We start from the raw sequence: 57671 nt of genomic DNA on the forward strand, positions 1-57671 counted from the left end.
CTCCCCCAACCAAGCCACCCCCCCCCCCCCCCCCACCACCCCCCCCCCCCCCCCCCCCCCCCCCCGCCCCCCCGCCCCCCCGCCCCCCCCCCCCCCCCCCCCCGCCCTGGTGTTGTCGCGTCCGCGTTCGGTCAGCCGGTGACGCTCGCCGCGCCCGTCTCCAGGTGGCCGGTGAAGCGCTGCGAGAAGGTGGCGTCGGTGTTGACCGTCACCGTGAAGTCGTACCAGCCGTTGGTGTTCGCGACCGCGTTGAAGTAGTCGCTCGCGCTCTGCCCGGCCGCGACCGTGTAGGTCCACGGGCCGTCCGTGCGGTAGTGGTTCGAGGTGATGGTGAAGGTTGCCGGGGCGGTGCCGTTGTTGGCCAGCTTGAACCAGAGCGCGAGCTGGCCGGTGTCGGGGGCGGTGGCGTAGGAGGCGGTCACCAGCAGGCTCTTGCCCGCCTTGGTGCTGTCGCCCTGGAAGCGGCGCAGGAAGCGGTTGGGGCCGATCACGCTCAGGTCGTAGGCGCCGTTGCCGTAGCCGCTGCCGCAGTTGAAGAAGTCGCTGGTGCTGTTGCCGGGGGCGATCGTGTACTGCCACGGGCCGCCGCTGCGGTGGGCGTTGGCGTAGGCGGCGAAGTGGGTGGTCCGCGAGCCGCCGTTGTCCATCTTCAGCCAGACCTTCATCGTCGACGACGAGTCCAGCTCCAGGTGGTCCAGGTTGGCGTTCGGCTGGTAGGGCAGCGCGCGGGCCGGGCGGGTGCCCGACTCCTGGGCGGGCAGCGCGTTGTTGGTCGGCGAGGGGTTGCCGAGCGGGCCGCAGGTGCTCAGGCCGATGGTCTGCGAGGTGGAGGGCAGCGAGGGCATCCCGTACACCGGGTTGGTGAAGTCGAAGATGCTGGTGAGGTCACCGCTGACGCCGCGCCGCCAGTCGCTGATGTTCACGCACTGCGCGGGCGTGCCCTGGGCGGCCGTCCAGACCTCCAGGAAACGCAGCACCGAGGTGTGGTCGAAGACCTCGGAGTTGACCCAACCACCGCGGCTCCAGGGCGAGATGGCGAGCAGTGGGACCCGGAAGCCCATGCCGATGTTGGTCGAGCCGTAGAACTCGCCCGCGGTGCCGGCGGGGGCGACCGGCGGCGGCACGTGGTCGAAGAAGCCGTCGTTCTCGTCGTAGTTGATCAGCAGGATGGTCGAGTTGAAGACGTTGGAGTCCGCGTTCAGTGCGTCCATCACCATGTGCACGAAGTGCGCGCCGTCCTCGGGGGTGGCGTACGGGTGCTCGGAGGACTGCTGGTCGGCGACGATCCAGGAGACCTGGGGCAGCGTGCCGGCCAGCACGTCGGCCTGGATCGCGGCGGCGATGTCGTCGGGGGTGCGGCCGGTGACCTTCGGCACCGAGCCCATGCCCTTGACCGCCAGGTCGCTGCCCGCCGAGGCGTTCGCGAACTGGCTGAAGTAGGCGAGCGCGTTGTCGCCGAAGTTGTCGCTCGCGTTCTGGTAGACCTTCCAGCTGACGCCCGCGTTCTCCAGCGCCTCGGCGTAGGTCTGCCAGCTCAGGCCGGACTCGTCGCCGCCGTCGTAGGCCGGGCCGCCCGCGGTGCCGCTCGGGTCGATCATGCCGGACCAGTGGTACGTGCGGTTCGGGCCCGTCGCGCTCAACACCGAGCAGTGGTAGGCGTCGCAGACCGTCCAGTTGTCGGCCAGCGCGTAGTGGAACGGGATGTCCGAGCGCTGCAGGTAGCCCAGCGTGCGGACGGTGCCCTTGGCGGACACCCAGGAGTCCATCTTGCCGGTGTTCCACGCCTTGTGCTGGTCGGACCAGGCGTGCGAGAGGTCGCCGTTGCACTGCGCGGTGGTCTCCGCGCTCGAACCGGCCCCGGTGTTGGCCGGGTTGAAGGCCCAGGGGTACTGGCGGGCGCTGGCGCTGTTCGGCTGGTTGAAGACGCTGTAGCCGCCGGCGATCTGGATCGCGCTGCGGTCGGCGAAACCGCGCACGCCCTGCAGGGTGCCGAAGTAGTGGTCGAAGCTGCGGTTCTCCTGCATCAGGATCACGATGTGCTGCGCGTCGGTGATGGTGCCCGTGCTGGTGAGCTGTGCGGTGCTCGCCGCCTTGACGGCACCCGCGGCGGTCGCGGCCGGCGCGGCCGCGGCGCCGACCGTCCCGGCCACCGCGACGCCCGCCGCCGCGCCGGCCGAGGTGGCCATGAACGTCCTGCGACTCAGCTCTGTCATCCGGATCGCCAAACCCTTCGGTCGCGCCGCTGCTGGCGGCTGCCGGCACTCCGGCGACTGCCGGAAGCCAAAGGCCCTGTCCGCACGTTGTGCTGTCCATGCCGTCAGTACCGCGTTGTACATACAACGTGGGCCGCGCACATCGTGGCCCAGCCGGACGGCAGGCGCTAGAGCCTGGTACCAAGGCTTGTCGGACTGTTCGCTCAAGGGTCAGCGAGCGTCGGGCGGATGAACTGCGGGCCGCTTCGGATCGGCGATCAAGGGCGCCGTCACAGCGGGGAGCGCCTCCGCCCGCGCTACGCCGAAGCGACCGCCGCGCTACGGGCCATCACCACGATGGGGCACACGCCGCCGGAGACGCCGGTGACGTGGAACGAGGAGACGACATGCGCATCCGCAAGCTTCTTGCCGCAGCCGCCCTTGCCGGTACCGTCGCGACCGGGGCCCTGGCGACGGCCGGAACGGCTTCGGCGAGCACCATCCAGTACGACTGCAACAGCTCGCAGGCCATGGTCTGCCTCTACTACAACTCCAGCAACTACGGCTACGGCGCGTACTTCGAGCAGACCGGCAACATCTCGGACTACGGCACCAACACCAAGTTCGTCGCCGGCCACAACGGCAGCTCCGGTGCCGGCACGCTGGTGAAGAACCACGCCGCGGCGGTCGACAGCTGGTACAGCGGCACCTTCACCGTGTACTACAACAGCGGCTACGAGAACTGCAGCTACGCCTGCCAGCCCATCCCGGCCTGGCAGACCGTCGACCTGAACACCACGCTGAAGAACAACGACGCGGCGGGCTTCTTCAACTGAGCCCTGCCTGACGGCTCCTGACACCCGGTGGTCTCCGGCCCGCGCGATCGGGCCGGAGACCACCGGGTCGCGTCCAGACCGCTCGTGCCGCCGATCCGAGAGAGACCACACACCTGTGTCCAGCCGCTCGCGTCGTTCCGCCGCCCTCCTGCTCGCGCTGCCGCTGCTGCTCGCCGGCTGCGCGAGTGCCGTCGCCGACTCGAACCATGCCTCCTCCTCGGTCCATGCCTCCGAGGCCCCGACCAGCACCGAGGCGCCCCCTTCTCTGCCGGCGACACCCGTGCTCGACTCGGCGAACGACAAGCCGCTGCCCCTCGACGGCTACCTGCTCAACCCGGCGCAGTTGCTCACGGTCGAGAAGGCACAGGCACGGCTCATCTCGGACTGCATGACGCGTTTCGGATTCAGCTACACCCCGCCGGCACCCGTTCTCCCGGGCCGCGACAGCGACGCTCCCGCCACCCGGATCGACGGCCGCTACGGGCGGCAGAGCACCGCACTGCTGGCCACCTGGGGCTACCACCCCGAAGGCGGTGGCCAGCCCGCCACCAAACCGCCGGCGGAGCCGCCGATGAGCACGCAGATGGCCACGGCCGAGCGGGGAACGTCCGACCCGAAGCAGCGGTTCGGGTCCGGCGGGCAGACCGTCAACGGGCAGCAGGTGCCGGACCGCGGCTGCATCGGGGAGGCCGGCAAGCGGCTGACCGGCTCGGCCGAAGGCCTGGTCGGCGACCCGCAGTTCGCCTCCGACCTCAACCTCAGCACGCTGCAGTCGGCGCGGGACGACGCCCGCACCCAGGCGGTGTTCGCCCGGTGGTCGCAGTGCATGAAGGCGGCCGGCTTCAGCTACGCCGATCCGCTCGCGGCGATGGGCGACCCGGCGTGGGCGACCACCGCCGCGCCCACGCCGCACGAGCTCCAGGTGGCCACGGCGGACGGCGCCTGCCGGCATCAGGAGAACGTGGTCGGCGTCTGGTACACGGTCGACTACGCCTACCAGCAGCGGGCGATCGACGAGAACGCCGCCGCCATGGCCAAGGTCAGGACGGCGCTGGCGACCGAGGTACAGGCGGCGACAGCGGCCCTCGGCAGCTGACACTTCGCCGGATCGGGTACGGAGGACGGCACTGGTCGGCCTAGTCGCGCACCTGCACCCCCAGCGCCTGGGCGAACTGCGGGGCCAGCTCGATCAGCTGGGCGGAGGAGATCAGCGCGCCGCGCAGCCCCTCGTGGCCGTCCGGCAGCACCAGCCGGCTCGCACCGCGCAGGTCGGTCCTGGCCAGCGTGGCACCGGCGAACCTGACCTCCTCCAGCGAGCTGCCGGGGAAGCTCACCCCGGTCAACTTCGCGCCGCCGAAGTCCACGTCACGCAGCTGGCAGTCCTCGAAGACCACGTCGCGCAGCACCGCGCCACGCAGGTTGACCGATTCCAGCTTGCACTGACGCACCGTCAGGCGGCGCAGCTGCGCGCCGTACGCCGACACCCCCGCGAACAGCCCGCCCTGCGCGGTGACGTCCTGCCACTCGCTCTCCACCAGCTCGCAGGCCACCAGCCGGCAGCGCTCCAACCAGGCCTCGTTGAACCGGGCCTGGCGCAGCCGTACCTCGGTCAGCGAGACGTCGGTGAACGCGCACTCCAGGAAGAGGGTGCCGCCCGCCTGGACGCCGTCGAGCGCCAGGCCCTCGAAGTGCGCGGTGTCGTAGCGCTCGTCGCGGCGCAGCGGGCCGGGGTGCGGCTGGAGCAGGTGGGCGTAGGGCTGGTCGGCGAGCGAGGCGAGTGACACCGGGGATCCTCAGAGCGTGGACAGAGCGGGCGAACCATCCTCGCAGGCGCCACCGACAACACGGCTCAGGACGACAACTCAGGACGGCAACTCAGACCGGCAACTCAGGCCGGCAGCTCCCGGCTGTGCAGCCACACCCCCACCGCCACCGCCGCCGTCGCGACCAGCCCGGCCGCGAGCACCCCCGACCGGCCGAGCGCGGTGCAGGCCAGCACCGCCGCCGCGGCCACCGGCAGCACCCACTGCGCGGCGCCGGTCTTGCTGTGCCGCGAGTGCAGCGCCCAGACGGTGATCAGGTAGAGCGCGGCCGGCACGGTCACGGCAGCGGTCGCCGCGGCGGCCGAGATGTGCGCCTTGCCGACCGCGTACTCGACGGCGACCTCGCAGCCGGCACCGATCGCGGCCGCCGATCCGAAGATCAGATAGTGGCCGTATCCCCAGAGGAAGGCCTGCCGGTTCGACCGCAGGTGCTGGTGGATCGGCGCGGCGAAGTAGATCCACCAGGCCGCGAAGCAGAGCAGCAGGCCGCCGATCGCGATCGGGATCAGCTCGCCCAGCGCCTCGTGCTCGTCCACCGCGACCTGCATCGCGACGGTGGCGGCCGACACCGTCTCACCGAGCACGATCAGGGTGAACAGCCCGTACCGCTCGGCGATGTGGTGCGGGTGCCAGGGGCTCTGGGCCCGCCGCTCGGCGATGGCCGGCACCGACAGTTCGGCAATCACCCCCAACGGCATCACCCAGGGGATCGCCGAGTTCGGCAGCAGCAGCACCAGCACCCAGCCGACCTGCACCAGCGCGACACCGCCCGCGTAGGCGAGCGCCATCGAGCGGGCCGCGCCGCTCTCCCCGCGCGCGGCCCGCAGCCACTGGGAGACCAGCGCCAGCCGCATCACCACGTAGCCGAGCACGCCGAGGGTGAAGTCGCGGTCCAGGAAGAGCCGCGGGATCCCTGCCGCAAAGATCAGCGCGCCGGTGATCTGCACCAGGGTGGCGATCCGGTACGGCACGTCGTCGCAGTCGTAGGCGGAGGCGAACCAGGTGAAGTTCATCCAGGCCCACCAGACGGCGAAGAAGGCGAACAGGTAGCCGACCAGTGCGACGCGCAGGTGCCCCTCGCCGAGCGCGGTCGCCAACTGCCGCCCGGCCTGGGCGACCGCGACCACGAAGCAGAGGTCGAAGAAGAGCTCCAGCGAGGTGGCGGTGCGGTGCGGCTCCTGCCGGCTGCGCGGCACCATCCGCCGCACCACGGGGTCGGCGGCGGTGGGCGCCGGCTCGGCGGCTTCGGGTCCTGCGGTCATCGGTGCGACTCTCCCTGCGTGTTCGGCGGCCCGAGCGGCCCGACCGGCCTCGACGGCGCGAGGCGCACTGCGGCGACACGACGCGCCGCGCCCGCCCCGGCCGATCGTGGCAGTCGCCGGTGGTCAGCGCACGCACCGCGACGGCACGCCACGGCCCAGCGTCACCTGCGCCGCGCAACCAGCCGCCCGTCGGTCCGCCCGGAGTCAAGGAGAGTTGACGAAGGAGTGCGCGAACCGGGTGACAGCGTCGCCACCGGCACGCGCCTGGGGTGTCGCGCACGGCGGTCGCCCCGAATGTCCCGATACATTCCTCTCAATGGAACGGCGAGAGAGGCGTCCTGCGGGCAACGCGGAAGGTCAAGGCCGGCGCGGCTCCGGAGGGGGAGGACATCCCCCTGGTCCGGCGCCACACCGGCCTCGTGATCACCGCGCTGCCCGACAGCGCGTACTCTGACGTTCCGTCAACCAGCCCGCCGCCCCGGCCGGGGCCCTTCCGTCGCGCTACTTCTGCCAACCGACCTTGGTGTAGTCGACGTCCGCCAGCCCGGGGGCGCCGAAATTGGCCAAGCCCTTGCGGAAGGCGGTCACCTGCGGGCGCTGGTAGATCTCCAGCGTGTGCCCGAGCTCCCAGATCTTGGCGTCCGCCTGGTTGTAGAGCTTGGCGGCGGCCGCCGGGTCCAGGGTGGAGGCGGCCTGCTTGAGCAGGCTGTCGATCTCCGGGGTGCTCAGCTTCGAGAAGTTCTGGTAGACGTTGTCACCGGTCGGCTGCTGGTAGAACGGCAGGATCAGCGAGGGCGGGAAGGACCCGGTGTTGCGCCAGGTCGCCAGGTCGAACTTGCCGACGTTGATGTACTTCTCGTCCAGGTCGTTGTCCGGCACCTTGTCGACGTCCAGCTTCACGCCGACCTGGCCGAGCATGTTCTGCACCGCCGCGGTCATGTCGAGGGTCTGCTGCGAGGAGCCCGCGGCAACGATGAAGTGCAGCTCCAGCGGCTGCCCGTTCTTGGTGCGCGGCTTGCCCGCCCCCGCGTCCTGCCAGCCGGCCTGGGTGAGCAGTTGCCCGGCCGCGGCCGGGTCGAACTTGCCCCACTGGCCGGAGTTGTCCTGGTACCCGGTCTGGTTGGTCATGAAGACGTGGTTGCCCAGCTCCGGGAAGGTGACCGGCACGCCCTGGCTCATCACCTTGATCAGCGCCGTGCGGTCGATCGCCTTGCCCAGCGCCTGGCGGACGCTCTGGTCGGCCAGCGCGCCGTTGGAGCCGAAGGAGATGTGCACCTCGTCCCACGGTCCTGCGGTGCGGATCACCGCGTCCGCGTCGCCCTTGAGCTGGCCGTAGGCGTTGGCGTTGCCCGCGCTGGCGTAGTCGATCTCGTTGTTCAGGAAGGCCTGGGTGATCGCCGAGGAGGAGAGCGCCCGGTAGGTGAACTTGTCCAGCACCGGCTTGTCGCCCCACCAGTTGGGGTCCGGCACCACCGTGATGGTCTGCGCCGACTTGTCCTGCGAGCCGATCTTGAAAGCCCCGCCGGTGATCGGGACCTTCTCGACCCAGCCCTTGTTGAAGTCGTCCGGGGTGGAGATCCCGGCGGCCGGCAGCAGCGGGTAGAAGAGGCTCTGCCAGTCGGCGAACGGGGTCGAGAAGGTGACCTTGACCTGGGTCGGGTCGGAGCCCTGCGCGACGTCGCTGATCTGGTTGTAGCCGTTGGTGCTGGCCGCGTTGTAGGCCGGGTTGCTGCCGTTGTCGGCCTGCCAGACCGCCTTGAAGTCCAGGTAGCTCAGCGGCTTGCCGTCCGACCAGCGCGCCTTGGGGTTGAGCTTGTAGAGCACCACCTGCGGCGAGGTGGAGACCACGGTCGCCGACTGCAGGAATTCGGGGACCGGTTGGAAGGTGCCGCTCGCGTCGATCCGGAAGAGCAGCGGCTCGATCATCTTCATGATCTCCACCGAGTCGCCGTAGGTGCCGTCCACCTGGTACGGGTTCCACTGGTCGATCCACTGCTGCAGCGGCTCGCGCAGCTCACCGCCCGGCTTCAGCGCGCTCACCGGCTGTGGGTTGATGTCCGTGGCGTTCAGTCTGGGCACCGCGCTCTGGGCGGCGTTCCCGCCCGACTTCGACGAGCTTGAGCCGCATCCGGTCACCACCAGGGCGAGCGCGGTGGCCGCGACCAGCGAGCGGGTGAGCTGCGTGCGCGCGAGCTGCGAACGGGTGCGGCCGCGCCGCGTGGTGGTGGCATCCATGGAGGGTCCCTCCTGAGGAGTCGGGGGCACTTCTCGCCCGAAGGTGTGACGAGCCTTGATCGTGGGCAGCCAAGTGGGTGTCCAGCCAGCAGAACGTAACAGCGGATCAGTTCCCCGACCAGAGGCCCGTGTTCACTCCTGATCGAATCGCAACAGGGGGCAACACAGCGGAAACACCCTGTCCGCAACCGACTGCAAGACTCTGACCTGCTGCTTCGCCGAACCCGCCGAAGCGGCCGCGTGCACGGTCTTGACCGGCCGAACGGTCGGTTCGAGAATGCCGCTGCACGAAGCTGCTCCGAACACCCATCGAGCGAAGGCAATTGGACATGATGATCGGGAGTCCCTGCGGACGCCCCACCGGGCGTCGCTGATGCTGCGTTACCTGGCGAAGCGGCTCGCCTACTACCTGGTCCTCCTGATCGTCTCGGTGTTCCTCGCCTACGCGCTCTCCAGTGCCGCGCTCAACCCCCGGTCGTACTTCGAGAACAAGACGCCCCGCCCGTCCGCCGCCTCGGTGGACCGGCAGTTGACCGCGCTCGGCATCAACGACCACACGCCCGTGGTGGTGCGCTTCGGACACTGGGCGGACGGCCTGGTCCACGGCGACCTGGGCCAGAGCATCCACAACGCCTCGGTCAACGCCGACTTCGGCCGCCGGCTCTGGGTCTCGCTGCGGCTACTGGTGATCGGCAGCCTGCTCGGCACGATGCTCGGGGTGGCCGCCGGCGCCTGGGGCGCGGTGCGCCAGTACCGGTTCTCCGACCGGGCGTTGACGATCTTCTCGTTCGTGCTGCTGTCCTCGCCGGTCTTCCTGATCGCGCTCTTCCTGAAGAACGGCGCGATCGCCGTCAACCAGGCCTCCGGACACCAGCTGATCAACTTCACCGGATACGAGACCCCGGGACTGGCCGGCGGCCTGGGCGCCCACCTGGCCGACTGGGGCGTCCACCTGCTGCTGCCCACCCTCTCGTTGGCGCTCACCGGCATCGCCACCTACAGCCGCTACCAGCGCAGCACGATGCTGGACGTGCTCGGCTCGGACTACCTGCGCACCGCCGAGGCCAAGGGACTGACCCGCCGCCAGGCACTGCTCAAGCACGGGCTGCGGACCGCGGTGATCCCGATGTCGACCCTCTTCGCCTACAACATCCTGGGCATCTTCACCGGCGCCACCTTCACCGAAGTGATCTTCGGCTGGCACGGGATGGGCGAGTGGTTCATCAGCTCGATCTACGAGAACGACATCAACGCGGTGGTCGCGGTCAACCTCTTCACCGCGGTGACCATCCTGGCCTCCGGGTTCCTGGCCGACACGCTGCACGCCGCACTCGACCCCCGGGTGCGTGCGTGATGGGAGATGCCGTTGTGACCGCAGTGCTGGACGAGGTGCCCGTGGCGGCCGCCGCACCGGCTCCCGCGAGCCGGGGCCGCCTGGTGCTGGCCCGCCTGCTGGCCGCCCCAGGAGCGCTGGTGGGCATGGCCGTGGTGGTGCTGCTCTTCCTGCTGGCCTTCGTCGGGCCCTACCTGACGCAGTGGCACTACACCGACATCGACTACTCCGCACTGCGCGAACCGCCCTCCGGCACGCACTGGTTCGGCACTGGCGGCCTCGGCCAGGACGTCTACGCACAGACCCTGCGCGGCCTGCAGAAGTCGCTGATCATCGGGCTGCTGGTGGCACTGCTCTCCACCGTCGCGGCCGGCCTGGTCGGTTCCTGCGCCGGTTACTTCGGCGGCTGGGCCGACCGGCTGCTGATGTTCTTCGTCGACCTGATGCTGGTCTTCCCGAGCTTCCTGATCATCGCGATCATCTCGCCCCGGCTGCAGAGCGGCGGCTGGATCGCCTTCGTGGTGCTGCTGGCCGCCTTCAACTGGATGATCACCGCCCGGGTGGTCCGGTCGATGACGATCTCCCTCAAGGAGCGCGAATTCGTCCGCGCCGCACGGTTCATGGGTGTGCGGCCGCTGCGGATCATCTGGCGGCACATCCTGCCGAACGCCGCCTCCTACCTGATCGTGGACGCCACCATCGCGGTCGGCGCGGCCGTGATGAGCGAGACCGCGCTCTCCTACTTCGGCTTCGGCGTCAAGGCCCCCGACGTCTCGCTCGGCACCCTGATCGCCAACGGCACGGACGCCGCGCCCAGTTACCCGTGGATGTTCTACTTCGCGGCCGGGCTGCTGGTGCTCTTCGTGCTGGCCGTCAACCTGATCGGCGACGGGCTGCGCGACGCGCTCGATCCGACGGCGGAGGCCGGGCGGCGGCGCTCGGCCCGTTCCGAGCGCAAGTCCCGTCAAGGCAAGGCCTGATGACCACCGTGACCTCCCCCCTCCTCGCCGTCCGCGACCTGCGGGTCGACTTCGCCGGCAACCGCAAGCGCGCGAGAACCACCGCCGTGCGCGGCGTCGACCTGACCCTGGCGCGCGGCGAGACCCTGGGCATCGTCGGCGAGTCCGGCTCCGGCAAGTCCGTCACCGCGCTGGCCGTCCTCGGCCTGCTGCCCGGCACCGCCACCGTGCGCGGCTCGGTCGAGCTGGACGGGCGCGAGCTGGTCGGGCTGCCGGGCAACGAGCTGGCCAGGATCCGCGGCCGGCGGATCTCGATGGTCTTCCAGGACCCGCTCTCCGCCTTCACGCCCGTCTACCGGATCGGCGACCAGATCGCGGAGGCGGTCCAGGTCCACCAGAAGGTCGACAAGGCGACCGGCCGCCGCCGGGCCGCCGAACTCCTCGACCTGGTCGGCATCCCGGACCCGGACCGGGCCCTGGACAGCTTCCCGCACGAGTTCTCCGGCGGCATGCGCCAGCGCGCGATGATCGCGATGGCCGTCGCCAACGACCCCGACGTCCTGCTCGCCGACGAGCCCACCACGGCGCTCGACGTCACCATCCAGGCCCAGGTGCTGGACGTGCTGCGCACCGCCCAGCGCGAGACCGGCGCCGCGCTGGTGCTGGTCAGCCACGACCTGGGCGTGATCGCGCAGATGGCCGACCGGGTGGCGGTGATGTACGCCGGGCGGGTGGTGGAGACCGCCGGCGTGGACGACCTCTTCACGGCGCCCCACCACCCCTACACCCTCGGCCTGATCGGCGCGGTGCCACGGCTGGACCGGGCGGGCGGTCCGCTCGTCCCCATCCCCGGCAACCCGCCGGCCCTCAACGCCCTGCCGCCGGGCTGCCCGTTCGCGGCCCGCTGCCCGCTGGCCACGGACGAGTGCCTGGTCGCCGAGCCCGCCCTGGCCGGTCCCGTCGACCACCAGGCCGCGTGCATCCGCGCGGCCCAGCTGGCCGAGACCCGCCCGGCCCCGTCCGACATCTACCCCGTCCCCGTGATTCCGCCGCCTGCCACCGCTGCCCCCCGCGCCACCCTGCCGCCCGTCCTCACCATCTCCTCGCTCCGCAAGACCTTCCCCGTCCTCAAGGGCAACGTCTTCAAGCGCAAGGTCGGCGAGGTCTACGCGGTGGACGGCGTCTCGCTGGACATCCGGCGCGGCGAAACCCTGGGCCTGGTAGGCGAGTCGGGCTCGGGCAAGTCCACCACGCTCTTCGAGATCCTGGCCCTCGGCAAGCCCGAGGGCGGCCGGATCGAACTGCTCGGCCAGGACACCGCCACCCTCACCCGCTCGGCCGCCCAACAGCTGCGCGGCCAGCTGCAGATCGTCTTCCAGGACCCGATGGCCTCGCTGGACCCCCGGATGCCGATCGGCGACATCATCGCCGAGCCGCTGCAAGCCCTGGGCACCGACCGCGCCGTCAGCTCCGCCCGAATTCCCGCCCTGCTCAGCCAGGTCGGCCTCGAGCCCGCCCACGCCTCGCGCTACCCGCACGAGTTCTCCGGTGGCCAGCGCCAACGCATCTCCATCGCACGGGCGTTGGCGGTCTCCCCCGAACTCCTCGTGCTGGACGAGCCGGTCTCCGCGCTCGACGTCTCCATCCAGGCCGGCGTCCTCAACCTGCTCCAGGAACTCAAGGCCTCGCTCGGTCTGGCCTACCTCTTCGTCTCCCACGACCTCTCGGTGATCCGCCACCTCGCCGACCGCGTCAGCGTGATGTACCTGGGCCGCACCGTCGAACAGGGCGAGATCTCCGCCGTCTTCGCCGCCCCCCGCCACCCCTATACCCGCGCCCTGCTCTCCGCCGTCCCGCTCCCCGACCCCGCCGCCGAACGCACCCGCACCCGCCTCCTGCTCCCCGGCGACCCGCCCTCCCCCACCAGCCGCCCCACCGGCTGCGCCTTCCGCCCCCGCTGCCCGATCTACGCGGCCCTCGGAGCGGAGCAGCGGACGCCCTGCGAGACGACGCCGCCCGCCCTCACGGAGGCCGCACCGGAGGCCGACCACGCGGCGGCCTGCCACTACCCGACGGCGGAACTGGTCTGACGCCTGATCAGGTGGCGTGGGGAACTCTGACGCCGCGTCACTCGGACGCGCGCTCTGGCAGGCGTCCGGGTCGGGTGCCGCCTAGCGTGCCTGGCAGAGAGCCGGGCACAGCCGCGCGGCAGCCGTCCGTCCCGCGTGTGGAGGTCCTCTGTTGGCCGTGTCCGAGCAGGAGGTCAGCGGGCCCGGGGAGTGGGATCCGCAGCCGCGGCCGCCCTGGGCCGAGCCGGAACTGCCGCCGCGCACGGTCGGCCAGCGTGCGGTCCTGGTGGGTGTGCTGGCCTCGCTCACCCTGGTGCTGGCGATCGTGGCGGGCAGCCGGGGTCTGCGCGACCTCGACGCCGCGCAACTGCCGTACGCGGCGGCCACCGTTTTCCTGGCGTTCGGGCTCGCCCACCGCTTCACCTGCTGGGTGAACGCGCCGGCCGGCCGCCGGTCCGTCCAGTTGCTCCGGCTGCGCTGGCGGAGCGCGACCTCCTGGTCCGGCCTGCGGGCGGAGCCGCTCGCGCTGCCTCGGCTGGCCCGCGATTTCCTGGGCCTCCCGCAGCGTGCCGGCTCCCCCTCGCCTGCCGATCGAGTGGCGCGTCACCTGCTCTGCTGGGGCTGTCTGGCGGCTGCCGCGATCACCTTCCCGCTCTCCTGGGGGTGGCTCAGCTTCACCGTGAGCGGGGACCCGGCCGGGTCGGGCTGTCTGCTGCGGCTCTGGGGGCACCGGCTCTTCGGCTTCGACGCGGACGGACTGGTCGGGTGGGCGGTGTTCCACGGCCTGGCCCTGGTGGCGGTGCTGGTGGTGGCCACCGCCGGGTTCCTGTTGTGGCGGGGCGACCGGGCGGCGACCGGCGGTCTGCTGCTGAACCCGCTCGTGCTGACGGCGCTGCTGACGCTCGCGGTGACCGGCCTGCTGCTCACCTTCTCCGAGCTCGCGCTGCACGGCGCCGGCTACCAGTTCCTGGCCGTGCTGCACGCGGCCTCGGTCGTGTTCGCGCTGCTCTACCTGCCGTTCAGCACCGCGCTGCGGGCGCCGAGAGGGACGGAGCGGCGACATGACCAGCCCTGAGGAGCCGCGAGAGCTGCCCGATGCCGCCTCGCCGACCATGGCCACCACCACCCGGCGCGACTGCCTGCGTCTGGTCGCCACGCTCTCCGGCGGCCTCGCGGTCGGCTCCACGGTGGTCGCCGCCGGCGTGCTCCCCCGGCACGGCGACGGCGGTGCCGATCCGCTGAAGGTCGCCGACCAGCTGGCCCCCGGCGCGACCATCACCTTCGGCTACCCCACCGCGCAGGACCGGGCGATCGGGATCCGGCTGGCCGACGGCTCGCTGGCCGGCTACTCCACCGTCTGCACCCACATGGCCTGCGGTGTCCTGTGGCGCCCCGACCGGGGAGCGGTGGGCGAGCTGTACTGCCCGTGCCACGGGGGCGCGTTCGACGTCCGCAGCGGTGACGTGACGGCCGGTCCGCCGCCACGCGGGCTGCCGAAGGTCGTGCTGGTGGAGGATCCGGCCGGCGGGATCTGGGCGATCGGCACCGCCCGTTCGGGCGAGAGCGAGGAGCACGGCGTCTGCCGCCAACTGCACGAGCGTGACCCGGACCTGGCTCACCAGGCGGGCTGCGACGGCCCGACCGTCGCACCCACCGGGCCCGTCAAGGAGCAGACGTGACCGACCAGCCGTCCGAGCCCGAGCTTGCGCCGGATCCGGTGCCGCCCGCCGGCTACCGGACCTACCCGGCCGACTACTTCCGCCGACCGGACGCGGACACAGGTGTCCCGTCCGGCCCCGGGCCTGGACGCGCGACGCTGCCGACCGCGCGGGTGCTGATCGCGCTCACCGTGCTGGTCGGCCAGCTCTGGGCGCTGACCGTGGCCGCCAACGCCTGGCTGACCGGCGACCTCGGCACCGCGTGGTGGACCACGGCCTTCTCCGCCGTCTGCTTCCTGGTAGTCGCGCTGATCTGGCGGCTCACCCCGGAGCACGAGCACTGAGCGCGCGTCCACGCCGCCGCGGGAACGTCCGGCGTCGCCACGGGAGCGTCCGTTGAGCACCGTCCTGCCGCGCGGCCCGCGCCGGGACAGCTACCGGCCCGGCACCGCGATCCACCACTGGACCCCGGAGGAACCCGAGTTCTGGGCCACCACCGGTGCACGGGTGGCGGCCCGCAACCTGCGGGTCTCCGGGCCGGCCCTGCTGCTGGCCTGCGCGGTCTGGCAGATCTGGTCGGTGACGGTGGTTCAGCTCGACCGGATCGGCTTCGACTACACCGCTTCGCAGAAGTTCTGGCTGACCGCCGTCCCCGGCCTGACCGGCGCCACCCTCCAGCTCGGCTACACCCTGCTCGGGCCGGTGATCGGGGGACGCCGCTGGACGACGTTCAGCACGCTGCTGTTGACCGGCCCGCTGCTCTGGCTCGGCCTGGCCCTGCGGGACACCGCGACGCCGTATCCGGTCATGGTGGTGATCGCCGCGCTCTGCGGGATCGGCGGTGGCAACTTCGCCGCCTCGATGGCCGGCATCGCCGCCCTGTACCCGAGCTTGCCGAGTTTCCCGGGCTTCCCGAGGGCGGGGAGGGGCGCCGCGTACCGGCGCAACGCGGTGCTCGCCAGCCTGGGCGTCGGCGCGGTCCAGTTGCTCGCACCGATCGCGAACAGCGCCTTCCTCTGGATCCCGCCGCTGCTGGTGACGGCCGGGCTCGCCTGGTCGCGGATGAACGAACTCGACGGCGCGGCCCGGCCGTTCGAGCAGCCGAGCGGGATCCTGCGCCGCAAGCACACCTGGCTGCTGACCCTGCTCCAAGTGGGCGCCTTCGGTTCCTTCATCGGCTTCGCCGCCGCACTGCCGAACCTGATCGACACCAGCTTCACCCCGCTCGCCCCCGCCTGGTCAGCGACCCGCTACGCCTGGGCCGGCCCCTTCGTCGGCGCGCTGGCCCAGTGGCTCGGCGGCCGGCCCGGCAGCAGGGTGACCGGCGCCAGGTGCACGCTGGTCGCCTTCGCCGGGCTGGCGCTGACCGTCATCGTGGCGGTCCGCGCACTGCCGGCCGCCGGCGACGGAGGCAACTTCCGGCTCTGCTACGCCGCCTTCCTGGCCGCGTTCTTCTTCGCCGGGCTCGGCAGCGGGTCGATCGTCCGGCAGCTCGCGGCGATCTTCCGCGACCGGGACCGGACCGACCGGACCGCCTCGGCGGTGGCCGGCCTGTCGACCGCGATCGCCAGTTGCGGGGGCTTCTTCCTCCCGGCGATGCTCGCGCTCTTCCCGGTCACCGACCTGCTGTACGTCGTGGTCGGGTACTACGCGCTCTGCCTGGGCGTCTGCTGGTGGTACTACGCCCGGGAGGGGGCGGAGGCTCCCAGCTGAGCGAGGGTGACGCCGTGCGACCGGCCGGTGACGATTCGATGTTTGGCCGGACGCCGTGTAATGTTCTCCGGGTCAGCACGCGCCGCTAGCTCAGTTGGTTAGAGCAGCTGACTCTTAATCAGCGGGTCCGGGGTTCGAGTCCCTGGCGGCGCACCGACGGTCGAAGGCCTCTCGTTCAGACTTCTGAGCGAGAGGCCTTCGGCGTTTCCCGCTTGTGCCCGATGGGGATGTACGCGACGCCGGTGGACGGTGCCGCTGCGTGAGCGCACCGCTACCGCCGCGCACCCGACCGCCGATCGAATCGAATCGAGGCCACGCATGGCTGTGAAGGTGCTGCTCGTCACCGGGGACGCCGCCGAGTCGCTGGAGGTCCTCTACCCGTACCAGCGGCTCCAGGAGGAGGGGTACCAGGTCGACATCGCCGCGCCGAGCAAGAAGAAGCTGCGCTTCGTGGTGCACGACTTCGAGGACGGCTTCGACACCTACACCGAGAAGCCCGGTTACAGCTGGCCCGCCGACCTGGCCTTCGCCGAGGTCGACCCGGCCGAGTACGTCGCGCTGGTGATCCCCGGCGGCCGGGCCCCCGAGTACCTGCGCAACGACCCCGAGTTGCAGCGGATCGTGCGGCACTTCTTCGACGCCGAGAAGCCGGTGGCACAGATCTGCCACGGTCCGCAGATCACCGGCGCGGCCGGCGTCCTGGGCGGCCGGACCACCGCCGCCTACCCGGCACTGGAGCCGGACGTCCGGGCGGCGGGCGCCACCTACCGGGACGGCGAGGCCGTGGTGGACGGCATGCTCGTCTCGGCTCGCGCCTGGCCGGACCACCCGGGCTGGCTGCGGGCGTTCATCGAGATCCTGCGGACGAAGGCACCGGCGGCCTGAACCGGCTCCGGCAGCGGCGGCCCCGGCAGGCGGGACTTCCGAACTCACCGGCCACAGCCGGACGTTCAGCTGATGAGCTGACCACGAGGGCGGCGATCCGAAGCGAGAGCACCGCTCTCGAACGTGAGCGGCGCTCCAGCCGATTTCAACAAAGGCCCGCTGGTCAGGTACTGTTCTCGGCGTTGAACAAGCGCCGCTAGCTCAGTTGGTTAGAGCAGCTGACTCTTAATCAGCGGGTCCGGGGTTCGAGTCCCTGGCGGCGCACAACAAGGCACACGCCTGATGGGGCGCTCTCCTCCGGGAGAGCGCCCCATTGCGTTTCCGTCCCGCGCCTGTCGTCCCTCGCGTTTCAGCGCCTTCGCGTTTCAGCACCCGCGTTTCAGCACCCGTGAGCCTCACCGGGGCAGCGCCACCAGCCGGCGCCCGGCGAACCGCCGCATGTACTCCCGACGTGTGAGCTGACAGCCCCTCAGGCGGCCCCGGTTACCACCGCCGCCCGGCGGCTTGTGATGATCCTTGGAGAGGGTGCACACCAACCGTCCGCCGGCCTGACCGCCGACCCTTCGATGACAGGAGTACCAGACCCTGTGAGCGCTCCGCAGCAGGCAGCCGCGCCACCGTCCCCACCGACGCCCGCCGGCCGGGTGGGAGCGCTGCCGCGGCGGCCGGCCCTGAGCCGACCGGTCTGGGTCGCCGCAGCGGCCGCGCTGCTGCTCGGGGTGCTCTGGGCCCGGTACGTCGCCGGGGTCAGCGGGGACCTGGCCGCCCAGTGGGCCTGGGCGGACTTCGCGGCGCACCACCCGGGCTCGGCATACGACCTGGCCTGGTACGGCGGCATGCACCCCGCCTCCTACAGCGTGCTGACCCCCTGGCTGATGGCCCTGTTCGGGGTGCGCACGGTCGCGGTGGCCAGTTGCGTCGTCTCGGCGGCACTGCTCGCCCACCTGGTCGTCCGTGCGGGTGTCCGCCGACCGCTGCCAGTGGCGCTGTGGGGCGCTTTCGCACTGTCCTGCAACGTGGCCGCGGGGCGGGTGACCTTCGCGCTCGGCATCATGTTCGGCCTGGCCGCGCTGCTGCCGATCGACTCAGGACCGAGCGGAGCCGGGCAGGCCACCGCCCCCGCACGCGGCTCCGGCTGGCAGCGGTACGCCTGGGCGGCCCTCTGCGCACTGCTCGCCACCATGGCCAGCCCGGTGGCCGGCCTCTTCGTCGAGGTCGTGGCGGCCGCGCTGCTGCTCACCGGCCGCCGCCGGACCGGCTGGGCACTGGCCCTGCCGCCGCCCGTGGTGGTGCTGGGCGCGGCAGTGCTCTTCCCCGGCTCCGGGATCGACCCGATCTCCGGACCCACCGCCCTGATCTGCGTCGGCTGCGCCGCCGTGGTGGCGCTGATCAGCCCGCCGTCCTGGCGGACCCTGCGGATCGGCTGCCTGGTCTACGCCGTGGGCTCCGGGCTGACCTGGGCCTTCCGCACCCCGATCGGCAGCAATGTGGAGCGGCTCCCGCTGATCTTCGGCAGCGTGCTGGTACTGGCCGCGCTCTGCACCCGCCCGTTCAGCTGGCGGCGCACCCCCGCCGCGCTGCTCGCGCTCGCGGTGACCGCGTACTGGACGGTCAGCGCCAACATCATCGGCATCCCCACCCCGCCCCCCGCCGGCCAGGCCGACGCCCTGCTCGCCGAGCTGCGCCTGCTGCACGCCGACCAGGCCAGGGTCGAAGCCGTCCCGATGCTCAACCACTGGGAGTCCTGGGGCCTGGTCGACACGGCCGAGCTGGCCCGCGGCTGGAACCGCCAGGCCGATGTCCAGCGGAACCCGCTCTTCTACGACAACACCCTCACCCCGGCGAGCTACCACGACTGGCTTCAGCGCTGGTCGGTCGGCTACGTCGCCCTCCCGGCCGGCGCCACCGACGCGGCCGCGAACGCCGAGGCGGCCCTGATCCGCACCGGCCCCGCCTGGTTGCGGGAGGTCTGGCACGACGACCACTGGCAGCTGTTCCGCTTCACCGACGCCGTCCCGCTCGCCGACCCGCCGGCCACGGTGGAGCGCGCCGACGCCGCCCAACTTCAGCTCACCGTCAGCGCGCCCGGCCCCGTCCTGGTGCGCATCCCGTGGTCCCCCTGGCTCACCGCACACGGCCCGGGCGGCACCTGCCTGCGTCAGAAGGGCGACTGGACCGAGCTCACCGCCCCGGCCCCGGGCGAATACCGGATCGACGCCCAGTACAACTGGCCCCGCGGGACACCCTGCTGAGCGAGTGCCCTGCGGGGCCGGCTGTCCTGGGCGTCAGTTCGCCACCGAAGGCAGCTCCTGCGCGACCTCCCAGACATTGCCGTCCGGGTCGGCGAAAGCGGCGGTGCGCAGGCCCCACGGGCGGTCGATCGGCCCACCCAGCACCGGCACGCCCAGCTCGGCCAGCCGCGCGACGGCCTCGTCCGTGTCGTCGACCGAGATGGTGTAGAGGCAGCGCGCGCCCAGCCCCGCAGCAGCTACCGGCGACGGCGCGACCACCTCGTCCGCCGCGGTGGTCTTCAGCAGATTGATGATCGTGTTGTCGAACTTGAAGGCCGCCGAGTCCGCGTCCTCGTACATCGGGTCCAGGCCGCAGACCGTCCGGTAGAACTCCCTGGACCGTTCCAGGTCTTCGACGAACAAGGTGATCGCGGTCACATTGCGCAGCGACATGCCCATGGCTCGACTCCTCCGGGTCCGTGTGCGGCCGGCCGGTCGCACGGCGCAGTCCAGTAGAACAGCGCCCACTGACACTCCGTCATGGCGCGGCCGGGGCCCGCTGCCCGATGGCGCGCCGACAGCGCGCCCCGGCCCCGGCCGCCGAGCCGGCAGGCCGTCCTCGACCTCACCACTCCTGAGGAGGGTGCGGCCCGCTCCCGGGCCCGCCTCGTCGGCGCGGCCGGTCCTGTAGCGTCGCAGGGGGCGGATGGTCCGGGGTGAGTGGTTCAGGGACCGGGACGAGCAGCAGAAGCAACAGGACGAACAGCAGCACGAGCAGGCGAGGAACGAACCCGGGTGAGCACCAGCGAGGCCGCGAGAGAGCCCAGCGGGCGACGGAGCCCGATAGCGCGCGTCGGCCGCTGGTTCTGGCACCCGGAGCGCCGTTGGCATGCCTGGGCGGTCGACGTGCTGCTGGTGATACCGGCCGCGCTGGACGCGCTGCTCAACTTTCCGCCCCCGCGTGACTGGCGCTTCCTGATCTCACTGGGGGCCGCCGCCGTGCTGCTGCTGCGCCGCCGCTTCCCGCGCACCGTGCTGCTGCTCACGCTGCCCGGACTGTACGCGGGCAACGCGCTGCTCGCCGCCATGATCGCCGCCTACACGGTGGCCCGCACCGAGCGGGCGCAGTGGCAGAAGGCCCTGGTGGCGCTGGCAGTGGTGGTCGGCAGCTTCATACCGTGGCCGATCAGCGGGCTGCGGCTGGAGAGCTGGAGCGACATCACCCAGCACCTGATCTTCGCCAGCATGCTGGGCACCGGCCCGGTGATGCTCGGGCTGCTCGCGCAGACCCGGCTGGACCTCTCGGCACGGGTCGCGGAGCTCGCCGAACTGCGCGACCACGAGCGCGCGCTGTACGCGAAGACGGTGATCGCCGAGGAGCGGGCCCGGATCGCCCGGGAGATGCACGACGTGGTCTCGCACCAGGCGGGGCTGATCGCGGTGCAGGCGGGGGCGCTGCAGGTGACCACCAAGGACCCGGCGACCCGGGAGACCGCGGGCATCCTGCGCGGGCTCGCGGTGGCGACGCTGGAGGAGCTGCGGTCGATGATCATCGTGCTGCGGGCCGCCGGCGCCGGGCCGACCGAACTGGCGCCGCAGCCCCGGCTGGCCGACCTGGCACGGCTGGTGGCGGCCGCCGAGGTGGACGCGGTGCTGCGGGTCGATGGCTGCCTCGACGGCCCGCTGCCGGAGCCGGTGGAGCGGGCCGCCTACCGCACGGCGCAGGAGGCGCTGACCAACGTGCGCAAGCACGCGCCGGGCGCGCCGACCGAGGTGCTGCTGCGGATCGAACCGGACTGCCTGCGGGTCACCGTGCGCAACGCCGCCCCCAGCGGGCCGCGCACCGAGCCCGAGCTGCCGGGCGGGCACCACGGGCTGATCGGCCTGCGCGAACGGGCCTGCATCCTGGGCGGGACGATCGAGGCGGGTCCCGAGCCGGACGGCGGCTTCGCGGTGCGCCTCTGGCTGCCGCTGCCGGCCCGGACGGAACCGGCGGAGGCAACCGAACCGCAAACGCCTCAAGAGCCTCAAGGACCTCAGGCGCCTGAAGAGCCGACGGAGCCGAGAAAGCCACCCGGGCCGGCGGAGGCTCAGAACTCCAGCACCGCCGCCGCCACGGCAGCCGGCTGATCCAGCATCAGCAGGTGCCCGGCGGGCGCCACGATGTGCAGCCCGCCGCCGAGCTCCGCCGCCAGCAGCGCCTGCCGCTCCAACCGCCGACGGGTCCCCCGCCCGGCACCGCAGCCCGCGGCGGCGGCGAGGCCGAAAGCCGAGCTCGCGGCCAGCGCGACGGCCGGCGCTGTCAGCGGCAACTCCTCGCGCAACGACAGTAGTTCGGCGGCCTGGTCCAGGTAGCAGGTGTTCTCCAGCAGGGCCGCGCGCAGCGCCCGCGCGGTCCGGTAGCAGCGCCGCACCAGTGCCCGCGGGGCGGGGTCGCGGCGCTGCGCGGTGGCCAGTCGCACCACCAGCCGCCGCCCGGGCGGCCCCAGCAGGTAGGGCACGGCCAGGGCCCGGGCCGCACCGGCCACCGCCCGCGCCGCCGCCACCCGGACGCCGGGCAACGGGCGAGCCCTGGCGCGCGGCTCGACGCTCCCGTCGACCAGCACCACGGCGCGCGTGCGGTCCGGATGCAGCCGCGCGAAGGCCTCCACGTGGAATGCGGCCAACGAGTGGCCGACCACCACGCAGGGCTCGAACAGGCCGACCCCGTCCAGCAGTTGCCGAATCCGCTCGGCCTCACCGGCGAGCGTGGCCGGGCCGGCCGCGGCCGCGCTGAGCCCGTAGCCCGGCCGGTCGAAGCGGACCACGGTGCGGTGCGGCACCAGCAGTGCGGCCACCGCGTCCCAGTCGAACCAGGCACAGCCGAGCCCGCCGCTCAGCACGCAGACCGGCCCGCTGCCCTCGCGGCGCACATGCGTGACGGTGCCGTCGATCCGCAGCAGCCGGCTGCCCTCGGGGAGCTGAGAGTTACCCACGGCCCCACCGCCTCCGCCCATTGCGCCCGACCGCCGGGCAGCCGCACCGCTGCACGATCCCACCCTAATCGCAACAACTCGTGTCACTTACTCAAAAACGGGACAAAAGTCCCTAGCATCCATCGAACGGCCCCGGGCAGGCTGGCCAGGTCCCTGCCCAGGTCCGACCCGGACCAGCCAGAACAGCCAGCGCCCAGCCACCGCCCATCCACCGCGTGAACGACCGTCACGGGGCTGACAGGAAAGGCCCACCCGTGCCGCGAACCGCTTCCCGCCCGCTGCCGCGCCGCGTGCTGCACTCGGGACGACCGCACCGCCAGGGCTGGCGACGGCTGGTGCCGACCTGGCGGTTCGCGCTCTTCTCGACCTTCGCGGCGCTGCTGCTCGGCACCGGCCTCTTCGCGCTCGGTGTGGCGCTGGTCAAGGTCCCGGACGCGCACGCGGCCGCCACCGCGCAGCGCAACACCTGGCTCTACCGGGACGGCACGGTGCTCGCCCAGACCGGCCAGACCAACCGGCAGAGCGTGAGCCTGGACCAGGTCTCCACCGACGCGCAGCACGCCGTCCTGGCGGCCGAGGACCGCGGCTTCTACCGCGAGGGCGCCGTCAACCCGGCCGCGTTGCTGCGCGCGGGCTGGAACACCGCCACCGGCAAGGGCGCCCAAGGCGGTTCGACGATCACTCAACAGTACGTCAAGAACGCCTATCTGACGCAGCAGCAGACGATCAGCCGGAAGGTCCAGGAGATCTTCATCGCGCTCAAGGTGGACGCCACCCTCTCCAAGCAGGAGATCCTGGCGAACTATCTGAACACCACCTACTACGGGCGCGGCGCGTACGGCATCCAGGCGGCCGCGCAGGCCTACTTCGGCGTCGACGCGGCCACGTTGGACCCGGCCCAGGGCGCCTACCTGGCCACCCTGCTGAACGCGCCCTCGGCCTACGACCTGTCGACCGCCACCGAGGCCGGCAAACGCGCGGCCACCGCCCGGTGGAACTACGTGCTGGACGGCATGGTGAAGGAGAACTGGCTGGCCGCCGCCGACCGGGCCGCCCTCACCCTCCCCACCGTGCGCGCGCCGCAGCCCGCGCTCGGGCTCGCCGGGCAGGCCGGCTACCTGGTGGACGCGGCCAAGGACTACCTGGTCGCGCACCAGCTGGTGGACGAGGCCGCGCTGGCCAAGGGCGGCTACCGGATCACCCTGAGCATCGACCCGGCCCGCCAGGCGGACCTGCAGCGTTCCGTGCAGCGGCAGTTGACCGACAAGCTGGACCCGAACCAGCGCCCGGGCGATGCCGACATCCAGGCCGGCGCGGTCTCGGTGGATCCCAAGTCCGGTGCGGTGCTGGCGTTGTACGGCGGCGACGACTACACCGAGCACTTCGTCGACAACGCCACCCGCCGCGACTACCAGGCGGGTTCCACCTTCAAGCCGATCGCGCTGGCCGCCGCCCTGGAGAGCGGCGCGAGGACGCAGGACGGGCAGGCCATCACCCCGGACACCGTCTACGACGGCGCCAACCGCCGCCCCGTGCAGGGCGGCAGCGCGAAACCGCCGTACGCACCGCCGAACGAGGGCGAGCGCGAGTACGGCAGGATCACCCTGCGCCAGGCCACCGACTGGTCGGTCAACACCGCCTTCGCCCAACTCGCCCAGGACACCGGGCTGGAGAAGGTCAAGCAGACCGCGATCGCGCTGGGACTGCCGGCCGACACCAACGAGCTGGACCCGGTGCCCTCGCTGCCGCTGGGCGTCTCGATGCCGAGCGTGCTGGACATGGCCGGGGTCTACGCGACGCTGGACAACGACGGGCAGCGGATCACCCCGTGGCTGGTCGAGTCGGTCAAGCTGAACGGCACCGACGTGCCGCTGCCGCCGAAGCGGAGCGGCCGGGCGGTCGGCGAGCAGACCGCCCGGCAGGTCACCGAGATGCTGCAGGGGGTGATCGCGGACGACGGCGGCACCGGCTGGCGCGCCCAGGACCTCGGCCGCCCGGCGGCCGGCAAGACCGGGACCACCGACGGCAACCGCTCGGCCTGGTTCGTCGGCTACACACCGGAGTTGGTCACCTCGGTGGCGATGTTCGGCGAGCAGGCCGGGACCGGCCAGCAGGTCACGCTCTCCGGCACGGCGGGCGGCGGGCGGGTCAACGGCGGCGGGTATCCGGCGCGGATCTGGACCGACTACATGACGGCGGCGCTGGACGGCAAGGCGGTCCGTGCCTTCACCCCGCCGAGTGCCGGTGCCCCGGCCGAGGACGCCGCGGCCGGGCCGAGCACGGGTCCCGGTGCGGCGGGCCCGCACAGCCCGGCGCCGACGCACCGCCGACCGACAGCACCTCCGCACGCACCCTCACGCGTACCGTCGCACGGGCCCTCGACCGCGCCGACGGCCCCGCCGACGGCCGCACCGCCCGTCCCCTCCCCCTCGCCCGGCACCACGCACCCGGCGCCGCCGACCCCGACGCCGCCCACCACCCCGGCGAGGCCCACCCCGCCCCCGTCCCAGCCCCCGTCCCCGGAGGCGCCCACCGAGACCGGCCCGCCCGCACCGGCCCGCCCGAGCGGCTCGCCGCCGGCCCTGGTCGGCGCCGCCTGACGCCCGCTCGACCGCATTTGTCCGGGACCTGGCAGAATGCACCGATGCACTCCTCCCCGGCCACCACGCACCGCTCCCGCCGGGCCGTCGGCCTCACGCTCGCGCTGATCTCCGCCGTGTCCTTCGGGGGTTCCGGCACCGCCGCCAAACCGCTGATCGAGGCGGGCCTGTCACCGCTGCACGTGGTGTGGCTGCGGGCCACCGGCGCCGCCGTGGTGCTGCTGCCGCTGGCCTGGCGCCATCGGAGCATCGTGCGGGACCGGCCCGGGCTGCTGCTGGGTTTCGGACTGCTCGGCGTGGCCGGCGTGCAGGCCTGTTACTTCGCGGCGATATCCCGGATCCCGGTCGGCGTCGCGCTGCTGATCGAGTACCTCGGACCGCCGCTGCTGCTCGTCTACGTGCGCTTCGTGCAGCGCCGCCCGGTGACCCGGGGCGCGGCGCTCGGTGCCGGGGTGGCGGTGACCGGACTGGCCTTCGTGGTGCAGGTGTGGAACGGGCTGAGCCTGGACGCCCTCGGCGTGCTCTTCGCCCTCGGCGCGGCCTGCTGCCAGGTCGGCTACTTCGTCCTCGCGGACGCCGGCGGTCGCGGCGAGAAGCCCGCCGACCCGCTCGGGGTGGCCGCGTTCGGCCTGCTGATCGGGGCGCTCACGCTGACCGTGGTGACCCGCCCCTGGGAGGCGGACTGGAGCAAGCTGGGCGGCCGGGTCACCATGGCCGGCCACCACGTACCGGCCCTGCTGCCCGCGGCCTGGATGGTCCTGGTCGCCACCGTGCTCGCCTACCTGACCGGCGTGGTCTCGGTGCGCCACCTCTCCCCGCCGGTCGCCGGCGTGGTCGCCAACATCGAGGCGGTCGTCGCCACCGTCACCGCCTGGTTCCTGCTGGACGAGCACCTGGGCACCACCCAGCTGATCGGCGGCCTGCTGGTGCTGCTCGGCGCCTTCGCCGCCCAGGCAGGCCGCGCCCCCGAGGAGCCGCCAGCCGAGCCGATCACCGTGCCGGCCGGCCAGGCCCCGCCGCCCGGCCGGACCGAGCCGAGCACGCCGACCGAGCGGACCGCACCGGCCGAGCAGCGCCGCTAGCCGCCAGCAGCCAGCAGCCAGAACTCGGCCGGGACCCGCCGGCCGCACCCGCGAAACCTCACGCGGACGGGCTGCGGCCGCTCATCGCGTCGCTCGCGATCGCCTCATGGTGGCGGATCACCTCGGCGATGATGAAGTTGAGGAACTTCTCCGCGAAGACCGGATCCAGCCGCGCCCCGGCGGCCAGCTCGCGCAGCCGGTCGATCTGGTCGCGCTCGCGGGCCGGGTCGGCGGCGGGGAGCCGGTGGGCGGCCTTCAGGGTGCCCACCCGCTGGGTGGCCTTGAAGCGCTCGGCCAGCATGTGGACGATCGCGGCGTCGATGTTGTCGATGCTCTGCCGCAGGGCGGCCAGCTCGGCGCGGACGGCGTCGTCCACGTCGTCCAGCGAGGTGGTGCGGTCGGGCGCGGGCTGCTCGGTCATCGGGTCTGCTCCGGTTCGGGCGCCCCGGCCACGGGGGCCGAGCGCGGACTGGGGCCGGCGGCCTGGGGACTGCCCGGCGCGCGGGCCGGGCAAATCTAACAGGCGACCCGGCGAGGGTTCGCCCGGATTGCGCCGATCGTCCGCCATGTGGACAGTGCACCCCACGGCACAGCGGGTACCGTACGGCGCGTTCCGGTTGCGGACGGTGACGGGCGGTCGGATTCTGACGCACAGACAGCGATCCCCAGCCCGAAAGGCCCCCTCCATGCCCCTGCGCGACTCCTACCCCGACGGCGCCCCCTGCTGGGTCGACCTGACCTGTGCCGATCCGCTCGGCGTCCAGGACTTCTACGGCCCGATCCTGGGCTGGGAGTTCCAGGAGCTCGGCGCCGACTACAACGGCTACACCATGTGCCTGCTGGACGGGCGCCCGGCCGCCGCGCTGATGCCGCCCCCGGCCGGCGGCGACAAGCTGCCGCCGACCTGGAACGTCTACCTGGCGACCCGGGAACTGGACTCCGTCTACGACCGGGTCGCCCGGGCCGGCGGCACCGCGGTCCTCGGTCCGCACGAGGTCCCGGGCGCCGGGCGCCTCGCCTACGCCTTCGACCCGGCCGGCGCGGCCTTCGGACTCTGGCAGGCCGGCGGCCACCAGGGCGCGGCGGTGTACGGGGAGGCGGGGGCGATGTGCTGGCACGAGCTCACCACGCCCGAGCCCGAGCCGGCGGACGCCTTCTACGCCGAGCTCTTCCCGTACCAGCAGAAGCAGGTGGGCGACGGGCGGGCCTTCGACTACACGGCGTGGAGCGTGCCGGGCTCGGCCGGGCTGCCGGTCTGCGGCCGCTACCGGGCGGCGGTGCCGCAGCCCCACTGGTCGACCTACTTCGCGGTGCCCGAGGCGGACCACGCGGCCGACCAGGTGATCGGGCTGGGCGGTCGAGTGCTGCGCGACCCGTTCGACTCGCCGTACGGCCGGATGGTGCCGTGCACCGACCCGAGCGGCGCCAAGGTGACCTTCTGTCAGCTCCCCTGAGTGGCGGCCGTCGAGCAGTAGGCTGGGCCCGGCGTGACCGGAACTGACACACCGACTGTCTCTCACTGTGCATCAGGAGGTACCGATCGTGGCTACTACGCGCACCGCTCACACGGTTTGGCAGGGCGAGCTCATCAAGGGATCGGGCGAGGTCACCTTCGACTCGTCCGGCATCGGTACCCAGCCGGTCTCCTGGCCCTCCCGCGCCGAGCAGGCGAACGGCAAGACCAGCCCCGAGGAGCTCATCGCGGCCGCCCACTCGGCCTGCTTCTCGATGGCGCTCTCGCACGGCCTGACCGGCGCCGGCACCCCGCCGACCCGCCTGGAGGTGAAGGCCGACGTGACCTTCCAGCCCGGCGAGGGCATCACCGGCATCCACCTGACCGCACGCGGCGAGGTGCCCGGGCTGGACGCGGCAGCCTTCGTGGAGGCGGCCGAGGGCGCCAAGAAGAACTGCCCGGTGAGCCAGGCGCTGACCGGCACCACCATCACGCTCAGCGCCGAACTGGCCTGACGCGGCACTGGCCAGCACTGCGGCCCCCGAGGCGCAGATCGCCCCGCGCACGCCCCCGGCGCGCACCACCTGGTGCCCGCCGGGGGCGTGTCTGTTGCACGCCCGGCCTCTTCCGAAACACGGCGAATCACCCTGTCGGCTGTGGCCCAGGCTTCCGCACGCGGCCTATGATCGGGCGCAGCGCTCTACTTCTTGACAACGGGCCGGTCCGGCTGAAACCGGTCGGCCCGCAGTCGGCGGCAGCGGCGCGAAAGAGCGTGTGGCAAGCGAGCGTCAGCGGCGGACGGGAGCGAGCAGTGCGAGGCCGGAACGAGGGGGCCGACGCACACCGCAATGGCGTGCGACAGGACGCGCTGCGCCCAGCCTCGCCCCTGCCGGTCGACCGGCAACCGGCCGGCAGCCGCCCGGTCGACGGGCAGCCGGTCGACGGCCACGCGGCCTCGCCGGAACCGGCCGACGGCCGCCCCACCGTCCAGTGCCCCAGCTGCGCGACCCCGCTGCCCGCCGAGCTGCTGGCCGGCGCCGCGCCCGTGGTGACGGTCCCCGTGGCCGATGCCGGCGAGCTGCTCGCCGCGCTGCGGGCCAGCGAGTTGAGGCTCCGGGCCGCCTTCGCCGACGCGGGCATCGGGATGGTCCTGGTCGACACCGACGACCTGGTGATCGAGGCCAACCCGGCGTTCGCCGCGATGCTCGGCCGCGAGGTCGCCGAGCTGGCCCGGATGCACATCCACGAGATCATCGACCCCGAGGACACCCCGCGCCGGCTCTACCGCGAGCTGGTGGCCGGCCGGCGCGACCGGCTGCGGGTGGAGAAGCGGCTCAAGCACCGTGAAGGGCGCGAGGTCTGGAGCAGCGTCACCATCTCGCTGGTCCGGGACGCCGAGGGCGAGCCGTTCTACACGCTGGCGATGTTCGAGGACATCACCGAGCGGCGCCGGCTCGGCGACCGGCTGGCCTACCAGGCGCTGCACGACCCGCTCACCCGGCTGCCCAACCGCACCCTCTTCTTCGAGCGGCTCAACGCGGCCTGCCTGCCCTCCCCGCAGCGCCCGGGGGAGGTCGAGGCCGGACGGCGGGTCGGGGTCTGCTACCTGGACCTGGACGGCTTCGCGGCGATCAACGACACGCTCGGCCACCACATCGGCGACCAGCTGCTGACCGCCGTCGCGGCCCGGCTGGAGCGGCGCTTCAGCGCCGACGAAGGGCTGCTGGTGGCCCGGCTCGGCGGTGACGAGTTCGCCGTGCTGGTCGCCGACAGCGAGGGCAGCGAGCAGCTGACCAAGCTCGCCGCCCAGGTGCTCACCGTGCTGGAGCGGCCCTTCGAGGTGGCCGGGCACCGGCTCGCGGTCACCGCCAGCGTCGGCGTGGTGGAGCGGCCGGTCAACGGCACCAGCCCGACCGACCTGGTGAAGGACGCCGACGCCACCCTCTACTGGTCCAAGTCCGACGGCCGGGCCCGCTGGACCCTCTACGACCGCGACCGCGGTGCCCACCAGCTGACCCGCCGGCTGCTCTCCACGGCGCTGCGCCCGGCCCTGGAGCGCGGCGAGTTCACCGTCGAGTACCAGCCGCTGGTGGGCCTGGCGGACGGCACCGTGCACGGCGCCGAGGCGCTGGTCCGCTGGCGCCATCCGCGCTTCGGCACCCTCTCGCCGGACCGGTTCATCCCGCTGGCGGAGGAGTCGGGGGCGATCGTGCCGCTCGGCAAGTGGGTGCTGGAGGAGTCCTGCCGGCAGGCGCGCGGCTGGCTGGCCGAGTTCCCGGACACCGAGGCCTTCGTGAGCGTCAACCTGGCGGCCCGTCAGGTCTGGGACTCCGACGTGGTGGCGGACGTGGCCCAGGTGCTGGAGCGCACCGGACTGCCGGCCCGGCTGCTCCAGCTGGAGCTGACCGAGAGCGCGGTGCTCGGGCCGGGCGGCCGACCGCTGCAGGCACTGCAGGCGCTGGCCGACATGGGGGTGCGGATCGCCATCGACGACTTCGGCACCGGCTACTCCAACCTCGCCTATCTCTCCCGCCTGCCGGTGCACGCGCTGAAGTTGGACGGCACCTTCATCGAGGGCTTCCGCGACCCCGCCCCGGTCGGCCGCCCCGACCTGCGCTCGCGGCGCAGCGAGGCGGACGAGCAGATCGTGGGCGCGATGGTCCGCCTCGCCCACGACCTGGGGCTGACCGTCACCGCCGAGGGCATCGAGAGCGCGGCCCAGGCCGAGCGGTTGCGGCTGACCGGCTGCGACACCGCGCAGGGCTGGTACTTCGCCCGGCCCGGTGAGGCCGCGCTGGTCGCCGGAATACTGCGGGAGGGGCGCATCCGCCCTGCCGGGGCCGACCAGCCACACGGCACCGACCGGCTGCCCGCGGCCGAGCAGCCGGCCGCCGGCCACACCGCGCTGCGGCCGTAGCGGCTGCCGCGCGGGCTGCGCGATGCCGGCTACTGACCCGCCGTCAGCCCGTAGGCCTGGGCGATCAGCTCGTACGAGCGCAACTGCTCCTGGTGGCCGTGCACCCGGGAGGTGATCATCAGCTCGTCGGCGCCGGTGCGCTTGCGCAGCTCCTCCAGGCCGTCGGCGACCTCGTCCGGACCGCCCAGCACCACGTTGCCCAGCCAGTCGTCCAGGAAGTCGGCCTCGGCGGGGCTGTAGGGGTAGGCGGCCGCCTCCTCGGGCGTCGGGATCAGCCCGGGCATGCCGCGGCGCAGGCGCAGCATGCCGAGCCCGGCCGAGGCGGCCAGCCGGCGTGCTTCGGGCACCCCGCCCTCGGCGACGGCCACCGCGCTGACACCGATCAGGGCGTACGGCTCGGCCAGCACCGCCGAGGGACGGAAGCTCTCCCGGTACAGCTCCAGCGCCGGGACGGTGTTGGCACCGCTGAAGTGGTGGGCGAAGGCGAACGGCAGACCGAGCCGACCGGCCAGCTGGGCACTGAAACCGGAGGAGCCGAGCAGCCAGATCGGCGGGCGCTCGGGGCCGCTGGGCACCGCGGTCAGCCGGGCGTAGGGGTGGCTGTCGGGGAAGTCGCCGTCCAGGAAGTGGGTCAGCTCGGCCAGCCGGCGCGGGAAGTCGTCCGGGTCCTCGTGCTCACCGCGGCGCAGCGCGCGGGCGGTGGCGGGGTCGGTGCCGGGGGCCCGGCCCAGGCCCAGGTCGATCCGGCCCGGGTGCAGCGCCTCCAGCAGGCCGAACTCCTCGGCGACGGCGAGCGGGGCGTGGTTGGGCAGCATCACGCCGCCGGAGCCCAGCCGCAAGGTGCTGGTGTGCGCGCCGAGGTGGGCGAGCAGCACGGCGGGGGTGGAGCTGGCCACCCCCGGCATGCCGTGGTGCTCGGCCACCCAGAAGCGGTGATAACCCCACTGCTCGGCGCCGCGGGCCAGCTCGGTGGTGGCGGCCAGCGCCTGGCCTGCGGTGTAGCCGGCGCCGACGGTGGCCAGGTCGAGGATCGACAGCGGGGCGGGGGCGGTGCCGCGCGCGACCCCTCTGACGTCCTGCCTGACGTCCTGCCGGCTGCCGCCGCCGGCACCCTGCCCGCTCTGCCGCTGGTCCTCGCCGCTCATCAGTTCTCGCCTTCCGCTGCACACTGCCTGTCCGCACCGGACAACAGCGCCCGGGTGCACGCTGTTCCCGGCCGCACGCTGTTCCCGGCCGCAGGCCCTACGGTGGGACGATGTCGCACTCGCCCGCCTCGGCCACCGCACCGCTCGCCGCCCCCGCGGACGCCTCCCCGGGCGCCCTCCGCAAGGTCGGCCTGCTGCTGACCCTGGTGCTGGGTTCGCTGAGCGCGCTCGCGCCGCTGTCGATGGACATGTACCTCCCCTCGCTCCCCCGGATCACCGGCGCCCTGCACACCTCGGACGCGCTGGTCCAACTGACCCTGACGGCCTGCCTGGTCGGCCTCGCGCTCGGCCAGCTGGTGGCGGGCCCGCTCAGCGACGCGCTCGGGCGGCGCCGTCCGCTGCTGATCGGCCTGGGCCTGTACGTGCTCTCCACGGCCAGCTGCGCGCTGGTCGGCGACGTCCGGGTGCTGATCGTCTGCCGCCTGGTGCAGGGCCTGTCCGGCGCGGCCGGAATAGTGATCTCCCGGGCCGTGGTCCGGGACCTGTTCGACGGCCTGGCGGCCGCCCGCTTCGCCTCCTCCCTGATGCTGGTCTCGGGGGCGGCGCCGCTGCTGGCGCCGATCCTCGGCGGGCAGCTGCTGCGGTTCACCTCCTGGCGCGGGGTGTTCGGGGTGCTGGCGGTGCTCGGCGTGGTGATCCTGGTCACCTCGGCGCTGCTGGTCCGCGAGACGCTGCCGCCCGCGCGTCGCCGGCGCGGCGGGCTGCCGGACACCCTGCGGACCATGCGCGGCCTGCTGGCCGACCGGCTGTTCACCGCCTACCTGCTGACGGTGGCCTTCGGCTTCGGCGCGCTCTTCGCCTTCATCGCCGGGTCGCCGTACGTGGTGCAGGAGGTCTACCACGGCTCGGCGCAGCGCTACAGCCTGCTCTTCGCGCTGGTCGAGACCGGGCTGGTGGCCCTGTCCCAGCTGACCGGGCGTCGGCTGCTCGGCCGCTACCGCTCGCACCGGATCCAGCTGACCGGCGCGGTGCTGCTCGCCCTGTCCGGGACGGCGCTGGTGCTGATGGCGGTGAGCCACCGCGGCGGGCTGGCCGGGCTGACCGCCGGGCTGTTCGTGATGGCGGGCGCGCTCGGCGTGGTGTCGCCGCCGAGTTCGGCACTGGCCCTGCAGCGCGCCCCGCACGCTGCCGGGACCGCCTCCGCGCTGCTGGGCACCGTGCAGTTCCTCACCGGGGCGATCGCGCCCGCGCTGGTGGGGCTCGGCGGGCACGACAGCGCGCTGCCGATGGCGGTGGTGATCCTCGGGATGGCGCTGGCGGCGCTCGCCTCGTTCATCGTGCTGGCCCGCCCGTGGCAGGCGGTGCCGGACCCGCTGCTCGGCTGACGGTCCGTCGGTGACCGCGGGCGTCGGTGACCGCGGGCGTCGGTGATCGCGGGCCGTCGCCCAGCGTGCTGGCGGGATCACGCCAGCGCCGGATCTCGCCAGGCGCCGATCTCGCGCGACAGCGCCCCTCTTTGGCAGGCTTGGAGTCACAGCGGGGCGCCCACCAGCACCCCACTCCTCAGCAACGCCGACGGGCTGGACCAGTTCCGGGCGACCCTCGTGAGCCCCTGTGGCGGACACCCCGCCGCAGGGGCTCACGCCTTTTCGCCCCCGCTCACTCTCACCACGCGACGCAAGAGAGGCGTTAGCAGCGCCGACCCGACGCTGTCCACCCGCCGTTCAGGGGGGCACTTAGCAAAGGTTCATGAAGAGCCGATAGCGTAGGCGACCTGAGCCACCTGTCTCTCCGGGCGGTCCGGAGGGAGTTGGATCATGGGAAGCGCGACGCTCACGACGTCGTCCTGGTTCTGCGTGCTGGCCGTGCTGGCCGTGCTCGGCGACGCCTTTCTGCCGTTCCTGCCGAGCGGCACGCTGGTGATCCTGGCCGTGCTGAAGACCGACCGGATAGCCGGAGCACCGGTGTTCCTGGCGGCCGCCGTCGCCCTCTCCTCCTTCCTGGGTGACGTACTGCTGCTGACCCTGGCCCGGCGCGGCGCCCCGTTCCTGCGCCGACGGCTCGCCAAGCGCCCCCAACTGGCCGCCAGCGTGCGCAAGATGGGGCAGTCGCTGGAGGGGCGGACCAGCCGGACGGCGGCCACGGTGGTGATCGTGGCCCGCTTCGTGCCGGGTGGACGGACCGTACTGGACCTGGCGATAGGGCACTCCCCGGCTCCCTCGCACCGCTTCCTGCGCTGGTCGGCGCTGGCCGCGCTGGTCTGGGCCGGCTACATCGTGACCCTGGGCTGGCTGAACAGCCACTGGTTCAACACCGCTTGGCTGAGCATGCTGGTCTCCTGCGTCGCCGCCACCTCGATCAGCGCGGCCGTCGCCCGCCTGGTCCACCGGCAGCGCCGCCTGTCGACGGCCGCCGCCGACGCGGCCTGACGCCTCCCGCACGATCGGCCCGGAGCGGGACCGAGTGTCTCAGGACTGCAACAGAACTCCCCTGCCCGCAGCCGCCGATCGACTTCCGGCCGTCCTGTGCAACGTGTCATGACTCACCGAGCCTGCTTGGATCCAAGCAGCGCTCCATGACATCCTTCTTTAAAAATACTGATCAATTGCCGTATTTTTCCTGATCGCTCCCGCCCACCCGCCGAGCGACCAGACCTGACCTGGCTGGGGAGACCATGAGCAGCATCTCGCGCAGGAAAGTGCTGAGCGCATCGGCGGCCACCGCGGCCCTGGGAGCCCTCACCGCGTGCGGCAGCGGCACCTCCCACTCGGACGCGGTCACGGCCGGCAACTCACCGACCGGCACGCCCGGTAGCGGCAGCCCGGCGCCCAGCGCCTCGCCGTCCGGCAAGGTCACCCCGATCGGCGACGGCTCGACCGCCGACACCGGCCCGCAGCCGAACCAGCCCAAGCCCGACAAGCTGGCCCCCGGTCAGCGCCCGCCGCAGTTCGTGGTCTTCTCCTGGGACGGCGCCGGCGCCACCGACGACGGCCAGTTCGACCGCTTCCTGAAGCTCGCCCAGGAGAACAAGGCGACCTTCACCTTCTTCCTCTCCGGCATCTACACGCTGCCGAAGACCAAGACCAGCCTGTACCACCCGCCGCAGCACTCGATCGGCGCCTCCGACATCCCGTACCTGTCGGACGGCGCGATACGCAACACCATCAAGCTGATCAGCCAGGCCTGGCTGGACGGGCACGAGATCGGCACCCACTTCAACGGCCACTTCTGCTCCACCCGCCCCGACCACAACGGCGTCAACCGCTGGTCGCCGGACGACTGGGCGAGCGAGATCCAGCAGGCGGTCTCCTTCGTCACCCAGTGGAAGACCAACACCGGCTTCACCGACCTGCCGCCGCTGCCCTTCGACTACACCAAGGAGCTGATCGGCGGGCGCACCCCGTGCCTGGACGGCCAGAAGGGGCTGCTGCCGACCGCCGCCAAGCTCGGCTGGAAGTACGACGCCAGCTCGCCGGGCGAGAAGCAGACCTGGCCGCAGAAGGTGCAGAACGGGCAGGTCTGGAACTTCCCGCTGCAGTCCATCCCGTTCCCGGGAAAGCCCTTCGAGGTCCTCTCGATGGACTACAACATCATGGCCAACCAGTCGAACGGCGACCCCAAGGGCGACCCGAGCAAGCACGACGAGTGGCACACCCAGGCCGCCGGCGCCTACCTGGCGGGCTTCAACCGCGCCTACAACGGCAACCGGGCGCCGTTCTTCGTCGGCAACCACTTCGAGCAGTGGAACGGCGGCATCTACATGGACGCCGTCGAGACGGCGCTGAAGCAGATCGCCGGGCAGCCCGAGGTGCGCCTGGTGTCGTTCCGTCAGCTGGTGGACTGGCTGGAGGCGCAGGACGAGTCGACGCTGCGCAAGCTGCGGACGCTGAACGTCGGCCAGGCGCCGGCCAATGGCTGGGAGAGCTTCCTGGGCACCGCCGGCTGATACCGACGCTCGTGAGCCCCTGCGGCGACACTCCGCCACAGGGGCTCACGCCTCCTCACCCCGCTGTCAACGCGCCGGGTCAGGCGCCGAGATCCGGGATCCGCCAGTCGATGGCCTTGCCGCCGAAGCCGGCCAGCGCCGCGTCGATCTGCGAGAACGGCTTGCTGCCGAGGAAGAGCTTGGCCGACAGCGGCGAGGGGTGCGCGCCCTGCACCACGGCGTGCCGCGTGGTGTCGATCAGCGGCAGCTTCTTCTTCGCGTAGTTGCCCCAGAGCACGAAGACGCAGGGCTCGGGCCGGTCGCTGACCGCCTTGATCACCGCGTCGGTGAACTTCTCCCAGCCCTTGCCCTTGTGCGAGTTGGCCTCGTGCGCGCGCACCGTGAGCACCGCGTTGAGCAGCAGCACGCCCTGCTCGGCCCACGGCATCAGGTAACCGTTGTCCGGCACCGGCAGGCCCAGGTCGCTGTGCAGCTCCTTGAAGATGTTGCGCAACGAGGGCGGGGTCTTCGTCCCGGGCAGCACCGAGAAGCTCATGCCGTGCGCCTGGCCGTTGTCGTGGTACGGGTCCTGGCCCAGCACCAGCACCCGCACGTCCTGGTAGCCGGTGGCGGCCAGCGCCGAGAAGACCCGCCCGCGCGGCGGGAACACCTCGTGCTCGGCCCGCTGGGCGGCGACGAACTCGGCCAGCTGCGCGAAGTACGGCTGCTCCGTCTCGGCGGCCAGCACCTCCCGCCAGGGCTCCGGCAGTTCGAACTCTCCCCCGCGCTCGTCGTCCGGCACGGTGTCCACCTCAGCGACCTCGGTCACCACATCAACCTTCCCCAACCGGGCGGGCCCCAGCGGCCCGTCCGCCATCGTTCATCCCGCACGCTACACAGCCGCGCCGACAACCTTCGCCCGAGCCCGGCCCGCGCCCGCCGGGGCCCGCCCCCTGAGCATCCGTCAGACCAGCTCGATCAGATCCGCGATCGACTTGACCACCCGGGTCGGCCGGTACGGGAACCGCTCGATGTCGTCCTTCGAGGTCAGCCCGGTCAGGACCAGCACCGTCTCCATGCCCGCCTCCATGCCGGCCACGATGTCGGTGTCCATCCGGTCGCCGATCATCACGGCGCTCTCCGAGTGGGCCCCGGCGGTGTTCAGCGCCTCACGCATCATCAGCGGGTTGGGCTTGCCGACGAAGTACGGCTCGACGCCGGTGGCCTTGGTGATCAGCGCCGCGACCGAGCCGGTGGCCGGCAGCACGCCCTCGGTGGAGGGACCGGTCTCGTCGGGGTTGGTGCAGATGAACCGGGCGCCGGCGTTGATCAGCCGGATCGCCTTGGTCAGCGCCTCGAAGCTGTACGTGCGGGTCTCACCGAGCACCACGTAGTCGGGGTTGTTGTCGGTGAGCACGTAGCCCACCTGGTACAGCGCGGTGGTCAGCCCCGCCTCGCCGATCACGTAGGCGGTGCCGTCCGGGCGCTGGCCCGCCAGGAACTTCGCGGTGGCCAGCGCCGAGGTCCAGATGCACTCCTCGGGCACGTGCAGGCCCATGCCGGCCAGCCGGGCGGCCAGGTCGCGCGGGGTGTAGATCGAGTTGTTGGTCAGGACCAGGAACGGCTTGCCGGACTCCTTGAGCCGGCGGATGAACTCGTCGGCGCCCGGGATCGGGGTGCCCTCGTGGATGAGGACCCCGTCCATGTCGGTCAACCACGACTCGATGGGCTTGCGCTCTACCACCTGGGTATCTCCTCGGTCTCACAACGGTTCTGAACGATCTTGCGCATCGCTCCGGACCGGGCACCGTCGGCCGGCCGGGCGCCACAGGCTGCCCCAACGCGCACCAGCGTAGTCGTCCAGTGCCGCCACCGTGCGGGCACCGACTGCCACACCTACTTCGGGTGGAGCCGGCCGAGGTCGTCCCCCGCGCAGTAGCGGTGGGTGGTGTCCTGGTCCCAGCCGGGTTCGCCGGTGGTGGCGAAGCGGACCCAGTCGCCGTGCATCTCGGCGGCGAGCTCGAGCGGGGCGCGACCCGTGCCGAGCAGGGCGTGCTCACCCCGCAGGGCGGGCAGCTTCAAGCGATCGAAGACGAAGGGCAGTTCGAGGCAGTGGCAGGCGCCCAGTGCGCCGGCGAAAGCCTGCGACCGCCAGGCGAATTCGTACCTGAAGGTTCGTCCGCCCGATCGGGAGGCGTGTGCCTGCGCCAGTCGACGACTGCCGGCGGTGAACGTATCGGTGATCATTCGCGAGAGCAGGCGACCCGGCCTCTCGCCCGGGAACCGTGCCCGGTAGGCGGCCACCTGCTGCTCCGGATCAGCAACGCGGCGTCGGGCGGCGGCGAGCAGCTCGACATCGGTCGCCGTGTCCAGCACACCGGAGGGCACGGTGTAGGTGTCGGCCTCGTCCGTGGTGGTGCCGATCAGGAGTTCCGTTCCGGTGGCAGCCAGCACTGTCCTGGCCGGCTGTCCGTGCAGGAGGATGCCGTCGATGACGGGTCTGAACGGGCTGGATCCCAGCATGGTGTCCAGGAAGCCGTGCGCGGCGTGATCGATCGGCGGCAGTTCTCCGATCAACGCGGTGAGCCGGGCGTCGGTCAGTTCACCCAGCGCCACGGCGGTGGGGGCGGTTCCGAGGGCCTGGGCGACGGCACCGGTCACGCGTGCGGCCTGCTCCGGTTCGTAGGCGCACTCACCGGTTCCGCTCTGGCTGATCGCGCGCTGGAACAGGCCGTCCGCCTGCGGGCAGGCGAGCAGGGACGCGACGATCATCGCACCGGCCGACTGCCCGCAGACGGTCACCCGCGCGGGGTCACCGCCGAAGACGTGGATGTTGGCTGCGACCCAGCGCAGCGCGGCGATGACGTCCAGCAGCCCGCGGTTGGCAGGGGCGTCGGGCAGGTCCAGCCAACCCGCCACGCCGAGACGGTAGTTCAGGGTGACCAGCACCACCCCGTCGCGGGCGAAGGAGGTACCCTCGTACAGCTCGGACTGTCCGGTGCCGGAGATGAATCCGCCGCCGTGCACGAACACGATGACGGGAAGACCGCCTCCTCCGGGACCGGGAGTGCTCACGGTGACGGTCAGGTAGTCCCCACCTCCGCTCGGGCCGGCCCCGAGCAACGGGGTGAGGTCCAACAGCCCGAAGTCCCGGGCCGGCGCGGGGGCACTCGGCCCAGGCCGGGTGGCGTCCCGGATCCCGTCCCACCGGGGCGGGGGGCCCGGCGCGGCGAAACGTGCCGCGCCGACCGGGGCGGCGGCATACGGGATGCTGTGGAAGACGGCGCACCCGCCCTCCACCACGCCGCGGACCTGACCGGTGGCCATGCGCACGACTGGCGGACTGTTCATGTGGTGAAACCCCACTTCTTGACGGCGAACGCGCCGGCGGATCGTTCGATCTCGGCAGCCAGTCCGCCGCGCAGGTGAGCGGGGAACATCTGCGCGGGTGGCCGGGTCGCCATCTCGTGCTCCAGGACACGGTCGATCCTGACCCGGCCCACCGTCATCGTCGTCGTCATCGAGCTGGTCAGCGCAGCTCCCGCAGGCCCACGGTCAGCAGGTTGGGGTCCTTGGCGGTGACGTAGGCGGCATCGAGCACGTACACCGTTCCGCACCGCACCTGGATCGCTGTGGGGTTCTGCAGGCCGTCCGCGGCGGTCAGCACGGTGGAGTGGCTGCCGTCGGGACGGATCCGGACGACCTGGTCGGTGTGGTTGAGCGCGGCCAGGATCTCGTCACCGCGGCCGGTGAAGGCGAAGTCGTCGACGGTGGTCAGTCCGGTGGCCCGGGTCTGGACCGGACCGGGCCGGCGCCCCGGCAGGAAGGGGATCCGCACGATGGTGCCCTGGTCGGTGTTGGACACCCACAGCGCGTTGTTGTGGATCTTCAGTCCGTTGGCACCCGCCAGACCGGAGAAGGCGAGTTCAGGCGCGGTCGACCACGCGGTTGCCGGCCCGCCGGCCTTGGGGACCGCCCAGATCGTGCCGAGCACCGAGTCGGCGATGTAGAGCATGCCGTGCCGCTGGTCCAGCGCCATGCCGTTGGGCAGGGCGGCGGCGGGCAGCGCGGCGATGCGCTCCGGGGTTCCGTGCGGGCGCAGCCGCCACACACCGGTCAGGTCGGCGGTGCCGGCGGCGTACAGGAAGTACAGGGTTCCGTCGGCGTCGCGGTCGATCCCCATGGTCGCCGCGAAGTGCAGAGCGGGCGTGTTGACCCCGCCGTCAGCAGGCAGCGGCATGGTGGCCAGGATGTGCGTCGAGCCGTCGGCATCGACCCGGGCGACCTGCCGGGCCACCGAGAAGGTCACGTCGAGACTGCCGTCAGGTTCGGTGGCCGCGTTCTCCGGTGTCTGCCCCGAGGCCAGGTCGAAGTGTGCGGCGACATGGACGGCCGCCTTGCCGGGTTGGGCCGCGGCGGCCGGCACCGAAGCGAAACCGAAGGTTCCGATCACGACGGACGCGACCGCCAGGGCTACTCCTGACAGTTTCTTGTTCATGCTGTTCTCGTCCGTTCCGGCGCGCGGACATGGCGCGCCCTGGAGGAAGGTGTCGTATCGGGGAAGGGTGCCTCGCAGGACGTATGCGCCCGGATTCAGCTTCAGCGAGGGCTGTTGGTGACCGTCGGCGTGGGTTCCGCGGTTTCGGCGTGCCCGGTGCGCTCGGCGTGCACGGTGCGCGGCGCGGTCGGGGTGTCGAGTCGGGCGAGCAGCGAGAGCGCCGCCGCGGACGCGGTGTCGGCGCCCGCCGTGGCCACGACGATGCGTTGGCCCTCTTCGCCGGGGACGTTCAGGGACTGCAGATTGAGCTCCATGCGGCCGACGACCGGGTGGTGCATGCGGTACGCCGCAAGGGCCCACTTCCTGACCCCGTGCTCGGCCCAGATCGTGGCGAACTCCGGGCTCTTCATGGTCAGTTCACCGATGAGCGAGGCCAACCGGGGATCGTCGGGGTGCCGCCCGGCGGCGAGCCGGAGCTTGCCGACCACGTTCCTGGCCTTCTTCGGCCAGTCCACGAACAGGTCCCGGGTGTGCGCGTCCAGGAACACCAGTCGCGCCATGTTCGGGCGCTGGTCGGGCTGATCGGGGATCCGCGGGTCCAGATGCCCGGCGAACAACGAGTGTCCGGTGCGGTTCCAGGCCAGTACGTCACTGCGGCGGCCGAGCACGACCGCGGGTGTGTCGCCGAGCGCGTCGACCAGTTGCCGGGTCGCGTCGCCGGCCCGCTCCGGCGCGGGCCTGCGCCAGGTGGTGGTGCGGCGTGCCGCGCCGGCCAGATCGTGCAGATGGGCGCGCTCCACCTCGTCGAGACCGAGGGCGCGGGCCAGCGCCTCCAGCACCTCGGGTGACGCGTTGAGCGAGCCGCCCTGTTCAAGTCGCGTGTAGTAGGACAGGCCCACCCCGGCGAGCTGGGCCAACTCGTCACGGCGCAGCCCGGGCACACGACGGCGCTCTCCGAAGTCCGGGAGCCCCACATCCGCCGGCTGCAACTGCGCTCGGCGGGTCCTGAGGAACTCTCCCAACGGCGGCTTCTTGTTCATGCCCCGAGTATCCGGCAACGGGACGTCAGAGAGCCTGCCCCTGGCAAGGGCAGGCTGCGAGCCGCCGACGCCAGCACACTCGGAGCCACGAGCAGCACGCACTGTCGACCTCGGCTCGACTCAACTCGCCCTTGAGCAACTGGAGTTCGAAGGGCTAGCGCAAGCCGGGGCAGAAAGGAAGCACGACCCATGAGGCTGAAGCTCTCCGCGATCACCGTGGCCCTCGCCGCGACCCTCGCACTCGGTACCGCACTGACCGGCGCCACCGCCGCGTATGCCACGCCCGGCCACAGTCACTCCTGCACGCCGGCACCCGGCATCATCGCCGCCAAGGGTCCTGGCGTCTTCCCGCATTCCGCGGACTACGACCCCAACTCCGGGACGTTCGTGGTGGGTTCGCTGGCCCACAGCACCCTCTCCTCCGTCGGCCCGGACGGGACGGTGCGGACCCTCGTCGACGACAAGGACATGGTGTCCCTGCAGGCCGTCCGGATGGACTCGGCACGGAACCGGATCGTGGCCACCAACGTCGACTACGGACTGGCCGACCGTTCCACGCCCGCGACGAAGTTCCGGATCGCGGGGGTCGCCGCCTACGACGCCCACAGCGGACGCCGGGAGTGGTACGCCGATCTGGACAAGGTCGCGAACGACGGCAAGCAGCATCTGCTGTCCGACGTGACGATCGCTCCCGACGGCACGGCGTACGCCGTGGACGAGTTGACCCCGACGATCTTCCGCATCGACCGCCACGGCCACGCCTCCGTCCTGCTGCGCGACGACCTGCTGGCCGGGAACCTGGACATCCCGGGCTTCCTGAACGGCGTGGGCATGAGCGCCGTCGCCTGGATGCCCGGGAACCTCCTCATCGTCGCCATGGCCGACGGCAGCCTGGTGCGAGTGCCGGTCCACCACCCCGAACAGGCCGCCAAGGTCCAGCTCTCCACCGGGCTCAAGACCATCACCGCGAGCATCCGGGTCCTGCCGGACGGGTCGATCGCCGCGGTCAGCAGCGGACTGCTCAGCGGACAGGCCGCCGTCGTGCAGCGGGTCCGCCCGGCCCACCAGTGGAAGTCCGCCACCGTCACGGTCACCGACACCGTCACCGACCCGGTCACCAGCGCCGTCACGGCCGGCCCCGGGGGCACGACCTACGCGCTCAGCGGCGGCCTCGCCGCCCTGCTGGCCGGCCGACCGAACGACGGCTTCACGCTACGCCGCGTGAACGTGCGCTGACCGCCCTACCGGCCGCCCACGAAAGCGTGAAGTCCAAGCTCGATCCGCTGTCCATGGTGGCGATGGCGGTCACCGTGTTCTCCGTCTCGGCCACCGCCCCGCTCACCGCCGCAGCCTCCGCCTCGCCGCTCGCCATGGCCTTCTGGCGCAACTGCCTCGGCTTCGCGGTACTCGGGCCGCTCCTGCTGTTACTACGCCGTCGCGAGGTGGTGCGCGTCGCGCGGGGCGAGCGCGGCCTGCTGCGCCGGGAACAGTGGCGGCCCCTGGTCTTCGGCTTCCTCGCGGCCACCGCGCTCGCCCTCCACTTCGCGGCGTTCATGACGAGCACCCGGCTGACCTCGGTCGCCATGTCCACTGCGCTGGTCGCCACCCAGCCCGTCTGGCAGGCCCTCATCGCCGCGGGCCAGGGCCGCCGGGCGTCCCGCCGGACCTCGGCGGGTCTCGCGCTGTCCGTGGTGGGAGCGGCCGCGGCGGGCGGTCTCGACATCAGGTCCGGCGGTACGGCACTGACGGGTGACCTGCTCGCCCTCCTCGGCGCCGTCGCCCAGGCCGGGTACACAGCGCTGAGCGAACGGTCGCGCGCGGATGTGAGCACACCGCTGTATTCGACGTTCACTTCACTGGTCTGCGGTCTGGAACTCCTCGTCGTCTGCCGGCTGGCCCACATCCCGCTGACGGGCTTCGACAGATCCACCCAACTGTCACTGCTCGGACTGCTCGTGCTTCCCCAGATCCTGGGGCTCGGCTCGCTGAACTTCGCCCTCGGCAGGACATCGGCGACGACGATGAGCGTCCTGCTCCTGCTGGAGACCCCCGTGGCGGCGCTCGCCGCGTGGTGGTTCATGGGGCAGGGCATCAAGCCCGCGACCGTGCCCGGGCTCCTGTTGATCATCGTCGGCGTCACGGTCGTGGTGACGAGCGGCGTGGAACAAGCCACGGCACAGCAGGGCAGACACCGCCGTACGGCAATACCGCCCTACCCGGCCCACGCCCCGTACACGCCCCAGCCCCCGTACACACCACCGCACCTGACGTTCCCGCACCCCGTCAGACGGGACCCCCGAGTGGACTGGGCAAGGCACACCGAGGACGACAGCCCGACGGTCATCCTCACCTATCACGGTGCGGGGGCGTTCGACACCCTGTTCTTGCGCATGCCGCACGCGGCGGAAGAGGAGCCGGGCCTCGACGGTCCCACCGAGGCACGGGCGGACGACAGCCGACAGCGGTAGAACGCCCGTCCGATCGCGGCAAGCATCCGCTGGACCGTCCACCAGGCCGGCATGGTGGTGTTCATCGCTAAAGTGATTGCCTTATGGCCTGTATGACAGGGAGGCAGCACGTGGCAGTCGGACCCCAGCCGATACGAGTACCGGTAGGGGACGGGTCCGCTCGGTGGGCGAGCCGGACGGCGGAGCGGCGTGTGTTGCTGGTGATTCACAACGTGACTTCAGCCGGACGCCTACTGGACGTGCTGCCCCTGTTCCATGACGATTTCCGGGTTCAGCTGCTGGTCACTTCGACGGGATCGTCAGCATTCCAGGGTGGGATCGACGAGCTTCTCGCTGACGAGGGCCTACCCGTGCTGCCGTGGGAACAAGCGCTGTCGACGCCTGTCGACCTGGCGATCTCGGCCAGCTTCGGCGGCCAACTATCCCTACTGAAAGGGAAATTGTCCATACTCTCTCACGGGGTGGGATACACTAAAAAGCTAGCCGGGAGCCGGGAGCCGGGAGCCGGGAGCCGGGAGCCGGGAGCCGGGAGCCGGGAGCCGGGAGCCGGGAGCCGGGAGCCGGGAGCCGGGAGCCGACGTTCGGACTGTCGGCCGAGTGGCTCCTGGCGGACGGCGAGCCGTTCGTCGACGGACTCGTGCTGTCCCACCCCGAGCAGGTGGAACGATTGCGCCGGACGTGCCCGGAGGCCGAGGACACGGCAGTGCTCGGCGGCGACCCGTGTTTCGACAGGCTGCTCGCTGCCCGCCCGTACCGCGAACGGTTCCGACGAGCCTTGGGCGTACGCGAGGGCCAACGGCTCCTCGTACTGAACTCGACCTGGAACCCCGAGGGATTCTTCGGGAACCGCGGCGGCCAGGATCTCCTGCCCGCACTACTCCCCCGGCTCGCCGCCGAGTTGCCGGCGGACGACTACCGGCTCGCGGCCGTCCTTCACCCGAACATCTGGTACGGACACGGTCCCGGGCAGATCCGGGCCTGGCTGAACCGAGCCCGCCTCAACGGCCTCACCCTGGTCGATCCCGTCCATGCGTGGCGCCAGGCACTCCTCGCGGCGGACGTCGTCCTGGGGGACTTCGGGGCGGTGACGTACTACGCCGCCGCGCTCGGCACTCCGGTGCTGCTCGCAGCCGACGGCCAGGACCGGCTGGACCCTGAAGCACCAGTCGCACGGTTCGTCGCGGAAGCACCACGGCTGGACCCACACCAGCCCCTGCGGGCCCAGTTCGACGACCTGATCGCGGCCCACCGTCCGCTCCCCGGCCCGACAGAGTTCGTCACCTCCGCACCGGGCGCCTCGGCGGCCCTCCTGCGACGGCACTTCTACGCGTTGCTCGAGCTGCCGGAACCAGAGGGCCGAGCCCTGTTCGAACCGCTGCCGCTGCCACCGTACGATCCGCCGCGGCGGACGGCCCCGATGCAGGTCCGGACGGTCGTCGACGGCACGGACATCACGATCGAGCGATCCGCCGTGCTGCCGTACGGGGCGGACGGCGACGTGCACCTCGCCGTGCACGAGGCCACCCGGGACAGCAGCGTGCTGGAGCTGGCCGACGTGATCACGCGGGAAGCGGATCCGAACGATCCGCGGCTCGGGGGCCCACCGTCGTGGACGGCGGACGTACTGCGCCGGCATCCGCAGTGCGCGGTCGCCGCGTTCATCGTCGGCCCGGATCTGTGTTTCGTGCGGACACGAGCCCACGGGAGCTTCCGGTTGGCCGCCGGTCCGGGCGCGGACGCCGACCCCACGGCCTACGCCTCGGCGCTCTTCGCCTGGCTGGCAGCCGGCGGAACGATCCCGGCGGACGGGACCGCCACCCTCCGCATGCACACGGCCTCCGGTCCCCATCCGATGGTCGTGGAGAGCCGGCGGGCATCGCAGGGATGACGCCCGGCCGCCGCCCAGGCCCTACCCCGCGGCGACCTCGCAGCGCAGCCGCAACGCGGCGAGGTACTGCAGGTGCGGCACAGCCTGCGGCGGAAGCAGCTGCTCCGCCTCGGCGACCTTCGCGAGAGCCACGGCGTTCTGGCCCGCATCGTGCAGGGTTTCCGCCAGGTCGGTCAGCGCACGGCCCTGGTTGTAGGCCTCACCCTGCGCGGCGAAGAACTCCGCCGCGGACTCCAGGAGCCGCTGCGCCTGCGCCAGGTCTCCCGTGCCGCGCAGAGCGCGTCCCTGGTGCCGCGCGGACAGGGCGAGGGCTCGCGGGAGATCCGCCGCCCCTTCCTGACCGGAACCGATCTGCCGGTAGAGCCGCTCGGACTCGACGAACCGCTCGTGTGCCTGCTCGTACTGCCACCGGTGCAGGTTCATCAGGCCCAGCAGTTCCACCGAGGACGCCTCTCCCCTCAGGTGACCGGCCGCGCGCTCGCTCGCCACAGCCGCCAGCGCCGCAGCCTCGGCGTCGTCCATGCGGCCCATCTCGCCCAGGCAGTGGGCAAGTTGGAACTGCAGGGCACCGGCCGTCCGCGGATCCGCGTCGCCGTCCTCGGCGCAGCGGACCGCGACGAGCAGAGCGGGGAGCACCTCGTCCCAGTACCCGGCCTTCAGCTGGAGCGGCCACAGCGCGCGAGCCAGCCGCAGCGACGTCGTCGTGTGGCCGTACTCGTCGGCCACGGACACCGCCCGGACCACGTTCCCCAGCTCGGCGGCCAGAACCGCCACGCCCTGCGCCTCACCGCGGGAGGTCTCCCCGTTCTCCGGAGCGGGTTCGGTGCGCCAGCTCTGCGGCAGCGCGGCATGTGCGGCGTGCAGGACCCGGGCGAGCAGGGCATCGAGTACGCGGCGGACGCCCGCGGCGCACTCGGCGATGCCGAGCTCGATCGCGGCGGCATCCGCCAGGTGACGGCGCACCTGAGGGCGGTAGCGGTAGCGGCCGTCGCCCAGTGCATCGACTAACCGGGCCTCCGCGGCCTCGGCGAGCATCCGGGCCGCCTCGCCGGGAGCAGTGAGCGCGGCAGCCGCGGCCAGCCCGGCGTCGATCGAGGGCAGCCCGACCAGCGCGGTGAGCTGGCACAGTCGCTTCACCTCGGGCCGCACTCCGCCGCAGATCTGCCGGACCATGTCCCTCAGTGGATCGGTGCCCGCCGGTGCGGTCGCCAACTCCTGCTCCGGGCCCGCCTCGTTCAGCAGGCACACCGTCCGCGAGCGCAGTGCCAGCGCGTTGCCCGCGCACCGCTCCAGGAGCTCCTTCATGTGCGGACCGAGCTGAGCGGATGCCTGCTTTCCCGCCGTGCTCCGAACGAGCTTCGCAGCGTGGCGGTCGGTCAGGGGAGCAACCTCCACCCGCTCCGCCTCCAGTTGGAAGGGCCGGCCCGATACGACGACGAGAAGGAAGGCGTCGGGCGTCGCGGGGACGAGGCCGCGCACCTGGGCGGGCGACGACACGTGGTCCACCACCACCAGCACCCGGCGCCCGTCGACCAGACGCCGGTAGAGGCGCTCCCGGCCCGCTTCCGTGGCCGGCAGCTGATCGGGCTCGACCCCCATCGCGCGCAGCAGGCGCAGCAGGACCACGGACGATCCGAGCCCGCCCTCGCCGGCTCCGTCCCGCATGTCGACGTAGAAGCGGCCGTCGGGGAACCGGGCGAGGAGAGTGGCGCCCAGGTGCAGAGCCACCGACGTGGTGCCGATCCCCGGCGGCCCGTGCAGCAGGGCGACCCGCGGCCGACCAGCTGCGGGCCGAGTGGCTTCACGCCGCACCCTGCGAAGCACAGCCTTGTGGTTGGTGAAGTCGCGTGGTGCGGGAGGGAGTCCACCGTCCAGCCGGAGGCCCTCGACCTGCTCCGGAAGGCTCCTGGCCAGGGCCGCCCACTCAGCTGCCTGCTGCGGATCGTGCTCCATACGTGCATGGAGCTGCGCCGCGAGGCTCTCCCGTTCCTCCTGAGTGCGTGGCAGCGGCGTTTCACGCCCCAAGGTCCTGCGCGTGAGCGCCCCCGTGGAGACGACGAGTTGCTTGCCCATCTCACCGGCGGCGCCGTTGCCCACCGCGGTGATGAACGCGGTGAGTGCGCTCACCGCCATGATCTCCAACACGTCGGCCTCCCCCTGGCGCCCGATCCGGCCACAGCCGGACTGTATCCCGCAGTACCGCTCCGGGGAATCCTTCCAGACCGCTACCGAGGTGGGCGTCATGGCGCGGGCAGCGCGTCCCGCTCCCCGGACCGGAGGCCGCCGTGATGGAGTGAGAGGCATGACCTCCGCCTCCCCCGCCCCGTACCGCGTCGCCCTGATCGGCTACGGCCTGGCCGGCTCCGCCTTCCACGCCCCGCTGATCGCCACCACCCCGGGACTGCGCCTGGACGCCGTGGTCACCGCGAACCCCGAGCGCCGTGCCCAGCTGGCGAGGGAGCACCCGGACGCCCGCGCGCTGGACACCCCCGAGCAACTCTTCACCGAGGCCGCGGAGTTCGACCTGGTGGTGATCGCCAGCCCGAACCGCACCCACGTGCCGCTGGCCAGGGCCGCGCTGCACGCCGGACTGGCCACCGTGGTGGACAAGCCGCTGGCCGCCACCGCCGAGGAGGCGCTGGCCCTGTGCGGCCTGGCCCAGTCGCGCGGCGCGCTGCTGACGGTCTTCCAGAACCGTCGCTGGGACAACGACTTCCGCACCGCCCGCCGGCTGATCGAGGCGGGGACGCTGGGCCGGGTGCACCGCTTCGAATCGCGCTTCGAGCGGTTCCGGCCCAAGCCCAAGGCCGGCTGGCGCGAACTGGCCGACCCCGCCGAGGCCGGCGGCACCCTCTACGACCTGGGCAGCCATCTGGTGGACCAGGCGCTCACCCTGTTCGGCCCGGTCAGCACGGTGTACGCGGAGATCGACACCCGGCGCGACGGCGCGGCGGTGGACGACGACGCCTTCCTCGCCCTCACCCACGCCGGCGGCGTCCGCTCGCACCTGTGGACCAGCGCGATCTCCCCGCTGGGCGGCCCCCGGCTGCGGGTGCTGGGCGATCGGGCGGGCTACGTGAAGTTCGGCATGGACCCGCAGGAGGCGGACCTGCGAGCCGGCCGGCGGCCCGGGGACGGACGCCCCTGGGGCACCGAGGACGCCGCACTGCACGGCACGCTCGGCACCGACGAGCAGGCGGCCCCGGTCGCCACCGACCCCGGCGACTACCCAGCCTTCTACACGGGCCTGGCACACGCGCTGGCCACCGGCACCCCGCCGCCGGTCGACCCGCTGGACGCGGTCGCCACCCTCACCGTGCTGGAGGCGGCCCGGCGCAGCGCGGCGACGGGGCAGACCGTGGCACTGGTCTGAGCCCGCTCAGACCGCGATCACCTCGACCGCCCGTTCCAGGCCCCGGAAGTCGGCGGCGTTGCGGGTGAAGAGCGGCAGCCCGTTGGCCGAGGCGACGGCGGCGATCATCAGGTCCATCCGGCGCGGGCGCGGATCGCGCCCCGCCGCGATGGTCAGCGCGACCAGCGTCCCGTACCGCGCCGACGCCGGCCCGTCGAACGGCAACGGTTCGAAATCGGCGACCGCCGCGCCGAGCTTCTCCAACCGCCCTGCCCTGGACGCCGCGTCTCTGGCCATCGCGACGCCCTGCTGCAGCTCGGCCAGGCTGATGGCGGTCAGCTCCGGGAGGACCGGCAGGCTCGCCGGATCGAGCAGGTCCAGGTCGATGTAGGTGCACGTGTCCAGTACGCCCGAGGGCCGGCGCTCAGCCACGCCGTCGCTCGAACGGGTCGCCGTCCTCGCCAACACGGTCCTCGGTGCCGAAGAACTCGTCGGCCTCCTGGCGCATCAGCGCGTAGTCGACCCGAGGCAGCCGCGCATGGCGGGCCACCAGTTCCTCCGCGCTCAGCCGGCGCCGCCGGGCGACCGGGCGCAGCTCGGCCACCTCGACGCCGTTGCGGGTGATGAGGTAGCTCTCACCCGCCTCCACCGCGTCCATCACCGTCGCGGAGTGATTGCGGAACTCGCGCTGGGTAATCGTCTTCATACAGCCATCGTAGCTCTGTGAGACACACAGGACTACGCCCGTTTTCCTGCCGGCTCCGTCCCTTGTTCCCGTACCATCGGTGGTCGTGGCCCGACGCTCCCGAGGAGGCTCAGCAGTGCATCCACTCGTCCTGCTCCTCGGCGTGCTCCGCCTGCTGACCGGTGACGTGCTGCCCGGCGGCACCACCGGACTGACCGCGCTGGCCGCGGCCGCGACCCTGATGGTGCTGGCCGGGGTGGCCACGACCACCTTCGTGCTGACCCGGCTGCTCGGCGCCCGCGCCCCGCACGCCGTGCGGGACGGCACCCTGCGGCGCCAAGCCCTGCGCACCGCCTTCCTGCCGCAACGCGATCCGGATGCCCGGGGCCGCCGCCGGCCCAGGGCACCGGGCGCGGCCCTGGCGGCCGCGCAAGCCCTGGTGTAGTCCCACCGCGCCCGCTGCGCGGCCGTCCGCCGTCTCACAGTCCGTCAGACGCCGGAGGGCCACCCTCGCATGTCGCTTTTCTCGATCTTCGACCCCGCCATCGGCCTCGCGCACAGCGTGGTCGGCGCGCTCGCCCACTACCTGCCGGCCGCCGCCGCGATCGTGCTGTTCACCATCTGCGTGCGCCTCGTGCTGCACCCGTTGGCCCGCGCCGCCGCGCGCGGCGAGAAGGCCCGCACCCGGCTCGCGCCGCAGGTGGCGGAGCTGAACAAGAAGCACAAGGGCAGCCCCGAGCGGCTGCAGGCGGCGCTGGCCGAGCTCTACAAGAAGGAGCAGGCCTCGCCGTTCGCCGGCTGCCTGCCGATGCTGGTGCAGATCCCGTTCTTCTCGGTGATGTACCGGCTCTTCACGCTGCCCACCGTGGACGGCGTGCACAACGACCTGCTCGGCCACACCCTCTTCGGCGTCCCGCTCGGCACCCACCTGGGCGCCGCGCACGGGCCCGGGCAGCTGGCCGTCTTCGCCGGGCTCTACCTGGCGCTGGCCGGTGTCGGGTACGCCGGCTTCCGCCGGGCCCGCGCCGCCGCCCAGGCGGCCCCGCAGCAGGCACCCGGCGCCGCGATCGCGCCGTACCTCTCGTTCCTGACCGTGCTCTTCGCGGCGCTCGTCCCGCTGGCGGCCGCGCTCTACCTGCTCACCACCACCGGCTGGACCACCGCCGAGCGGGCCTGGCTGCACCGCACCCCGCGGCCGCAGAGCGAGCCGGCGAAGGCTCCGGTGAAGGCCTCGGCAAAGGCAGCCGCGAAGGCGGTCGAAGCACCCGCCACCCCCGCCCTGCCCGCACCCCGGCCCTCCACCCCCGCCCGCAAGCCGCGCCCCACGCCCCAGGCGCAGCAGCCGCACCGCAGCGGGAACAGCAACGGGAACAACAGCAGCCGCACCAGCAAGCCGACCGGCCGCGCGCGGCGCGCCCGCGCCGCCGGCTAGGGCGGGTTTCATCATTCGCGTCGGATCAGCGCGCGGCGGTGGGCTCCCGGCTGGGCGTGCCGGCGAAGCGTCCTCGTACTGGGTCGTACTTGGACGTTTCGCCGGTGCGTCCAGCCGGGATGCCCGGCGTCGCGCGCCCGGCGGGAATGATGAAAGACGCCCTAGGGCCGCTGCCACCCCGCGAGATAGTCGTCGATCTCGCCGGCGATCCGCGTCTTGCCCGCCTGGTCCAGGAACGAGGCCTCCACCGAGTTCTTGGCCAGCGCGGCCACGCCCGCCTCGTCCAGCCCCAGCAGCTCGGCCGCCACCCGGTACTCGGTGTTCAGGTCGGTGCCGAACATCGGCGGGTCGTCGCTGTTCACCGTCACCAGCAGTCCGGCGTCGACGAAGCGCTTGATCGGGTGCTCCTCGATCCGCTCCACCACCCGGGTCGCCAGGTTGGAGGTGGGGCAGACCTCCAACGGGATCCGGTGCTCGCCCAGGTAGTCGAGCAGCGCCGGGTCCCGCCAGGACTGGGTGCCGTGCCCGATCCGCTCGGCGCCCAGCTCGCGGATCGCGTCCCAGACCGTCTCGGGCCCGGTCGACTCGCCGGCGTGCGGCACGCTGTGCAGACCGGCCGCCCGGGCCCGGTCGAAGTACGGCTTGAACTGCGGACGCGGCACGCCGATCTCCGGGCCGCCCAGGCCGAAACTGACCAGCCCGTCCGCGCCCACCTCCAGCGCGAGGCGGGCGGTCTCCTCGGCCGAGGCCAGCCCCGCCTCACCCGGGATGTCGAAGCACCAGCGCAGCACCAGGCCGAAGTCCCGCTCGGCGCTCTTGCGGGCGTCCTCGATCGCCTCCATGAACGCCACGTCCGGGATGCCCCGGCGCACCGAGCTGTACGGCGTGACGGTCAGCTCGGCGTAGCGGATCTGCTGGCGGGCCATGTCCCGGGCCACGCCGTAGGTCAGCGAGCGGACGTCCTCGGCGTCCCGGACCAGGTCGACCACCGAGAGGTAGACCTGGATGAAGTGAGCGAAGTCGGTGAAGGTGAAGTACTCGGCGAGTTCGGCCGGGTCGGCCGGCACCTCGGTCTTCCCCTCGTACCGGGCGGCCAGCTCGGCCACCACGCGCGGTGAGGCGGAGCCGACGTGGTGCACGTGCAGCTCGGCCTTGGGCAGCCCGGCGATGAACGCCTCGATCCCGCGGGACATCCTCTACTCCTCCGTCGTCCTCGAACAGACCTCGCATCATCGCACGGCTCGGCAACGCCGAATCGCACGGCTCAGCCGGCGAATCGGAGGGCTCAGCCGGCGAATCGGAGGGCTCAGCCGCCGACCGCGGTCGCCACCGTGTGGATCAGCAGACCGGCCAGGGCGCCGACCACGGTGCCGTTGATCCGGATGAACTGCAGGTCGCGCCCGACGTTGGCCTCGATCTTGCGGGAGGCGTCGTCGGCGTCCCAGCCCGCCACGGTGTCGGAGATCAGCGAGGTGATCTCGGCCCGGTAGGTCTCCACCACGTACTGCGCGGCGTCCTGCAGCCAGCCGTCGGTCTTCACCTGCAGCCGCTCGTCGGTGGCCAGCTTCTGCCCGAAGGAGCGCACGCCCACCTGGATCCGGCGGCGCAGCTCGCTCTGCTCGTCCTCGGCGGCGGCCAGCACCAGGGTGCGCACCGCGCTCCACGAGGAGGCGATCAGCTCCTGCACCTCGTCCCGGGCCAGCAGCTCCGCCTTGGCCCGCTCGACCCGTTCCTTGGTCGCCGGGTCGGTCTGCAGCTCGACGGCGAAGTCGGCCAGGAAGGTGTCGATCGCGCCCCGGGCCGGGTGGTGCGGGTCGTCCCGGATCGCGGTGACGAAGCGCATCAGCTCCTTGTAGACCCGCTCACCGACCTGATGGTCGATGAACTTCGGGGTCCAGCCGGGCGACTTTATGGCCACCTTGGTCACCACGTCCGCATGGTGCTGGGCCAGCCAGTCGTGCGCCCGGACGGTGACCAGGTCGACCACGCCGTGGTGACCGCCGTCCGCCACCACCTTGCCGAGCAGCCGCCCGATCGGCTCGGCGACCTGGGTGGCGGCCGCCCGCCGGGTGACCGCCTCGCCGACCACGGCCTGCACGTCCTCGTCGCGCAGCACCGCGAGCACCCCGCGCAGCGCGGCCGCCGCCTCGCTGGTGACCCGCTCGGCGTTGGCCGGCACCGCGAGCCACTCGCCGAGCCGGCGGGCGATGCCGAGCGCGGCCAGCCGGCTGCGCACCACCTGCGCGGAGAGGAAGTTCTCGCCGACGAACTGGCCGAGCGAGCGGCCGAAGGCGTCCTTCTTCGTCGGGATGATCGCGGTGTGCGGGATCGGCAGGCCGAACGGACGGCGGAACAGCGCGGTGACCGCGAACCAGTCGGCCAGCGCGCCGACCATGCCAGCCTCGGCGGCGGCCGAGACGTAGCCGGTCCAGCTGCCCCAGCCGGCCGAACCGGCCCAGGTGGCCAGGGCGTAGACCAGGGTGGCGAAGGCCAGCAGGCCGGTCGCGATGGTCTTCATCCGGCGCACGCCTTGGCGCTTCTCCTCGTCGGCGGCGGTGAACCGGACGCCGGTCGCAGCCGTCTGGGCCGTACTCTCGCTCTCCACTCGACCAGTGTCACCGATCATCGGGCCATTACACCGCTGTCACGTCCCTGAGCTCCCCCTGACTCGGACCCTGGCCCCAGCGCGCGTACGCCCGGTTCATCAGGCCGCGCCAGGCCGGCCGGCGCCGCAGCCGGCGGCGCACCTGGGCCGGCACCAGGCCGCGCCAGACGTGCAGCACCAGCGAGGGCCCCAGCTGCGCCGGCAGCACCGCCACCGGCCGCTCCTCGCCCGCGACCCGGTAGCCGACCGGCTCCCCGTACGCCGCCTGATAGCGGATCAGCCGCCGCAGCGCCGCCGCCCGCCCGCGCCGGGCCAGGTCGAGGCGCAGCCGGTCGCGGGGCGCCAGCGCCTGGTACTCGGCCGCCGGGCAGTACCGTTCGACCAGCCGCCCGACCCCGGCGCAGAGCCGGCGCTGGGCCGCCACCTCCAGCGTCAGGAAGTCCGGGCGCAGCAGCCGCGGCAGCTCCCAACCGAACGCCCAGTCGCGCAGCGCCGCCGCCTCCGCACCCGGTTCGGCCAGCCGCTCGGCCACCACCAGGGCTGCGGCCAGCGCGCGCAGCCGCTCCTCGTGCCGGGGCCGGTCCGGCGCCTCGGGCGCCGCCGCGAGCAGGCAGTCCACCCCGCCCAGCACCGCGACCCGCCGCGAGCGCAGGCAGGCCTCCACCGCGAACGGCAGCGCGAACCGCGGGTCGCACGACGGGTCGAGGCCGAGCGTCGGCAGCCCGTGGTACTCCAGTGCCGCGCGCCGGAACAGCCGGGCCTGCGGGAGCGCGTAGGCGAGCGCGCTGTCGGTGAAGCCGACCTGCTCCCTGGTCCGTTCAAAGAGCTCGCGTTCGAACGCCGGTTGCTCGGCGCCCGCCGTCCGCCCGAGCACCACGTCCGCCCCCGCCCGGTCGGCGAGCCCGACCAGCCGCTCCAGCGCCTGCTCGGCGAGCCGCTCCCCCGTCCCGAGGAAGAACAGGTAGCGCCCGCGCACCCGCTGCCGATCGCCGAACAGTTCGACACACCCGGCCACGGCCGCCCCGCCCGTCCCGGCGGCCAGCAACTGCAACGCCCCGGGCCGACGGAGCCAGATCGACTGGGCCAGTAGCGAGTCCAGCGCCGGCGACGGGCCGGGCCGTGGCGGCGGGCCGACCAGCACCACGGTCACCTCCGGGTCACCCGCCCGCCCACTGCCCGTCACGCCATCACCTCGTCGCCGATCCACCTGGCTCAACGGCGCGGGGCGGGCCGGGGTCACTCACCGTCAGCCGATCGTCGCCCCCGCGTACATCCGTGCGATCACGTCCTCGATCACCGGTTCGCGCACCGACAGGTCGAGCAGCGGATAACGGTCGGCGACCGCGGCCACGATCGGGGCCGCGCTGCGGGCGGCCGGAAAGGCCAGCCACTGCCGGTTGCCCTCGACCTTGACCACCCGCACGCCGGGCAGGTCGATCGGCGCCCCCTCGCGGACCAGGTCGACGACCAGGGTGCGCTCACTCTCGCCCTGCGCGTGCAGCCCCGGCAGGTCCCCGTCGTAGACCACCCGGCCGTGGTCGATCACCATCACCCGGCGGCAGAGCTGCTCGATGTCGGTGAGGTCATGGGTGGTCAGCAGCACGGTCGTGCCGGCCTCGTTCACCTCACGCAGGAACTCCCGCACCCGCGCCTTGCTCAGCACGTCCAGGCCGATGGTCGGCTCGTCCAGGTAGAGCACCTGGGGGTCGTGCAGCAGGGCGGCCGCCAGGTCGCCGCGCATCCGCTGGCCGAGCGAGAGCTGGCGCACCGGGGTGTCCAACAGATCGCCCAGGCGCAGCAGTTCGACGCAGCGGGCCAGGTTGGCCCGGTAGCGAGGGGGCGGGACCCGGTAGAGCCGGCGGACCAGCTCGAAGGAGTCGCGCAGCGGCAGGTCCCACCAGAGCGTGGTGCGCTGCCCGAACACCACCCCGATCCGGCGGGCCAGCCGGGCCCGCTCCCGCGCCGGGTCCACGCCCGCGACCCGCAGCCGGCCACCGCTCGGCACCAGGATCCCGGTCAGCATCTTGATCGTGGTGGACTTGCCGGCGCCGTTCGGCCCGATGTAGCCGACGCACTCGCCGGGCGCGACGGTGAAGCTCAGCCCCTGCACGGCGCGCACCTCACGCCGCTCGCGGCGCAGCCGGCCGACCCTGGTGCGCACGGTGAAGGTGCGGGAGACGTTGTCGAGCTCGATCAGGTTCACTTCTGGTACTCCTTCTGATGACGGATCGGCTGATGAGGGCTGACAGGGAGTCAACTTCCGGTGCCCCGGTAGGCCCGCAGCCCGGCCCGCCACGCCAGCGCGGCGCCGAGCACGCTGAGCGCGGCCACCAGCGGGGAGGCCAGCTCGAAGGCCGGCGGCAGTCCGAGCGGGTCGGGGCGGCCCAGCAGGTACAGCAGCGGCAGCCAGTTGACGAAGGCCAGCGGCACCCCGAAGGTCACCCCGGCGAGCAGCTGCTTGCCGTAGATGCCCGGCGGGTGGCTGAGCAGGGTGGCTCCGCCGTAGGTGAAGGCGTTCTGGAACTCGCGGCTCTCGCCCCACCAGAACTGCACGGTCGCACCGGCCACGAAGATCGCCCCGAAGATCACCGCGCCGCTGACCAGCAGCGCGGCCAGCAACAGCAGCTTCGGCCAGGTCCAGGCGATCGGCAGCGCACCCATCGACCAGCCGAGCACCAGCAGCCCCTGCAACGGCCGCCCGAGCCGGCGCAGCGTGAAGCGCTCGGCGCAGACCATGGACAGCGCCGGGGCGGGCCGGATCAGCAGCACGTCCAGCGTCCCGGAGGCGATCCGCTGGCCGAGCCCCTCCACGCTGCCGACCAGCACATCGGCGACGCCCAGCGCAACGCTCGACGTGCCGTAGAGCAGGCCGATCTCGGGCAGCGTCCAACCGCCGAGCCGGCCGGTGTGACGGAGCATCAGCACCAGGACCAGGAAGTCCAGGAAGGTGGCCAGCAGGCTGCCCACCGAGGTGAGCAGGAAGTTCGCCCGGTAGGACATCGCGGCCCGCATCCACATGGCGGCCGCCAGCCGCCAGGAGACCACCGCCCAACGCAGCCGGGCCATCGGCGACTCGGCCGGCAGTGGCTCGACCGACAGCCGCTCGGCCGGCGGCGACGCGATCAGCGACGATTCAGCCACCCTGAACCACCACCTTGCGGGTGGCCAGCGACTGCGCCACCCGGCCGGCCGCGAACAGCAGCACCGCCCAGACCAGTTGGAAGCCCAGCGCGGCCACCGCCGCCCGGCCGGTCCGGTGCTCGAGGAAGAGGTCGCACGGCACCTGGACCAGTGACGCCCAGGGCAGCGCCTGGGCCGCCTGCCGCAGCCCGTCCGGAAAGAGCCCGAGCGGCAGCAGCATCCCGGACAGGAACATCGAGACCACCAGCATCAGCGACCGCAGCCCCTCGGAGTCGTCCAGCCAGAAGCCGGTCACCGAGACCAGGAACCGCAGCCCGAAGCTGACCGTGATCGCCAACAGCACCGAGCAGAGGAAGAGCGTCCAGGTCAGCACCGAGTGCGGCAGCCGGGCATGGAAGAGGAGCACCCCGGCGACCAGCGGGACGGCACCGCGGGTGAGTAGCTGAAAGGCCGCCCGGCCCAGGTCGGCGGCGAGCCACCAGCCGAGGAAGTCCACCGGACGGTAGAGGTCGACGGCGATGTCGCCGGTGCGCAACCGCGCCTGCAGGTCGTCCTGGAACCCGCCGCCCCACGCGGCGACGGCGACCAGCAGCGCCTGGCTGACCCAGATGTAGGTGACGGCCTGGGTGGTGTCGTAGCCGCCCAGGCCGGGCCTGGCCCGCCACAGGGCCAGGAAGGTGGCGGCCAGGATGCAGCCGAAGACGGTGTTGGTGAAGGCCCCCGCCAGCGTCGCCACCCGGTAGGTGGAGTACCGGCGGAAGGAGCCGCGGGCGATGGCCAGGTAGAGCCCGGCCGACGTGTCCATCAAATATCTCCTTGTCGACTTTTTGCCAGTGCCACTCCCGCACGGCAGGAACGGCCCAGCGCCCGACAGCCCCGATCGACGGACCCCCGGGGGTGGGGGCGTCGTTCGGGGCTGAGTGATATATGAGGTTGTGTCAGACCACCGTAGCGGCAAGCCGCTTGGCCCGGCAGCCGTTTTCCGGCAGAGACACCGGTACCCCCGGCGCCGGGTGGCGCCGGGGGTACCGGTGTCCGCGGGTTCGACCTGAGGGCGAGCCCTAGTGGGCGTTCGACTGCATGCTCGACCCGAGGGCGGGCAGGCTGGGCAGAGACGGCAGCGTGACGGGCAGCCCAAGCCCGGCCAGCAGATTCTGGATGGTCGAGAGCAGAGTGCTCAGCAACTGCGTCAGCACACCGAGGTCCGGCAGACTCGGCAGCGTCGTCGGCAAGCTCGGGACACTCGGGACGCTCGGCAGCGACGGCGTG

General features: G+C 72.4%; 50 protein-coding genes and 2 tRNA genes (1 of these 52 running past the window's edge). 29 read left to right on the forward strand and 23 right to left on the reverse strand.

Going from position 1 to position 57671, the window contains the following annotated elements; genetic code table 11:
• Positions 1-131: 131 nt before the first annotated feature.
• On the reverse strand, positions 132-2213 hold the full coding sequence (locus ABH937_RS23835) for a phosphocholine-specific phospholipase C (RefSeq protein ID WP_370219403.1): 2082 nt from the start codon (positions 2211-2213) through the stop codon (positions 132-134).
• A 386-nt stretch (positions 2214-2599) separates the two neighbouring features.
• Here ABH937_RS23835 and ABH937_RS23840 point away from each other — a divergent pair, with 386 nt between their 5' ends.
• Positions 2600-3028: a hypothetical protein gene (locus tag ABH937_RS23840; RefSeq protein WP_280692534.1), complete on the forward strand. Its 429-nt coding sequence runs from the start codon at positions 2600-2602 to the stop codon at positions 3026-3028.
• Between the two features lie 115 nt (positions 3029-3143).
• Entirely contained in the window at positions 3144-4124 is a 981-nt protein-coding gene (locus ABH937_RS23845) for a hypothetical protein (RefSeq protein ID WP_370219404.1), read from the forward strand.
• Positions 4125-4164: 40 nt separating this feature from the next.
• On the opposite strand, the gene ABH937_RS23850 is transcribed toward ABH937_RS23845, so the two are convergent.
• The 3 genes from ABH937_RS23850 to ABH937_RS23860 form a co-directional block, all read right to left on the reverse strand.
• On the reverse strand, positions 4165-4812 hold the full coding sequence (locus ABH937_RS23850; protein ID WP_280692531.1) for a pentapeptide repeat-containing protein: 648 nt from the start codon (positions 4810-4812) through the stop codon (positions 4165-4167).
• A gap of 104 nt (positions 4813-4916) precedes the next feature.
• Entirely contained in the window at positions 4917-6113 is a 1197-nt protein-coding gene (locus ABH937_RS23855) for a low temperature requirement protein A (protein ID WP_370219405.1), read from the reverse strand.
• 501 nt (positions 6114-6614) lie between these two features.
• The gene (locus ABH937_RS23860; RefSeq protein ID WP_370219406.1) at positions 6615-8348 is read right to left on the reverse strand and encodes an ABC transporter family substrate-binding protein; all 1734 of its coding nucleotides are present in this window, start codon (positions 8346-8348) and stop codon (positions 6615-6617) included.
• 373 nt (positions 8349-8721) lie between these two features.
• On the opposite strand from ABH937_RS23860, the gene ABH937_RS23865 reads away from it, so the two are divergent.
• The 11 genes from ABH937_RS23865 to ABH937_RS23915 all read left to right on the forward strand — a co-directional run bounded on the left by ABH937_RS23865 (position 8722) and on the right by ABH937_RS23915 (position 19217).
• Complete coding sequence (locus tag ABH937_RS23865; protein WP_370219407.1) at positions 8722-9702, forward strand: ABC transporter permease; 981 nt, start codon at positions 8722-8724, stop codon at positions 9700-9702.
• A 14-nt stretch (positions 9703-9716) separates the two neighbouring features.
• Positions 9717-10661, forward strand: a complete 945-nt coding sequence (locus ABH937_RS23870; RefSeq protein ID WP_370219408.1) for an ABC transporter permease — start codon at positions 9717-9719, stop codon at positions 10659-10661.
• Positions 10661-12730 carry a dipeptide ABC transporter ATP-binding protein gene (locus tag ABH937_RS23875; protein ID WP_370219409.1) on the forward strand — a complete coding sequence of 690 codons (2070 nt, stop codon included), beginning with the start codon at positions 10661-10663 and terminating at the stop codon, positions 12728-12730. The genes ABH937_RS23870 and ABH937_RS23875 overlap by 1 nt, the downstream gene beginning before the upstream one ends.
• Positions 12731-12887: 157 nt before the next feature.
• Entirely contained in the window at positions 12888-13784 is an 897-nt protein-coding gene (locus tag ABH937_RS23880; RefSeq protein WP_370219410.1) for an MFS transporter, read from the forward strand.
• Positions 13771-14388, forward strand: coding sequence for a Rieske (2Fe-2S) protein (locus ABH937_RS23885; protein ID WP_280692517.1), 618 nt, complete (start codon positions 13771-13773; stop codon positions 14386-14388). The genes ABH937_RS23880 and ABH937_RS23885 overlap by 14 nt, the downstream gene beginning before the upstream one ends.
• Positions 14385-14711: a DUF6755 family protein gene (locus ABH937_RS23890; protein ID WP_370219411.1), complete on the forward strand. Its 327-nt coding sequence runs from the start codon at positions 14385-14387 to the stop codon at positions 14709-14711. The genes ABH937_RS23885 and ABH937_RS23890 overlap by 4 nt, the downstream gene beginning before the upstream one ends.
• 52 nt (positions 14712-14763) lie before the next feature.
• Positions 14764-16080 carry a nitrate/nitrite transporter gene (locus tag ABH937_RS23895; RefSeq protein WP_370219412.1) on the forward strand — a complete coding sequence of 439 codons (1317 nt, stop codon included), beginning with the start codon at positions 14764-14766 and terminating at the stop codon, positions 16078-16080.
• Positions 16081-16159: 79 nt separating this feature from the next.
• A tRNA-Lys gene (locus ABH937_RS23900) sits at positions 16160-16233 on the forward strand.
• 165 nt (positions 16234-16398) lie between these two features.
• A complete protein-coding gene (locus ABH937_RS23905; protein ID WP_280692511.1) occupies positions 16399-16965 on the forward strand; it encodes a DJ-1/PfpI family protein in 567 nt (188 codons plus the stop codon).
• A 190-nt stretch (positions 16966-17155) separates the two neighbouring features.
• Positions 17156-17229 (forward strand) — tRNA-Lys (locus ABH937_RS23910).
• Positions 17230-17552: 323 nt separating this feature from the next.
• Entirely contained in the window at positions 17553-19217 is a 1665-nt protein-coding gene (locus ABH937_RS23915) for an MFS transporter (RefSeq protein ID WP_370219413.1), read from the forward strand.
• A 33-nt stretch (positions 19218-19250) separates the two neighbouring features.
• Here ABH937_RS23915 and ABH937_RS23920 read toward each other — a convergent pair whose 3' ends face one another.
• The gene (locus ABH937_RS23920) at positions 19251-19655 is read right to left on the reverse strand and encodes a VOC family protein (protein ID WP_280692508.1); all 405 of its coding nucleotides are present in this window, start codon (positions 19653-19655) and stop codon (positions 19251-19253) included.
• Between the two features lie 336 nt (positions 19656-19991).
• Between ABH937_RS23920 and ABH937_RS23925 the strand changes: the two genes are divergently transcribed.
• Positions 19992-21326, forward strand: coding sequence for a sensor histidine kinase (locus ABH937_RS23925; RefSeq protein ID WP_370219414.1), 1335 nt, complete (start codon positions 19992-19994; stop codon positions 21324-21326).
• Here the strand turns inward: ABH937_RS23925 and ABH937_RS23930 are convergent.
• Positions 21287-22171 carry an alpha/beta fold hydrolase gene (locus ABH937_RS23930; RefSeq protein ID WP_370219416.1) on the reverse strand — a complete coding sequence of 295 codons (885 nt, stop codon included), beginning with the start codon at positions 22169-22171 and terminating at the stop codon, positions 21287-21289. The two genes, ABH937_RS23925 and ABH937_RS23930, sit on opposite strands and share 40 nt — an antisense overlap.
• 254 nt (positions 22172-22425) lie before the next feature.
• Here ABH937_RS23930 and ABH937_RS23935 point away from each other — a divergent pair, with 254 nt between their 5' ends.
• Positions 22426-24771 carry a transglycosylase domain-containing protein gene (locus ABH937_RS23935; protein WP_370219417.1) on the forward strand — a complete coding sequence of 782 codons (2346 nt, stop codon included), beginning with the start codon at positions 22426-22428 and terminating at the stop codon, positions 24769-24771.
• A 44-nt stretch (positions 24772-24815) separates the two neighbouring features.
• Positions 24816-25853, forward strand: coding sequence for a DMT family transporter (locus ABH937_RS23940; RefSeq protein WP_280692500.1), 1038 nt, complete (start codon positions 24816-24818; stop codon positions 25851-25853).
• A gap of 58 nt (positions 25854-25911) precedes the next feature.
• On the opposite strand, the gene ABH937_RS23945 is transcribed toward ABH937_RS23940, so the two are convergent.
• The gene (locus ABH937_RS23945; RefSeq protein WP_280692498.1) at positions 25912-26274 is read right to left on the reverse strand and encodes a chorismate mutase; all 363 of its coding nucleotides are present in this window, start codon (positions 26272-26274) and stop codon (positions 25912-25914) included.
• 265 nt (positions 26275-26539) lie between these two features.
• Between ABH937_RS23945 and ABH937_RS23950 the strand changes: the two genes are divergently transcribed.
• From ABH937_RS23950 to ABH937_RS23960, 3 genes are all read left to right on the forward strand, one after another.
• Positions 26540-27307 carry a VOC family protein gene (locus tag ABH937_RS23950; protein WP_280692497.1) on the forward strand — a complete coding sequence of 256 codons (768 nt, stop codon included), beginning with the start codon at positions 26540-26542 and terminating at the stop codon, positions 27305-27307.
• 88 nt (positions 27308-27395) lie between these two features.
• The gene (locus ABH937_RS23955) at positions 27396-27821 is read left to right on the forward strand and encodes an OsmC family protein (RefSeq protein ID WP_370219418.1); all 426 of its coding nucleotides are present in this window, start codon (positions 27396-27398) and stop codon (positions 27819-27821) included.
• Between the two features lie 338 nt (positions 27822-28159).
• Positions 28160-30223 (forward strand): putative bifunctional diguanylate cyclase/phosphodiesterase, encoded by a 2064-nt coding sequence (locus ABH937_RS23960; protein WP_370219419.1) that lies wholly within the window; start codon positions 28160-28162, stop codon positions 30221-30223.
• 29 nt (positions 30224-30252) lie between these two features.
• Here the strand turns inward: ABH937_RS23960 and ABH937_RS23965 are convergent, their stop codons facing one another.
• Positions 30253-31368, reverse strand: a complete 1116-nt coding sequence (locus ABH937_RS23965) for an LLM class flavin-dependent oxidoreductase (RefSeq protein ID WP_370219420.1) — start codon at positions 31366-31368, stop codon at positions 30253-30255.
• Positions 31369-31478: 110 nt separating this feature from the next.
• On the opposite strand from ABH937_RS23965, the gene ABH937_RS23970 reads away from it, so the two are divergent.
• The 3 genes from ABH937_RS23970 to ABH937_RS23980 all read left to right on the forward strand — a co-directional run bounded on the left by ABH937_RS23970 (position 31479) and on the right by ABH937_RS23980 (position 35314).
• The gene (locus ABH937_RS23970; RefSeq protein ID WP_280692491.1) at positions 31479-32753 is read left to right on the forward strand and encodes a multidrug effflux MFS transporter; all 1275 of its coding nucleotides are present in this window, start codon (positions 31479-31481) and stop codon (positions 32751-32753) included.
• Between the two features lie 432 nt (positions 32754-33185).
• Positions 33186-33797 carry a hypothetical protein gene (locus ABH937_RS23975; protein WP_280692490.1) on the forward strand — a complete coding sequence of 204 codons (612 nt, stop codon included), beginning with the start codon at positions 33186-33188 and terminating at the stop codon, positions 33795-33797.
• A gap of 245 nt (positions 33798-34042) precedes the next feature.
• A complete protein-coding gene (locus ABH937_RS23980) occupies positions 34043-35314 on the forward strand; it encodes a hypothetical protein (RefSeq protein WP_280692488.1) in 1272 nt (423 codons plus the stop codon).
• 79 nt (positions 35315-35393) lie between these two features.
• On the opposite strand, the gene ABH937_RS23985 is transcribed toward ABH937_RS23980, so the two are convergent.
• The 6 genes from ABH937_RS23985 to ABH937_RS24010 all read right to left on the reverse strand — a co-directional run bounded on the left by ABH937_RS23985 (position 35394) and on the right by ABH937_RS24010 (position 40831).
• On the reverse strand, positions 35394-36122 hold the full coding sequence (locus ABH937_RS23985) for a uracil-DNA glycosylase (RefSeq protein ID WP_280692485.1): 729 nt from the start codon (positions 36120-36122) through the stop codon (positions 35394-35396).
• Between the two features lie 135 nt (positions 36123-36257).
• Positions 36258-37037, reverse strand: coding sequence for an HAD-IIA family hydrolase (locus ABH937_RS23990; RefSeq protein WP_280692483.1), 780 nt, complete (start codon positions 37035-37037; stop codon positions 36258-36260).
• Between the two features lie 152 nt (positions 37038-37189).
• Complete coding sequence (locus ABH937_RS23995; RefSeq protein ID WP_370219422.1) at positions 37190-38620, reverse strand: carboxylesterase/lipase family protein; 1431 nt, start codon at positions 38618-38620, stop codon at positions 37190-37192.
• 20 nt (positions 38621-38640) lie between these two features.
• Positions 38641-38814: a hypothetical protein gene (locus tag ABH937_RS24000; protein ID WP_370219423.1), complete on the reverse strand. Its 174-nt coding sequence runs from the start codon at positions 38812-38814 to the stop codon at positions 38641-38643.
• Positions 38815-38822: 8 nt separating this feature from the next.
• Positions 38823-39791: a hypothetical protein gene (locus ABH937_RS24005; RefSeq protein WP_370219424.1), complete on the reverse strand. Its 969-nt coding sequence runs from the start codon at positions 39789-39791 to the stop codon at positions 38823-38825.
• A gap of 101 nt (positions 39792-39892) precedes the next feature.
• Positions 39893-40831: a helix-turn-helix transcriptional regulator gene (locus tag ABH937_RS24010; protein WP_370219425.1), complete on the reverse strand. Its 939-nt coding sequence runs from the start codon at positions 40829-40831 to the stop codon at positions 39893-39895.
• 189 nt (positions 40832-41020) lie between these two features.
• Here ABH937_RS24010 and ABH937_RS24015 point away from each other — a divergent pair, with 189 nt between their 5' ends.
• The 3 genes from ABH937_RS24015 (at position 41021) to ABH937_RS24025 (ending at position 45187) form a co-directional block, all read left to right on the forward strand.
• On the forward strand, positions 41021-42067 hold the full coding sequence (locus tag ABH937_RS24015; RefSeq protein WP_370219426.1) for a hypothetical protein: 1047 nt from the start codon (positions 41021-41023) through the stop codon (positions 42065-42067).
• Positions 42068-42093: 26 nt separating this feature from the next.
• Entirely contained in the window at positions 42094-43299 is a 1206-nt protein-coding gene (locus tag ABH937_RS24020; RefSeq protein WP_370219427.1) for a DMT family transporter, read from the forward strand.
• 658 nt (positions 43300-43957) lie between these two features.
• Entirely contained in the window at positions 43958-45187 is a 1230-nt protein-coding gene (locus ABH937_RS24025) for a hypothetical protein (protein ID WP_370219428.1), read from the forward strand.
• A 21-nt stretch (positions 45188-45208) separates the two neighbouring features.
• On the opposite strand, the gene ABH937_RS24030 is transcribed toward ABH937_RS24025, so the two are convergent.
• On the reverse strand, positions 45209-47332 hold the full coding sequence (locus ABH937_RS24030) for an ATP-binding protein (RefSeq protein ID WP_370219429.1): 2124 nt from the start codon (positions 47330-47332) through the stop codon (positions 45209-45211).
• Between the two features lie 157 nt (positions 47333-47489).
• Between ABH937_RS24030 and ABH937_RS24035 the strand changes: the two genes are divergently transcribed.
• On the forward strand, positions 47490-48560 hold the full coding sequence (locus ABH937_RS24035) for a Gfo/Idh/MocA family oxidoreductase (protein ID WP_370219430.1): 1071 nt from the start codon (positions 47490-47492) through the stop codon (positions 48558-48560).
• 6 nt (positions 48561-48566) lie between these two features.
• Here the strand turns inward: ABH937_RS24035 and ABH937_RS24040 are convergent, their stop codons facing one another.
• Together ABH937_RS24040 and ABH937_RS24045 are read right to left on the reverse strand one after the other, a co-directional pair.
• Complete coding sequence (locus tag ABH937_RS24040) at positions 48567-48971, reverse strand: type II toxin-antitoxin system VapC family toxin (protein ID WP_280693564.1); 405 nt, start codon at positions 48969-48971, stop codon at positions 48567-48569.
• Positions 48964-49245, reverse strand: a complete 282-nt coding sequence (locus ABH937_RS24045; RefSeq protein ID WP_280693563.1) for a type II toxin-antitoxin system prevent-host-death family antitoxin — start codon at positions 49243-49245, stop codon at positions 48964-48966. The genes ABH937_RS24040 and ABH937_RS24045 overlap by 8 nt, the downstream gene beginning before the upstream one ends.
• Before the next feature lie 115 nt (positions 49246-49360).
• Here ABH937_RS24045 and ABH937_RS24050 point away from each other — a divergent pair, with 115 nt between their 5' ends.
• Positions 49361-49669: a DUF6412 domain-containing protein gene (locus ABH937_RS24050; RefSeq protein WP_280693562.1), complete on the forward strand. Its 309-nt coding sequence runs from the start codon at positions 49361-49363 to the stop codon at positions 49667-49669.
• Between the two features lie 69 nt (positions 49670-49738).
• A complete protein-coding gene (locus ABH937_RS24055; RefSeq protein WP_370219431.1) occupies positions 49739-50656 on the forward strand; it encodes a YidC/Oxa1 family membrane protein insertase in 918 nt (305 codons plus the stop codon).
• A 161-nt stretch (positions 50657-50817) separates the two neighbouring features.
• On the opposite strand, the gene ABH937_RS24060 is transcribed toward ABH937_RS24055, so the two are convergent.
• The 6 genes from ABH937_RS24060 to ABH937_RS24085 form a co-directional block, all read right to left on the reverse strand.
• Positions 50818-51849 (reverse strand): adenosine deaminase, encoded by a 1032-nt coding sequence (locus tag ABH937_RS24060; protein ID WP_370219432.1) that lies wholly within the window; start codon positions 51847-51849, stop codon positions 50818-50820.
• Between the two features lie 113 nt (positions 51850-51962).
• The gene (locus tag ABH937_RS24065) at positions 51963-53282 is read right to left on the reverse strand and encodes a DUF445 domain-containing protein (protein WP_370219433.1); all 1320 of its coding nucleotides are present in this window, start codon (positions 53280-53282) and stop codon (positions 51963-51965) included.
• Positions 53283-53289: 7 nt separating this feature from the next.
• On the reverse strand, positions 53290-54444 hold the full coding sequence (locus ABH937_RS24070; RefSeq protein ID WP_370219434.1) for a hypothetical protein: 1155 nt from the start codon (positions 54442-54444) through the stop codon (positions 53290-53292).
• A 63-nt stretch (positions 54445-54507) separates the two neighbouring features.
• Entirely contained in the window at positions 54508-55464 is a 957-nt protein-coding gene (locus tag ABH937_RS24075) for an ATP-binding cassette domain-containing protein (RefSeq protein WP_370146815.1), read from the reverse strand.
• Positions 55465-55514: 50 nt separating this feature from the next.
• Positions 55515-56402 carry an ABC transporter permease gene (locus ABH937_RS24080; RefSeq protein ID WP_370219435.1) on the reverse strand — a complete coding sequence of 296 codons (888 nt, stop codon included), beginning with the start codon at positions 56400-56402 and terminating at the stop codon, positions 55515-55517.
• Entirely contained in the window at positions 56395-57207 is an 813-nt protein-coding gene (locus tag ABH937_RS24085) for an ABC transporter permease (RefSeq protein WP_370219436.1), read from the reverse strand. Before ABH937_RS24085 ends, ABH937_RS24080 begins: the two co-directional genes overlap by 8 nt.
• Positions 57208-57560: 353 nt before the next feature.
• Between ABH937_RS24085 and ABH937_RS24090 the strand changes: the two genes are divergently transcribed.
• Positions 57561-57671 carry the 5' end (the start) of a hypothetical protein gene (locus ABH937_RS24090; RefSeq protein WP_370219437.1) on the forward strand. Its footprint extends 345 nt past the window's final position, so only the first 111 of its 456 coding nucleotides appear in the window; the start codon lies at positions 57561-57563; its stop codon lies beyond the right edge, outside the window.

The organism is Kitasatospora sp. GAS1066B, from assembly GCF_041262605.1.
GTDB lineage: Bacteria > Actinomycetota > Actinomycetes > Streptomycetales > Streptomycetaceae > Kitasatospora.

Bases quoted from the DNA above. Each gene is read 5' to 3' on its own strand.
- ABH937_RS23835 (WP_370219403.1), bottom strand. From the start codon at position 2,213: ATGACAGAGCTGAGTCGCAGGACGTTCATGGCCACCTCGGCCGGCGCG.
- ABH937_RS23840 (WP_280692534.1), top strand. From the start codon at position 2,600: ATGCGCATCCGCAAGCTTCTTGCCGCAGCCGCCCTTGCCGGTACCGTC.
- ABH937_RS23855 (WP_370219405.1), bottom strand. From the start codon at position 6,113: ATGACCGCAGGACCCGAAGCCGCCGAGCCGGCGCCCACCGCCGCCGAC.
- ABH937_RS23860 (WP_370219406.1), bottom strand. From the start codon at position 8,348: ATGGATGCCACCACCACGCGGCGCGGCCGCACCCGTTCGCAGCTCGCG.
- ABH937_RS23865 (WP_370219407.1), top strand. From the start codon at position 8,722: ATGCTGCGTTACCTGGCGAAGCGGCTCGCCTACTACCTGGTCCTCCTG.
- ABH937_RS23875 (WP_370219409.1), top strand. From the start codon at position 10,661: ATGACCACCGTGACCTCCCCCCTCCTCGCCGTCCGCGACCTGCGGGTC.
- ABH937_RS23885 (WP_280692517.1), top strand. From the start codon at position 13,771: ATGACCAGCCCTGAGGAGCCGCGAGAGCTGCCCGATGCCGCCTCGCCG.
- ABH937_RS23905 (WP_280692511.1), top strand. From the start codon at position 16,399: ATGGCTGTGAAGGTGCTGCTCGTCACCGGGGACGCCGCCGAGTCGCTG.
- ABH937_RS23920 (WP_280692508.1), bottom strand. From the start codon at position 19,655: ATGGGCATGTCGCTGCGCAATGTGACCGCGATCACCTTGTTCGTCGAA.
- ABH937_RS23940 (WP_280692500.1), top strand. From the start codon at position 24,816: ATGCACTCCTCCCCGGCCACCACGCACCGCTCCCGCCGGGCCGTCGGC.
- ABH937_RS23945 (WP_280692498.1), bottom strand. From the start codon at position 26,274: ATGACCGAGCAGCCCGCGCCCGACCGCACCACCTCGCTGGACGACGTG.
- ABH937_RS23950 (WP_280692497.1), top strand. From the start codon at position 26,540: ATGCCCCTGCGCGACTCCTACCCCGACGGCGCCCCCTGCTGGGTCGAC.
- ABH937_RS23965 (WP_370219420.1), bottom strand. From the start codon at position 31,368: ATGAGCGGCGAGGACCAGCGGCAGAGCGGGCAGGGTGCCGGCGGCGGC.
- ABH937_RS23970 (WP_280692491.1), top strand. From the start codon at position 31,479: ATGTCGCACTCGCCCGCCTCGGCCACCGCACCGCTCGCCGCCCCCGCG.
- ABH937_RS23975 (WP_280692490.1), top strand. From the start codon at position 33,186: ATGGGAAGCGCGACGCTCACGACGTCGTCCTGGTTCTGCGTGCTGGCC.
- ABH937_RS23980 (WP_280692488.1), top strand. From the start codon at position 34,043: ATGAGCAGCATCTCGCGCAGGAAAGTGCTGAGCGCATCGGCGGCCACC.
- ABH937_RS23995 (WP_370219422.1), bottom strand. From the start codon at position 38,620: ATGGCCACCGGTCAGGTCCGCGGCGTGGTGGAGGGCGGGTGCGCCGTC.
- ABH937_RS24000 (WP_370219423.1), bottom strand. From the start codon at position 38,814: ATGACGACGACGATGACGGTGGGCCGGGTCAGGATCGACCGTGTCCTG.
- ABH937_RS24005 (WP_370219424.1), bottom strand. From the start codon at position 39,791: ATGAACAAGAAACTGTCAGGAGTAGCCCTGGCGGTCGCGTCCGTCGTG.
- ABH937_RS24010 (WP_370219425.1), bottom strand. From the start codon at position 40,831: ATGAACAAGAAGCCGCCGTTGGGAGAGTTCCTCAGGACCCGCCGAGCG.
- ABH937_RS24015 (WP_370219426.1), top strand. From the start codon at position 41,021: ATGAGGCTGAAGCTCTCCGCGATCACCGTGGCCCTCGCCGCGACCCTC.
- ABH937_RS24035 (WP_370219430.1), top strand. From the start codon at position 47,490: ATGACCTCCGCCTCCCCCGCCCCGTACCGCGTCGCCCTGATCGGCTAC.
- ABH937_RS24045 (WP_280693563.1), bottom strand. From the start codon at position 49,245: ATGAAGACGATTACCCAGCGCGAGTTCCGCAATCACTCCGCGACGGTG.
- ABH937_RS24055 (WP_370219431.1), top strand. From the start codon at position 49,739: ATGTCGCTTTTCTCGATCTTCGACCCCGCCATCGGCCTCGCGCACAGC.
- ABH937_RS24060 (WP_370219432.1), bottom strand. From the start codon at position 51,849: ATGTCCCGCGGGATCGAGGCGTTCATCGCCGGGCTGCCCAAGGCCGAG.
- ABH937_RS24065 (WP_370219433.1), bottom strand. From the start codon at position 53,282: ATGATCGGTGACACTGGTCGAGTGGAGAGCGAGAGTACGGCCCAGACG.
- ABH937_RS24085 (WP_370219436.1), bottom strand. From the start codon at position 57,207: ATGGACACGTCGGCCGGGCTCTACCTGGCCATCGCCCGCGGCTCCTTC.